At 60.7% G+C, this 57,671-nt stretch carries 45 protein-coding genes and 4 pseudogenes; 16 read left to right on the plus strand and 33 right to left on the minus strand.

Annotated elements, in window-relative coordinates; genetic code table 11:
• Positions 1-268: 268 nt before the first annotated feature.
• A pseudogene (locus X733_RS1000000170775) lies at positions 269-683 on the minus strand (DUF6088 family protein); the annotation flags it as partial.
• 400 nt (positions 684-1,083) lie between these two features.
• On the opposite strand from X733_RS1000000170775, the gene X733_RS151905 reads away from it, so the two are divergent.
• The 4 genes from X733_RS151905 (at position 1,084) to X733_RS151890 (ending at position 4,035) form a co-directional block, all read left to right on the plus strand.
• Positions 1,084-1,380, plus strand: a complete 297-nt coding sequence (locus X733_RS151905) for a DUF2604 domain-containing protein (protein ID WP_023672403.1) — start codon at positions 1,084-1,086, stop codon at positions 1,378-1,380.
• Entirely contained in the window at positions 1,373-1,990 is a 618-nt protein-coding gene (locus X733_RS151900) for a putative metal-binding protein (RefSeq protein WP_023746214.1), read from the plus strand. Before X733_RS151905 ends, X733_RS151900 begins: the two co-directional genes overlap by 8 nt.
• A 98-nt stretch (positions 1,991-2,088) precedes the next feature.
• Positions 2,089-2,475, plus strand: coding sequence for a hypothetical protein (locus X733_RS151895; protein WP_245274421.1), 387 nt, complete (start codon positions 2,089-2,091; stop codon positions 2,473-2,475).
• Between the two features lie 3 nt (positions 2,476-2,478).
• Entirely contained in the window at positions 2,479-4,035 is a 1,557-nt protein-coding gene (locus X733_RS151890) for an E2 ligase fold family C protein (protein ID WP_023818726.1), read from the plus strand.
• Positions 4,036-4,232: 197 nt separating this feature from the next.
• Here X733_RS151890 and X733_RS151885 read toward each other — a convergent pair whose 3' ends face one another.
• A complete protein-coding gene (locus X733_RS151885; RefSeq protein ID WP_023818727.1) occupies positions 4,233-5,648 on the minus strand; it encodes a mannose-1-phosphate guanylyltransferase/mannose-6-phosphate isomerase in 1,416 nt (471 codons plus the stop codon).
• 241 nt (positions 5,649-5,889) lie between these two features.
• A complete protein-coding gene (locus tag X733_RS151880; RefSeq protein ID WP_023708037.1) occupies positions 5,890-6,876 on the minus strand; it encodes a nodulation protein NodZ in 987 nt (328 codons plus the stop codon).
• A 996-nt stretch (positions 6,877-7,872) separates the two neighbouring features.
• On the opposite strand from X733_RS151880, the gene gmd reads away from it, so the two are divergent.
• The 3 genes from gmd (at position 7,873) to X733_RS151865 (ending at position 11,647) form a co-directional block, all read left to right on the plus strand.
• Positions 7,873-8,943 (plus strand): GDP-mannose 4,6-dehydratase, encoded by a 1,071-nt coding sequence (gene gmd / locus X733_RS151875; RefSeq protein ID WP_023672397.1) that lies wholly within the window; start codon positions 7,873-7,875, stop codon positions 8,941-8,943.
• Positions 8,943-9,887 carry a GDP-L-fucose synthase gene (locus X733_RS151870; protein ID WP_023672396.1) on the plus strand — a complete coding sequence of 315 codons (945 nt, stop codon included), beginning with the start codon at positions 8,943-8,945 and terminating at the stop codon, positions 9,885-9,887. The genes gmd and X733_RS151870 overlap by 1 nt, the downstream gene beginning before the upstream one ends.
• A gap of 338 nt (positions 9,888-10,225) precedes the next feature.
• Positions 10,226-11,647, plus strand: coding sequence for a phosphomannomutase (locus tag X733_RS151865; RefSeq protein WP_023746211.1), 1,422 nt, complete (start codon positions 10,226-10,228; stop codon positions 11,645-11,647).
• Positions 11,648-11,834: 187 nt separating this feature from the next.
• On the opposite strand, the gene X733_RS151860 is transcribed toward X733_RS151865, so the two are convergent.
• From X733_RS151860 to X733_RS151845, 4 genes are all read right to left on the minus strand, one after another.
• The gene (locus tag X733_RS151860) at positions 11,835-14,231 is read right to left on the minus strand and encodes a transketolase (protein WP_023818728.1); all 2,397 of its coding nucleotides are present in this window, start codon (positions 14,229-14,231) and stop codon (positions 11,835-11,837) included.
• 51 nt (positions 14,232-14,282) lie between these two features.
• A complete protein-coding gene (locus X733_RS151855) occupies positions 14,283-15,233 on the minus strand; it encodes a PDR/VanB family oxidoreductase (protein WP_023672393.1) in 951 nt (316 codons plus the stop codon).
• A 6-nt stretch (positions 15,234-15,239) separates the two neighbouring features.
• Positions 15,240-15,731, minus strand: coding sequence for an MOSC domain-containing protein (locus X733_RS151850; RefSeq protein WP_023711837.1), 492 nt, complete (start codon positions 15,729-15,731; stop codon positions 15,240-15,242).
• Between the two features lie 156 nt (positions 15,732-15,887).
• Positions 15,888-17,393 (minus strand): PLP-dependent aminotransferase family protein, encoded by a 1,506-nt coding sequence (locus tag X733_RS151845; protein WP_032911116.1) that lies wholly within the window; start codon positions 17,391-17,393, stop codon positions 15,888-15,890.
• A gap of 74 nt (positions 17,394-17,467) precedes the next feature.
• Between X733_RS151845 and X733_RS151840 the strand changes: the two genes are divergently transcribed.
• The 6 genes from X733_RS151840 (at position 17,468) to X733_RS151810 (ending at position 27,284) form a co-directional block, all read left to right on the plus strand.
• Entirely contained in the window at positions 17,468-18,700 is a 1,233-nt protein-coding gene (locus X733_RS151840; RefSeq protein WP_023750580.1) for a PLP-dependent aspartate aminotransferase family protein, read from the plus strand.
• 52 nt (positions 18,701-18,752) lie between these two features.
• Complete coding sequence (locus X733_RS151835) at positions 18,753-19,652, plus strand: dihydrodipicolinate synthase family protein (RefSeq protein WP_023747238.1); 900 nt, start codon at positions 18,753-18,755, stop codon at positions 19,650-19,652.
• A gap of 1,174 nt (positions 19,653-20,826) precedes the next feature.
• Complete coding sequence (locus tag X733_RS151825) at positions 20,827-21,285, plus strand: (2Fe-2S)-binding protein (protein WP_023689394.1); 459 nt, start codon at positions 20,827-20,829, stop codon at positions 21,283-21,285.
• Positions 21,286-21,288: 3 nt separating this feature from the next.
• The gene (locus tag X733_RS151820) at positions 21,289-23,499 is read left to right on the plus strand and encodes a xanthine dehydrogenase family protein molybdopterin-binding subunit (RefSeq protein ID WP_023818730.1); all 2,211 of its coding nucleotides are present in this window, start codon (positions 21,289-21,291) and stop codon (positions 23,497-23,499) included.
• Positions 23,500-24,628: 1,129 nt separating this feature from the next.
• On the plus strand, positions 24,629-26,692 hold the full coding sequence (locus tag X733_RS151815) for a carbamoyltransferase (protein ID WP_023708043.1): 2,064 nt from the start codon (positions 24,629-24,631) through the stop codon (positions 26,690-26,692).
• A 325-nt stretch (positions 26,693-27,017) separates the two neighbouring features.
• Entirely contained in the window at positions 27,018-27,284 is a 267-nt protein-coding gene (locus X733_RS151810; protein ID WP_155924197.1) for a hypothetical protein, read from the plus strand.
• A 51-nt stretch (positions 27,285-27,335) separates the two neighbouring features.
• Here X733_RS151810 and X733_RS151805 read toward each other — a convergent pair whose 3' ends face one another.
• Together X733_RS151805 and X733_RS151800 are read right to left on the minus strand one after the other, a co-directional pair.
• A complete protein-coding gene (locus tag X733_RS151805; protein ID WP_023672382.1) occupies positions 27,336-27,974 on the minus strand; it encodes an FMN-binding negative transcriptional regulator in 639 nt (212 codons plus the stop codon).
• A 49-nt stretch (positions 27,975-28,023) separates the two neighbouring features.
• A complete protein-coding gene (locus X733_RS151800; RefSeq protein ID WP_245274422.1) occupies positions 28,024-28,809 on the minus strand; it encodes an XRE family transcriptional regulator in 786 nt (261 codons plus the stop codon).
• Positions 28,810-28,822: 13 nt separating this feature from the next.
• Here X733_RS151800 and X733_RS151795 point away from each other — a divergent pair, with 13 nt between their 5' ends.
• Positions 28,823-29,902 (plus strand): aminotransferase class I/II-fold pyridoxal phosphate-dependent enzyme, encoded by a 1,080-nt coding sequence (locus X733_RS151795; protein ID WP_245261060.1) that lies wholly within the window; start codon positions 28,823-28,825, stop codon positions 29,900-29,902.
• Positions 29,903-30,450: 548 nt separating this feature from the next.
• Complete coding sequence (locus X733_RS151790) at positions 30,451-32,097, plus strand: MFS transporter (RefSeq protein ID WP_023704122.1); 1,647 nt, start codon at positions 30,451-30,453, stop codon at positions 32,095-32,097.
• Positions 32,098-32,505: 408 nt separating this feature from the next.
• Here X733_RS151790 and X733_RS1000000171445 read toward each other — a convergent pair.
• The 11 genes and pseudogenes from X733_RS1000000171445 to X733_RS1000000168030 form a co-directional block, all read right to left on the minus strand.
• Positions 32,506-32,900, minus strand: a pseudogene (locus X733_RS1000000171445) (nodulation factor fucose acetyltransferase NolL); the annotation flags it as partial.
• 346 nt (positions 32,901-33,246) lie between these two features.
• Positions 33,247-33,360: pseudogene (locus X733_RS1000000170785) on the minus strand (SMC-Scp complex subunit ScpB); the annotation flags it as partial.
• 828 nt (positions 33,361-34,188) lie between these two features.
• The gene (gene rlxS, locus X733_RS151780; protein ID WP_023818734.1) at positions 34,189-36,156 is read right to left on the minus strand and encodes a relaxase/mobilization nuclease RlxS; all 1,968 of its coding nucleotides are present in this window, start codon (positions 36,154-36,156) and stop codon (positions 34,189-34,191) included.
• A 186-nt stretch (positions 36,157-36,342) separates the two neighbouring features.
• Positions 36,343-37,029, minus strand: a complete 687-nt coding sequence (locus X733_RS151775; protein ID WP_023704126.1) for a lytic transglycosylase domain-containing protein — start codon at positions 37,027-37,029, stop codon at positions 36,343-36,345.
• A complete protein-coding gene (locus tag X733_RS151770; protein WP_023697819.1) occupies positions 37,017-37,565 on the minus strand; it encodes a S26 family signal peptidase in 549 nt (182 codons plus the stop codon). Before X733_RS151770 ends, X733_RS151775 begins: the two co-directional genes overlap by 13 nt.
• Positions 37,562-37,831 carry a helix-turn-helix domain-containing protein gene (locus X733_RS151765; RefSeq protein ID WP_023672373.1) on the minus strand — a complete coding sequence of 90 codons (270 nt, stop codon included), beginning with the start codon at positions 37,829-37,831 and terminating at the stop codon, positions 37,562-37,564. The genes X733_RS151770 and X733_RS151765 overlap by 4 nt, the downstream gene beginning before the upstream one ends.
• Positions 37,832-38,001: 170 nt before the next feature.
• Positions 38,002-38,325 carry a DUF736 domain-containing protein gene (locus tag X733_RS151760; RefSeq protein ID WP_023672372.1) on the minus strand — a complete coding sequence of 108 codons (324 nt, stop codon included), beginning with the start codon at positions 38,323-38,325 and terminating at the stop codon, positions 38,002-38,004.
• Positions 38,326-39,431: 1,106 nt separating this feature from the next.
• On the minus strand, positions 39,432-40,259 hold the full coding sequence (locus tag X733_RS1000000170790; RefSeq protein ID WP_023697816.1) for a hypothetical protein: 828 nt from the start codon (positions 40,257-40,259) through the stop codon (positions 39,432-39,434).
• A gap of 211 nt (positions 40,260-40,470) precedes the next feature.
• Positions 40,471-40,891, minus strand: a pseudogene (locus X733_RS01000000166220) (DUF2958 domain-containing protein).
• A gap of 246 nt (positions 40,892-41,137) precedes the next feature.
• Positions 41,138-42,100 carry a zincin-like metallopeptidase domain-containing protein gene (locus tag X733_RS151750; RefSeq protein ID WP_023697813.1) on the minus strand — a complete coding sequence of 321 codons (963 nt, stop codon included), beginning with the start codon at positions 42,098-42,100 and terminating at the stop codon, positions 41,138-41,140.
• Between the two features lie 539 nt (positions 42,101-42,639).
• Positions 42,640-42,873, minus strand: coding sequence for a helix-turn-helix transcriptional regulator (locus tag X733_RS1000000168030; protein ID WP_023708050.1), 234 nt, complete (start codon positions 42,871-42,873; stop codon positions 42,640-42,642).
• A gap of 104 nt (positions 42,874-42,977) precedes the next feature.
• On the opposite strand from X733_RS1000000168030, the gene X733_RS151745 reads away from it, so the two are divergent.
• Positions 42,978-43,259, plus strand: coding sequence for a DUF2285 domain-containing protein (locus X733_RS151745; RefSeq protein WP_081731646.1), 282 nt, complete (start codon positions 42,978-42,980; stop codon positions 43,257-43,259).
• Positions 43,260-43,353: 94 nt separating this feature from the next.
• Here X733_RS151745 and X733_RS151740 read toward each other — a convergent pair whose 3' ends face one another.
• The 13 genes from X733_RS151740 to X733_RS151685 form a co-directional block, all read right to left on the minus strand.
• Positions 43,354-45,264, minus strand: a complete 1,911-nt coding sequence (locus tag X733_RS151740) for a bifunctional diguanylate cyclase/phosphodiesterase (RefSeq protein WP_023746202.1) — start codon at positions 45,262-45,264, stop codon at positions 43,354-43,356.
• A 293-nt stretch (positions 45,265-45,557) separates the two neighbouring features.
• Complete coding sequence (gene ubiM, locus X733_RS151735; RefSeq protein WP_023746201.1) at positions 45,558-46,739, minus strand: 5-demethoxyubiquinol-8 5-hydroxylase UbiM; 1,182 nt, start codon at positions 46,737-46,739, stop codon at positions 45,558-45,560.
• A 416-nt stretch (positions 46,740-47,155) separates the two neighbouring features.
• Complete coding sequence (ccoS, locus tag X733_RS1000000171450) at positions 47,156-47,287, minus strand: cbb3-type cytochrome oxidase assembly protein CcoS (RefSeq protein ID WP_081740647.1); 132 nt, start codon at positions 47,285-47,287, stop codon at positions 47,156-47,158.
• A gap of 84 nt (positions 47,288-47,371) precedes the next feature.
• Positions 47,372-48,139 (minus strand): CBS domain-containing protein, encoded by a 768-nt coding sequence (locus X733_RS151730; protein ID WP_023818737.1) that lies wholly within the window; start codon positions 48,137-48,139, stop codon positions 47,372-47,374.
• A 66-nt stretch (positions 48,140-48,205) separates the two neighbouring features.
• Entirely contained in the window at positions 48,206-48,376 is a 171-nt protein-coding gene (gene ccoS / locus X733_RS151725; protein ID WP_023818738.1) for a cbb3-type cytochrome oxidase assembly protein CcoS, read from the minus strand.
• Positions 48,373-50,661 carry a cation-translocating P-type ATPase gene (locus tag X733_RS151720; RefSeq protein ID WP_023818739.1) on the minus strand — a complete coding sequence of 763 codons (2,289 nt, stop codon included), beginning with the start codon at positions 50,659-50,661 and terminating at the stop codon, positions 48,373-48,375. Before X733_RS151720 ends, ccoS (X733_RS151725) begins: the two co-directional genes overlap by 4 nt.
• Positions 50,658-51,155, minus strand: a complete 498-nt coding sequence (locus X733_RS151715) for a FixH family protein (protein ID WP_023818740.1) — start codon at positions 51,153-51,155, stop codon at positions 50,658-50,660. Before X733_RS151715 ends, X733_RS151720 begins: the two co-directional genes overlap by 4 nt.
• Entirely contained in the window at positions 51,152-52,711 is a 1,560-nt protein-coding gene (ccoG, locus tag X733_RS151710; RefSeq protein ID WP_023818741.1) for a cytochrome c oxidase accessory protein CcoG, read from the minus strand. The genes X733_RS151715 and ccoG overlap by 4 nt, the downstream gene beginning before the upstream one ends.
• Positions 52,712-52,839: 128 nt before the next feature.
• Entirely contained in the window at positions 52,840-53,703 is an 864-nt protein-coding gene (ccoP, locus tag X733_RS151705; protein ID WP_023685550.1) for a cytochrome-c oxidase, cbb3-type subunit III, read from the minus strand.
• A gap of 2 nt (positions 53,704-53,705) precedes the next feature.
• Entirely contained in the window at positions 53,706-53,855 is a 150-nt protein-coding gene (locus tag X733_RS151700; protein ID WP_023818742.1) for a CcoQ/FixQ family Cbb3-type cytochrome c oxidase assembly chaperone, read from the minus strand.
• An 11-nt stretch (positions 53,856-53,866) separates the two neighbouring features.
• Positions 53,867-54,598: a cytochrome-c oxidase, cbb3-type subunit II gene (gene ccoO / locus X733_RS151695; RefSeq protein ID WP_023818743.1), complete on the minus strand. Its 732-nt coding sequence runs from the start codon at positions 54,596-54,598 to the stop codon at positions 53,867-53,869.
• An 11-nt stretch (positions 54,599-54,609) separates the two neighbouring features.
• Positions 54,610-56,220: a cytochrome-c oxidase, cbb3-type subunit I gene (gene ccoN / locus X733_RS151690; protein ID WP_023818744.1), complete on the minus strand. Its 1,611-nt coding sequence runs from the start codon at positions 56,218-56,220 to the stop codon at positions 54,610-54,612.
• A 554-nt stretch (positions 56,221-56,774) separates the two neighbouring features.
• Positions 56,775-57,521, minus strand: coding sequence for a Crp/Fnr family transcriptional regulator (locus tag X733_RS151685; RefSeq protein WP_023818745.1), 747 nt, complete (start codon positions 57,519-57,521; stop codon positions 56,775-56,777).
• Positions 57,522-57,671 lie beyond the last annotated feature (150 nt).

A 57,671-nucleotide genomic window follows, 5' to 3' on the forward strand; every position in this document is an offset into this window, starting at 1 on the left:
CTGTTCCTGTCGCCATCACGCCACCGCCAGTGCCGGCCGATTGCCCCAATTGGAACGGGCCCTGTATTCGGCCGTACGCTGCTCAGACTTGAATTACTCGTCCGGCTTCTGCAGAACGGGCGACGAGGCATTGGTGGTTTCTTTAAATTTCCGGTGACGCGAAACGACTTCGTCGCACGACAGTGGCTTTTCATCGAACATACGGCGGCATGCCACGGTAGTCGGAGCGCAGGTCCGCAGTCGCATTTCGGACGGCAAGAGGGCAACCTTATCCACCAAGGGCACCACTTGCGTTGTTGGCGATGGCGACGAGCGTCGGCCGCATCCATGCAGGTGCCCGAGTGGCGCCAGCGACAAGTGCTTTCTTGTCGCTCACCGATAGCTGGCGCGCGGCCACCTGGGCAACGTCGTGCGCAAGCATTGGATCCAGGTGACGCAGAGCGTGCACGACGGTGCCAGCGGCGCTGCCCGGGGCGATCAGATGCTTCGGGGAGGCGTGACGCAGATCCACAACAACGCGACGAGAAGGCCATCGGCCAGGTAAGTGCTCCTGGCCGGAACTTGCGTCAGAGGCCAAGCACGCTCGCAGCGCGAGCGCCCGCGATCTGCACCCGCGAGCCGATCTCGCGAGCGAGGGCCTGGGCGACGTTGTCAGGAGAGGGCGAGAGCGGGCCCAACCCAGGCGCGTTATTCCAAACGAGCAGGGACAACTTGCGGGGGTATTGCCGACTTCGACGTTGGATATTGGGGCGTGGGTCCATTTTGCATGTTGCCAACTGAATCACTGAGTGCCCGAGTTGCACGCGGCCAGTGGAATGAGCAAGCGGCGGCGGGTTTATGAATAGGTGGGGGCCGGTATTTTGCCAATGCTCAAATCGATTATAGTTGTGAAGAGCAGTTTCGGCCGTTTACTTGCCGCACAAGTCCCCATAAAAGGAGACAGCATCGATTCGATGTTATCCCTTGTCTTTCGCGTACTCGCGGTCCGTGGCGCCGAGTGGACGATTGAGGACCGCCAGCCCGCTCACTAGCAGGTCTGCACTGGCGGCTTGGGGCCCGTTGGTAAGCCACAGGAGTAGGACAATGTCGAAGGATTCGGGCAAGGGCGAAAATCACGGCGGCGGCCCCGGGAAGATCGAGATCACGGTGGTGGTGAACGGCCAGCCCACACAGGTCGAAGCCAATCCCAACCAGCCGCTTCACGTCGTCCGCACCAAAGCGCTTGAAAATACGCAGAACGTCGCCCAACCGGCCGAGAATTGGGAATTCAAGGACGAGGCCGGCACCTTGCTCGACGTCGACAAAAAAGTTGGCGATTTCGGTTTCGCGACCACTGTGACCCTGTTCCTCAGCCTGAAGGCGGGCGTCGCAGGTGCCTGAACTCCAAACTGTGGACCCGGAGGTGTCCCGAGCGAAGTTCGGTCGGCAGATCGGCTGGTTCCAAACACAAGCAGGTATTTACCGGGCTCAGGGTTGTTTCCTAATCGAGGCGAGCTTCCCGACGGCCTTCTTCATCTTCGTACCGCCGAAGATAAAGCCACAGATCATCGGTGCAGCTGTCGAGATCGACTTCTCCAATTACGACCTCCGACCTCCGTCGGTGGTCTTCGTAGACCCCTTTATACGCCGGCCGATTGCCCGGAAGGATTTGCTGCTCAGGATGCTGAGACGACCGCATCTACCCGGAACCCCACCGGATATGATTTTGGTCCTCATGCAGCAGAACGCTCTGTCGCTGTCGGACTTCATCCAGGCCAACAGTGCGGAACACACGCCATTCCTGTGCATGTCAGGCGTCCGGGAATACCACGACAATCCAGCCCATTCAGGTGATTCATGGCTTCTCCACCGGGGTTCTGGCGAAGGCTGTTTGGCCTTCATCCTGGACAAGATCATCAAGTACGGGACCGGTCCCGTGGAGCAGCTTCAGTATCAGTTCCAAATCTCAGTGGGAGCCATGATAGCACCCCTACCCGCCATTCCAGAATGACCGAGCTCAAGGATGTCGGGACAGTCGCTCTTCCCCGAGACTGTCTTTCAAGTGTCCAGGCGCACCTGCGCTCAGTTGGGCGACAGGGCCATGAGGGGATGGCGCTCTGGGTCGGCGTTCAGCAGGACCAGCACTTTGGCGTAACAGAGACCGTTATACCGGCACAGCGTCACATTCGGACGGGCGACGGCGTTTGCGTGATAGTTCCGGCCGAAGAACTACACCGGCTCAATGTCTGGCTCTACAAGAGCAGCCTTAAACTCTTCGCCCAGATCCATAGCCATCCGGGCCGAGCCTACCATTCGACGACCGACGACGCCCACGCGGTCGCTACGACGGTTGGGTGTCTGTCGCTGGTGGTGCCCAATTTCGCCCGCGAGCCTTTCGATCTTGCTCGGGTCGCCGCCTATCGACTTGACGCGAAGGCGAACTGGAATGAGGTCCCATCCGCGGCACTCAGGCGGATGATCACGATAACGGGTTGAACGATGGCACTCGCTAACTTCATCGACCGCGCCGCCACGGCAGCTTCTCAGGTGCTGGCCGACTTTCATCTATGCGACTTCAAAGCAGCCCTCGAAAAGCAGGTCGTGGCTGTGGCCTTCGACAGCCAAGCCGCTTCGTGTGCCGAGGGCCAGGCGACGCTTGACCTTACGGTCAGGTTGCTTGCCAGACTTTATCCGGTTCTGGCCATACTCCCCCTGGACATGGCCGCGAGCTCTCAAGCCCAAGCGCTCGAGCGCTTGGCAAAGTCGATCAATCCAAAAATCAGCATCCGGCGTTCCGGCAAGTATGCGACGGTCTGTGTAGCTGCAGGCGCGGTGCACCCATCACTTCGGTGCCCAACGTTTTTCATGGGATCGCAGGGTTGGGCGGCAAAGCTGTCGCGTACGGACCCGGTGGGCTCTGGCTCGAGCTTGCTGCCCTATGGAGCCGGCGCCGCAAGCTGCTTTGCCGCCGCCAACGTCTTTCGAACCGTCTTTGCTTCCCAGTTGACCGGCGCCGAGCTGGACGAGAACATCGATCTCTCTTTATGCACCTACAACAAGAGCAACGCCGGCGATTCCAGCCCCTTAAATTTCCCTGTCGACCTTGGCGAAACGCACCTCGTTGGGCTCGGCGCGATAGGCCATGGCTCGCTCTGGGCGCTGGCGAGGCAATCCGGTCTGTCGGGGCGCCTGCATGTAGTTGATCACGAATCTATCGAACTCTCAAACCTGCAGCGCTACGTGTTGGCAGGTCAGGCGGAGGTCGGCCTCTCTAAGGCGGCCCTAGCAACCCACGCCCTTCGGTCCACCGCCCTTGAAGTGGAGGCGCACCCTATGAAGTGGGCAGAATATGTTGCGCGCCGGGGCGATTGGGTATTCGACCGAGTGGGTGTGGCGCTTGACACCGCCGCCGACCGTCTAGCTGTCCAAGGTGCTCTGCCCCGATGGATCGCGAACGCCTGGACTCAGGAGCAAGATCTAGGCATCTCGCGGCATGGTTTCGATGACGGCCAGGCTTGCCTTTGCTGCATGTACATGCCGACCGGGAAATCCAAGGACGAACACCAACTGGTCGCGGAGGAACTCGGAATGCCGGAAGCACACGAGGAGGTAAAAACGCTCCTGCAGACCAATACCGGAGTCCCCAATGAGTTCGTAGCTCGGGTGGCTACGGCGATGGCTGTGCCGTTTGAGCCGCTCGCCGCGTTTGTTGGCCAGCCCCTCCGTTCCTTTTATCAGCAGGTTATCTGCGGCGGCCTGGTGTTCCAGCTTAGCGATGGAAGTCGTCTCCTTCGAACCGTGGTTCCGATGGCCTTTCAATCAGCGCTTGCCGGGATCATGCTTGCCGCAGACCTGGTCAAGCATAGTGCGGGTTTTCCGATGAGTCCGACGACCAGCACTCGCGTGAATCTACTGCGCCCCCTTGGTTCTCACCTCCATGATCCGAAAGCCAAAGATTCCAGCGGCCGCTGCATCTGCAGCGATGAGGATTTCGTTGCCGCCTACAGGCTGAAATACGGCTGTGCCGTTGAACAGCTGAGCAACTGGTCCGCCTGAGAAAGATCTGAAGTCTTCGTTACCGCGGACGGCGCGCTGTCAAGCGCTCACCGACGTTTTCGACCACGATCGAGTGCCTGGAGAGCGCGGGGCGGATACTATGACACGCTCGGCCCGCTGCTTGCCAATGTCAGGCCAGAACCCACGACAGAGATCCTTGAGCGACGCCTCGTCGTTTAACTTTTTTGTACTGTTATCTACGTTCGACCATATTCGTCGTCTAAGCGAACGATATCATCCTCGGCGAGATAATCGCCGCTCTGCACTTCGATGATCACCAGGTCAATTCTGCCTGGGTTCTCGAGCCGATGCTTATGGCCGCAGGGGATGTAAGTAGATTCGTTTGTCCCCAGGAACAACTCCTGCTCGCCATTGACGATCTTGGCGGAGCCGCTGACCACGACCCAGTGCTCCGAACGATGATAGTGCATCTGCAGGCTCAACTGGCGACCGGGCTTCACCTCGATGCGTTTGATCTTGAAGCGCTCGCCTTCCTCCAGAACCGTATAGGAACCCCAGGGCCGGTGTACCGTGCTATGGACCAGATGAGCTTCATGTCCCGAAGCCTTGAGGCACTCGAAGAGCTTCTTAACGTCCTGAACGCGGTCGCGGGATGTGACAAGCAAAGCGTCCGGGGAATCCACGATCACCAGATCGCTTACGCCCACCGTGCCGATGACGCGCTTGTCGGAGCTCACATAGGTGCCGGTCGTGTCGACCATGTGCACATCGCCGTGTATCCTGTTCCCGCTTTCGTCGGGAGCGATCAAATCGGCCATTGCGTTCCAAGATCCGATGTCGCTCCAATCCATGTCGCAGGGAATCACGGCAAGTTTGTTAGTTTTCTCCATGACAGCGTGGTCGAGCGAGATCCGCGGCGCGGAACCGAAATGCTCAAGCGCGAGTTCGATTTTGGCAAAGCCTTGGCATTGACTGGCGCGGCCGTTCTCGTAGCTGTCGGCGACGGCCTGGAGCACCTCGGGACAATGCAAAACCATCTCGTCGAGCATGGTTTGCGCACTGAAGCAGAAGATGCCGGCGTTCCAGAAGAAGCGTTGAGACGCGACATAGGCTTTGGCTGTATCCAGATCCGGTTTTTCAACGAAACGGACGACGTTCTCACCATCTGCTTCGATGTAGCCGAATGCCGTGTCCGGTCTGGTTGGGGTGATGCCCAATGTGGCGATCCGCCCGAGCTTCGCATGTTCCATGGCCAGGCCCATGACGTCTAGAAACGCAGGCAGGTTGCTAATCAGGTGATCGGCCGGGAAAACGCACAGGATCGCGTCAGGGCCTTGCGTTACCCTCGCATGGATCGCGGCTGCAGCCACGGCGGCGGCCGTATCCCGAGCTTCGGGCTCGAGCAGAAAGGTGCGTGGCAGGACCACGGAATCCAGTTCGTCAAATTCGTCCTTGGTCAGGAAGAGGTGTTCCCCGGATGTCACAGCGACGAGTTCCACGACACCTTCTATCGAAGCGGCGCGCAGCACAGTGTGCTGAATGAGAGAATATCCATCCGCTACTTTGAGGAAAGGTTTGGGGTGCGATTGCCTTGAGGCGGGCCATAGCCGCGATCCGGCTCCGCCGCTGATGATCACGGGAATCACTTTCATAACTAACCTCGATTTCGTCTCTGGAGTGATCGCCCGCGTTCTTTCGAGCGTCAGCGTCACGATCGCCGTCGCTCTGGCTTGTCTGCGGCCCCCCGCGTAACAGCGAAGTTCTGGCGCGTTGCGGGCGGCGCCAGATGACGACCCTATCGGTAATGTACGACGCCTCCACTGGCGTCGATGAGAAATGCGCATTCAACTAAGCCTGTTGGTTGCCTCTGCCGAATTGCGCAGGTCGCGGGTCTTAACTGAGATCAGAGACTTGGCTGTCTTCTATCAAAGTCAAACGACTTGGCTCCTTCAGATCGAATTCAATTACCCGTGGTGCGAATAGACGTGCATATCGTGTAAAGGCGCTCGTCGGGGGAAACCGAATTACGGTATCGCAGCGCCCGAGAAGATACATCTCAACGAGGGCGGAAATTCCGCCGTCAATCCCGAGTGCTGCAGTGTGTAAGGGGCCACCTTGATTGGATCCGAAGTGCTTCGGGACAGTGAGCAGATCGGGAAACCTGGCCGACAGAAGATCCAGTATCCGCGCGCTGTCCGTGCATAAGAACAGCCGCACAGGCCTAGGGTGCGGTAACGCCTTAGCCTTCTCAATTGCAGCGCACACTTGCCGAACGGCGAGCTCCGGATCGGCCCAGTAGGGCGCATGCTCCATGATGTCTTCACCGTTGCCGTGCCGAACATGAATCCCGATGATGCTGTGCCCCTCAAAACATTCCTGATAAATGGCATCTATGCGGGCTTGAATTTCTGGCCGAGGCTTGACACTCTGGAACACCTGCCGCTCTGCTTCCTCATCGCACCGCCACATCAGACAAGCGTCACACACTACTGTGTTCGCTTCGACATCGTGTTCGGCCTGAAAGAGCTCGCCCAACTCATCGCGCTCTTGGAAAATCTGCTCATCTGGCCGGTAAAGGCACTCGATCGCCGGCCTGTTCCACCACTCTGGGAAGAATGGACCAGGGAAGGAAACGTCGTTGATCCGGTCGTCGGAAATAGCCGGCACCCCAGCGATGTCATTGATCGGCTGGAAGAACACCGGAAACGCATTTGTGAAGGGTTGGTCGAGGTAGCAGGCCCCCCGCCAGTCGATGGCTAGAGTTCGTCCCGACCGCTGCGCGTAGCGCCAAGCGGCCGCCAACGACCACAGACAATCACCGAACCCCGTACGCCTCCGAGAGACGACGAACCGGCGCTTTTCCAATCCACTAACATGCATTTTCGGAAATCTCGTTTCGGAGAGGAGGTTGCATCCGGTTTGGAATCCTTAGTCGACACTAGTAGACCCTGACGCCGGGCCCTTGGCCAGAGGCCGGGCCATAGGGCAGAAGAGCTCACTCAGCACTGCCCACTAATCCCGTGACGCTCGCAAAGCTTGAAGCCGATGCCCTCGCTTAGGGTTGCCCTCGCTTCCGGTTCAGCCTTCTCTACTGGGCCTCCGCCGCATATGTAAAATCTATTGAGTGGATGCCGGCCATCCATGTGTTGGATGCCATGATGAAGGGGCTCGGCTGACGCGGGCCCGGTCAATAGAGCCGAAACAGCCGGAAACGCTACGACACTGCCTGCCGAAGCAAATCATTCCGTCGACGCCGTACGCCAAGGGTGCAAGGCTGCATACAGCAACCGGTACCGGGCGAGATGAGGTCGACGGCTCGACGCGCCTGGAACCAGCTGATCGACAGAATCCGCAGTCGGCTCCCAAAGTTCTGCACGACCTGTGCCGGATGCTGTGGTGACGCTCGCGGCCACGAACTTTGTCCTCGCCCCGAACGGAAGCTCGCGCTACGACTCCGGGCCGGCGATGCGCCCCCGCTGCTCGCTCAGACCATCCATTCTGTGGATGCCCTTTATCCAAACAATCGATTTCACGGATCCAAACAATTCCCATTAGAAGACGCTGAAGCAAGAAAGAAAGGCGTCCTCACTCGCTGATAGAAGAGCAAATCAGCTGCAAGGTGCTGGGAGTACATGTCGCTCAGGGCGTGAGCTGAGCGGCACTCAGACCGCATGTACGAGTCCGACAGGTTAGCGGCGCGACTCTATTTTTGCTCGTGACTCTAAGCAGAGCAGGTGTGCTCGGCTGGCGGACAGTCAATGACGATCTTCGCGCCGCATCTGTCGAAGTGCTCCATAGGGCACGGGGCGGGCCGCACATTGTGTCGGCGTGGCGAGCCGGAGCCGAAACTTTAAACTTTAATTCAGCAGGAATAGAATGGGTGATAGCAGGAAAGTTGCTCTTATTACGGGCATAACTGGACAGGATGGTGCCTATCTTGCCCGTCTTCTTCTCAAAAAAGACTACATCGTTCATGGGATTAAGCGACGTTCCTCTTCCTTCAACACCGGTCGTATCGAAGACCTCTACCAAGACCCGCACGAATCCGATCCGCGCTTAATCTTGCATTACGGTGATCTCACTGATTCGACTAACCTCATCCGCGTGGTTCAGGAATCTCAGCCAGACGAAATTTACAACTTGGCTGCTCAGAGCCATGTCCAGGTGTCGTTCGAAACACCTGAGTACACAGCAAACGCGGACGGTATCGGTACATTGCGACTTCTTGAGGCGATTCGCCTCCTCGGTCTGACGGACAAGACCCGCTTCTATCAAGCCTCGACGTCAGAGCTATACGGCCTCGTGCAGTCCGTACCGCAGAACGAAACGACGCCCTTTTATCCGCGCAGCCCTTACGCCGCCGCCAAGCTCTACGCCTACTGGATGGTCGTCAATTATCGCGAGGGCTATGGTATGCACGCTTCCAACGGCATTCTTTTTAATCACGAAAGCCCCCTCCGTGGCGAAACTTTTGTGACGCGCAAGATCACCCGCGCTGCCGCTGCTATTTACCTGGGCAAGCAGGACAAGCTTTATCTCGGCAATCTCGATGCTCAACGCGATTGGGGCCATGCGCGTGAGTACGTGCGAGGTATGTGGATGATGATGCAGCAGGATCAACCGGATGATTACGTGCTGGCTACGGGCAAAACGACTCCTGTCCGCCAATTCGTCGAGTGGGCTTTCGAAGATGTCGGCGTCGAGATCGAATGGCGTGGCAAGGGTGTCGACGAAAAGGGCTATGATCTAGCGAGCGGCAGATGCCTAGTCCAAGTGGACCCACGCTACTTCCGCCCCACGGAAGTCGATCTTCTCCTGGGTGACGCTACCAAGGCGAAGGAGAAGCTCGGCTGGGTGCATGAGATATCCGTGCGCGACCTTGCTGCGGAAATGGTCCGCGAAGACCTGAAGGTCATGCAGACATCTGTAGTCATGAAGGAAGCGTAATGTATGATCTGAACGGAAAAACCGTGTGGGTCGCTGGCCACAAAGGTATGGTGGGCAGCGCTGTTGTACGCCGACTCGCGTCTGAAGACTGCAAAGTTGTGGCCGCCCCTCGCGGAGAGCTAGATCTCAAGCGACAGACCGAGGTTGAAAACTTCGTGGCAGTGATGAAACCGGACGCTATCATTATGGCGGCGGCAAAGGTAGGTGGTATTCTCGCGAACGCCACCTATCCGGTCGACTTTCTTTACGACAATCTGATGATCGAGGCCAATATCTTCGCGGCAGCCCACGAAAACAATGTCGACCGCGTCCTCTTCCTCGGCTCGTCTTGCATCTATCCGAAGATGGCACCACAGCCCATTCCTGAAAGCGCGCTTTTGACCGGGCCACTAGAGCGCACCAACGAATGCTACGCCGTCGCCAAGATCACCGGCATCAAAATGGCTCAAGCCTATCGCCAGCAATATGGCCGCGACTACATCTCCGCTATGCCGACGAATCTCTACGGGCCAGGCGACAATTATGACTTGCAGTCAAGCCACGTCATCCCAGCGCTGATCCGGAAAGCGCATGAAGCTAAGCTCATAAGTGATAAGCGAATCACCATCTGGGGCACGGGCACACCACGTCGGGAATTCATGCACGTCGACGACTGCGCCGACGCATTAGTCTTCCTTCTGAAGAACTACTCTGACCATGATCACGTCAATCTCGGCTGCGGACAGGACATCACGATCCTAGAGCTGACCAGAATGATCTGCCGTGTAGTCGGATTTACTGGGGAGATCGCGCATGATCACTCTAGACCTGACGGTACACCGCGAAAGCTGATGAGCGTCGACAAGCTGCGCACTTTGGGATGGGCAGCAAAGATCACTCTCATGGAAGGCATCGAGAGTGTCTATCATGCATTTCTGAATGGGAGCTACACCGAACGGCGATAGATAAGAGGATTTGCTGTACGCGCTTTCGGGACCCAGAGCTAATGTAGACTGAGACAATCACTCGATGGCGATAGCGCTCATGTGAGCCAGCCGCGAGGAGCCCTGCCGGGCCCGGACCCCATCCGCTCCAACTCGTCGCCGTGAAGGTCACGGTGCGCTGCCCACGCCGACGCCGACTGCGTCAATCCTCACAAGGGTAACCCTCGATAACCGAACGCGTCTACGGTAACCGAATGTACTTCTTGTTCTCGTCCGAGGGATCTGTCGATGGGCATTCCGGACGAGCCAAAGTTTGAGCATGTTACCCTCAAAACCCGGTTAGCAACGTCGGATTTGGTATGAAATTCGGAACAAGTGGATTACGGGGCCTGGCGACAGAATTGGCAGGAGCCGCCTCTGCCCTATATGCAACGGCATTCGCGACATTCCTGCTGGAATCCGGCCTGGCCAGAATTGGCGACGAGATACTCATAGGGCGCGACTTTCGCGCCTCGAGTCCGGCCATCGCCGCCGTCTGTGCGGCGGCACTGTCTGCGCTCGGCTTCATCGTAGTCGATTGCGGCGCCGTCCCCACCCCTGCCCTGGCACTGTATGCTCAGGCGCGTAAGAGTGGTTGTTTGATGATCACAGGCTCGCACATTCCGGCCGACCGTAATGGAATAAAATTCTATCGACCCGACGGTGAGATCGACAAGGGTGATGAGCGGGAGATAACGCGCATCGCCTTGCAGTTGGAGAAGCGCGGATACGTCCTTGAAGGTGCTGTTGCACGTCGGCAGCACCGGGAGGCCGAATGCAAGGCCTTTTTCATGGCGCGCAATCGAAAGCTTATGGAGATTAATGCTCTAAAGGGCTTAACGGTGGGCGTATATCAGCACAGCACAGTCGCGCGCGATCTCTTGGTTGACATTCTCTCATATCACTGTGCGACGGTCGTAACCCTGGGACGTTCGGAAGGTTTCATTCCTGTCGACACTGAAGCGGTCTCGGACGAGACTGCTCAACAGTTCAAGCTCTGGGCCAAAGAGCATCGGCTTGATGCGGTCGTCTCGGCAGATGGCGATGGTGACCGCCCACTGGTAGCTGACGACCACGGAGACCCCCTTCGCGGTGATTTGTTAGGCCTGATTACGGCGAACTTCCTGCAAGCGAAGGCAGTCGTCACGCCGGTCACATCAAACTCTGGTATCGAGACCGCAGGTTCTTTTAAAGTCGTGCGTACCAAGGTTGGATCGCCATTTGTTATTGCTGCCATGCTCGATTTGGTTGCGTCGGGTCACGAGCGCGTGGTTGGTTTCGAAGCAAACGGTGGTTTGTTGACCGGCACGGACTTTGACCCGAACGGAACTAAACTGCCAGCGCTACCTACACGCGACAGTTTTCTCCCCATCCTTGCGGCACTTTCCCTTGTTAATACAAGTGGGCAGCCACTGTCGGAGATTGGCAGTTCCTTTCAATTGCCAGCGGCGGTTGCGGATCGCTTGGAAAATTTTTCCGTCGAAAGCAGCACTCGCCTCATGACATACCTTCGTACAGCGGAAACTAACATCGCCGCCTTCGTCGGGTCGATTGGAGTGGTAAGCAAGGTTAGCGATGTTGACGGGCTTCGTATCACTCTCGCGGATAAGCGTGTCTTGCATTTGCGTCCATCCGGAAATGCCCCGGAAATGCGGTGCTACGTCGAAGCCGAAAATCGGGAGGACGCGGAGCTTTTGCTCCGGACTGGATTGGATCGAATTCGTAATTGGACGCAAGGCTAAATAAAAGCCGCCTCCCTGCGTATTCCAGGTGACCCTGGGGGTCGCACGAGCTACTCTAGCGCGATCAGAACGTCCACAGTGTCCCTGGCAGCTGTCCGCTTTGAAGCGAACCGGAACGCCCGTGGAAATGGCCGGGCGGTGGACGTGAGCCGATCCGTACCGGCCCGAAGCGTCCGGTAGCTCATGGTCAAGGCAGCGCCTTCCGGTAGCGAACAGCCGGTCCCGCACTCACCGCCTGTGCCGCATGTACGATGGCGTTGGTGTCCAGGCCGTGGTGACGGTAGAGGTCCGCAATAGTCCCCGTCTGGCCGAAATGCTCGACCCCGAGCGCCTTCACGCGATGCCCGTTAACCCCACCGAGCCACGCGAGCGTCGCCGGGTGGCCGTCGATCACGGTGACGATGCCGCAGTCACGCGATAGCGGCGCGAGCAGCCGCTCGATATGACTCAGGGCGCCAATCGCGCCACGCTGCCGGGCTCGTTCCGCCGCCTGCCAGCCCGCATTAAGCCGGTCCGCGGAGGTGATCGCGAGCAGCCCGACATCGCGCCGGTCCTCCGCCAGAAGACCCGTCGCGGCAATCGCCTCCGGCGCGACAACGCCTTGGTAAGCAATGACGACACTCGCGTTCGGCCCGGGCGGACGCAGCCAATAGGCGCCGTTGACGATGTCCCGCGCGAGCGCCGGTTTCATGTCGCGCAGCGGCTGCTCGAGCGGCCGGGTTGACAGGCGAAGATAGACCGATCCTCCGGTCTGATCGCGCAGCCACGTCATCTCATCCGGATCCCCCTCGCCATTACGTTGCATGTAATCGAAGGCAAAGCGCATGATCACGGACAGTTCGTCGACGAAGGCCGGTTCGAAGGCGCAAAGCCCATCCTGCGCCATGCCGATCAATGGGGTTCCGATCGACTGGTGTGCCCCGCCCTCGGGCGCCAGCGTCACGCCCGAGGGCGTTGCGACCAGCATGAAGCGCGCATCCTGATAGCAGGCGTAGTTTAGCTGGTCGGCCGATCGGTAGATGAAGGGATCATAGACTGTCCCGATCGGCAGTAGGCGCACGCCATTAATCGAGTGCGAGAGACCGAGCGCCCCGAGCATGATCATCAGGTTCGACTCGGCGATCCCGAGCTCGAGGTGCTGCCCCTTCGGCCCAAATTCCCAGGTAAAGGTCGACGGAATGCGTTCGGCCTTGAAGGTGTCCGCAATGGTCTCCCGGGCGAAAAGGCCGCGCCGGTTGACCCAGCCACCGAGATTGGTCGAGACCGTCACATCGGGCGAGGTGGTGACAATGCGGTCGGCAAGCAGACTGCGCTCTCGTGCGATGTCGTTCAGGATCTGGCCGAAGCCCATCTGGGTCGAGAGCGGCTTGCCGGGCTGCCCCGGTGACGGAAGGGTTTCGGGCACCGGCACCGACGGCGCAGACAGCCTCCTACGGCCCTCACTGAAGAACGGCGCCCTTGCGAAGAAGGCGTCAAGTTCCGCCTCCGGCAAGTTGGCGGCCGCCCATTTGTCCCACTCCTCACCCCGCTTTACGCCCATTTGCAGGCGGTAGTCTTCCATCTGCGTGGGCGTCATCTGCCCCGCGTGGTTGTCCTTGTGTCCGGCAAGCGGCAGACCGTAGCCCTTGATGGTGTAACAGATGAAGCAGACGGGACGGTCATGCCTGGACGCCGCCTCGAAGGCTTCGAGGAGGCTCGGCATGTCATGCCCGCCAAGGTTCGTCATCAACGCCTGCAACTCGTCGTCGGAGCGGCGTTCTATCAGAGTGGTTACCCGCCCTTGGTCTCCGATCTCGTCGAGCAGCCGCTTGCGCCAGGCAGCACCCCCTTGGAAGGTCAGCGCCGAATAGAGCTGGTTCGGACAGCGCTCTATCCACTCGAGCAGCTTCTCGCCCCCCGGCTCGGCAAAGGCAGCCTCTTGCAGAGCGCCGTGGCGCAGGACCATCACGTCCCAGCCGAAGTTGCGAAAAATCTGCTCGAACCGCTGCCAGAGGCCCTCCCGGATCACGGCGTCGAGCGACTGGCGATTGTAGTCGACCACCCACCAGCAGTTCCTGAGCCCGTGCTTCCAGCCTTCGATCAGGGCCTCGTAGATGTTGCCCTCATCCATCTCGGCGTCGCCGATCAGGCTGACCATTCGGCCCTCGGAACGCTCCTTCATCCAGCCGTGACCCGAGACGTAGTCCTGCACCAGTGACGAGAACAGCGTCTGAGCAACGCCGAGACCCACCGACCCGGTCGAGAAGTCGACATCGTCGACATCCTTCGTCCGCGAAGGATAGCTCTGCGCGCCCTTGTAGCCGCGGAAGTTCATGAGCTTTTCGTGAGTCTGGTTGCCCGCCAGATACTGAAGTGCATGGAAGATCGGCGCCGCATGGGGTTTGACCGCCACCCGATCCTGCGGGCGTAGGACCGAACCGTAGAGCGCGGTCATGATGGTGCTCAGCGACGCGGACGAGGCCTGATGCCCCCCGACCTTGATCTCATCGCCCTCGCGGACGTGGTTGGCGTGGTGGATCGTCCAGGCTGCGAGCCAGGAGACGCAGCGCTCGATCTCGTTCAGATATTCCAGTTTCCTCGTCATTCAGTTTCCCGCAAATCAGCTGCCGGTCTCACAGGACCCCCGCCCAAATGGTCAAAGATCGAGTTTCAACAAACCTGTCGCGCGCGACACGCAGGGGATGAAGCGGTGGCCGCGTGCCTCCTTGGACAGGACGGCATCCCGATGGATCGGCTGTCCCGCCAGCATTGCGCATTCGCAGGTCCCGCACACCCCATTCTCACACGAGGCCATCAACGGCACACCGGCCCCGCGCAGGGCCGCGAGCGCCGTGGTCTGCGCCGAAACCTCGACCATCCTGCCCTCACCCAGTTCTATGACGAATGGTTCCGGTGGCGCGCCATCAAACTCGGGAGGCTGGAAAGTTTCGAAATGAACAGTACCCTCGGGCCAGTGTTCGGCCGCGCGCCCCACAACCGCCATGAAGCCAGGCGGCCCGCAATAGTAAACCTGAGCCTCGGCCGAACGGTTCGCCAGCAGCGCGGCGATGTCCTGCCGGGTCTGAGGCTCGTCGTCGAAATGAATCCGCACATTGCCGCCGGGAAGATCGCGCCCGATCGCCGCCAAGAGTGGCGTGAGCGCCCGGCTGCGGGTGAAATAGTGCAACTCAAAGGGCTTGGCCTGCCGGGTGAGCGCGCGCGCCATGGCCAGAATCGGGGTGATCCCGATTCCCCCTGCCAGCAGCAAAGTCGGCCCCTCGCCTGGCTTGAGCGCAAAATGGTTGCGTGGCGCGGAGACAGGCAGTGTGGAGCCGACGGCAATGGTTTCGTGGATCCACGCCGAGCCGCCACGGCCGTCATTCTCGCGCTTCACCGCGATGGTGTAGCGGCCCAGCTCGGTCGGGTCGCCGCAAAGTGAATACTGACGCACCTTCCCTTCAGGCAGATGGACGTCGACGTGAGAACCCGCTTCGAACGCCGGCAGCACAGGTTTGCGTGGGTGTTTCAGGTCGATGACCAGCACGTCGCCCGGCTCCTTGCGGACGGCGGTCACGGTCAGCTTCATGATAATACGCGGCGAGGCCATGGCGTTTCACTCGTCGATGGGCAAGATCAGATCACCAGGGCGGATCACGCCCCCGACGTCGATTGTGCAGTTCAGGCCGGAGCGGTTCAGAAGCCCCTCGTAGAGACCCGAAAGCCCGAGCAACTCCTCGATATACTTGCACGGCACATTCATCCGGGCGGCCCTGAGAATCGTTTCCCCGACCCGGAAGCGTTTGCCGACAAGATGGCTAAGCGGAACGCCTCGTGTCGTCAGATTGCGCCGGTGATCCTCGGGTGCGAGCTTGGCCTTGAAGCCCGGAATTCTGGGTTCGCCCTGCGCGATGGCGTCCAAGACTTCAGCTTCGATCAGCGTCACTTCGCGAACGTCAGGACGCGCGGAATAGGTCCCCGTCCCCAGGTAGTAGCGGTCTCCGACAATGCCTTGGCCGGCAATAAGCTGCGCCTGCGCCAGCTCCTCCATTTCATAGGAGGCAGCGGGCGCGATATGGACGTGAAGCAGCTTTCCTCGCCAGGTCATCATCGCTCTCGGAAACCGTCTCGTGGAACCTGCTGCAAAACTGGCCTGATCAACAGCGCCAGTTGCATGGCATTTTCCCGGTCCAGTTGGCTGTCTGTAAAGAAATACGAGGAGTCTCGGACCGTTTTCAGCGCCAGCTTTCGACGTCGCCCCGTCTCAGTTGTTCCGCGCCGGCATCGCGTCTTGCACCTGCTTGACAACCTCTCGCAGGACCTCAACGCCCTTCCCGATCTGCCGAATGCTCAAGGCGGCATAGCCCATGACAAGTCCGACGCGATCGGTGCGGCCTTCGTCCGATGGCCGTTTGTAGAGCGGCGAGATCAAGTGTAGCCCCAGGCCAGCGTCGCGGGCGGATTCGACCAAGGCCGTTTCCCGCGATCGTGGCAGGTCATTGAACCAAACCGCGACGTGCAGTCCCGCATCAGCTCCCTGGACAGTGATGCGATCCCCGAAGCTGTGCTGCAAGGCACCCAACAACGTTTCCCGACGCTCGCCGTTCAGCCTGCGCACACGACGCACATGGCTTTCGTAGCCGCCGCTCTCGATCAACGATGCCAGCGCTTCCTGTTCAGCGACCGGCGAATGCCGGTCTGCGAATTGTTTGGCGGTTGCGAAGACCTCCTGCAATTCGGGCGGGAGGACGAGGTAGCCGATGCGCAGCATCGGCGAGAGCGTTTTGGAGATCGTGCCGAGATAGATGACAGCCCCGTGGTCCTCGAGACTGTGCAGCGGAGGGACCGGATTGATGTCGTAGCGATATTCGCTGTCGTAGTCGTCCTCGATCACATAGGCGTTGTTGTGCCGCGCCCATTCCAGAAGCTGATGGCGGCGCGCGATCGGCATGACGCCGCCCAGCGGAAACTGATGCGACGGCGTCACATAAGCCAGTCGTGCTCCGATCCCCGCCAGCAACTCGGTCCTCATCCCGTCTTCGTCGACGATGACCGGGATGGGTGAAGCACCCGTACTGGCAAAGACCTGACGCGCCATCCTGTAGCACGGATCCTCGATGACGAAGCGGTCGGCGGGATCGAGAAGCAGGCGCGCGCACAGATCAAGGCCCTGCTGCGAACCGCTGACGATGACGATCTGGTCGAGGTCGCAGCTCAGGGTCCGGGCGCGCCAGAGATATCCCTGAAGCGCCTGGCGGAGCCGGCGCGAGCCGCGAGGATCGTCATAGGCAAGACGCAGCGGGCGCTGCCCCATCGCCTCGTTCATCGCGCGTTTCCAGACCAATGATGGGAAATCCGACGGTGCCAGGTCGCCATAGCGGAACTCGACCTTCAGCCCAGTCGGCAGATAATCTGGCCAGGGTGACGTCGCGCGCAGCCGCTCGCCATATGCGGACAGGTGGATTGGGCCGACCCGTTTCGCGTGAGTGCGGCCCGTCTCATGGCCGATCAACGGAGACGCAACGCGAGGTCGCGCGCCTTGACGGGCTTCGATGAAACCCTCCGCAGCCAGTTGCTCATAGGCGACCGTCACCGTGGTTCGCGAAACGCCGAGGTCATTTGCCAGGGCCCGGGAGGATGGCAACTGACTGCCGGTTTCGTAGACGCCGCCGAGGATTTGCTCGCGAAGGGCTTCGTAGATCTGGCGTGCACCCATCGCATGCGAGCGCGCTGCAGACCCGGCACTTGAAGACTGGACCATCTCTTTCATCGCCAACTGGATATTTCACATTGGCCAGGTTGCCGTCAATCTTTCGGAACCCCAAGAAAGATCGCAGAGGCCGAATGACCAGCTCCCTTCAATCCGAAACCGATACTCCCACGGGGTCGCTCAACCGCACCAGCCCCGGATTTGCCACCCGGGCGATCCATCATGGCTACGATCCGGCCGGCTTTTCCAATGCCGTCCAGCCGCCAGTGTTCCTGACGTCAACCTATGGGTTCGAAAGCGTGGCAGCAAACGATGCCGCCGCCGCCCTTGGTGGACGGCTCTATGCGCGCGAATACAATCCCACGACCGAGATCCTCGAGCAGCGGCTCGCGATTCTGGAAGGAGCCGAGGCGGGGCTGGTTGTTGCCTCAGGGATGGCGGCCTTCGGCACTCTGATCCTGTCGCTGCTGTCCCAGGGCGATGAACTCATCGTCCACAAGACGCTTTATGCGAACACGCTTGCCATGGTCGAACAGGCGGTCCCCCGCTTCGGCATCAAGGTCGTCGCGGTCGATCTGTCAAATCCCCAAAATCTCGATGCTGCGATCACCGAGCGGACGCGGCTGGTTTTCTTCGAGACGCCGGTGAATCCGCTGAGCCGCATCCTCGACATAGCGGCAATTGCCGAGCGCGCTCACGCGCGCGGTGTAAGGGTTGCAGTCGACAGCACCTTCGCCTCGCCCGCGCTCCAGCGACCGCTTGAGCACGGGGCGGACATCGTGCTCCATTCGCTGACCAAGTACATCAATGGTCATGGCGATGCCCTTGGCGGGGCGCTTCTCGGCGACGCCCAAACGCTCCGTACGCTACATGAAACGGGCCTGCGCTACATCACCGGCGCAGCGCTCTCGCCGATGTCAGCTTTCCTGATCCTGCGCGGTCTCAAGACGCTGACGCTGCGTATGGAACGGCACAGCGCCACGGCCCTTGCGGTGGCTCGGGCGCTGGAAGCGCACCCGGCGGTGGCATTTGTGAGTTATCCGTTCCTGGACTCGCACCCTGATCAGGTGACGGCGCGAAAACAGATGTCCAACGGATCGGGCATGTTGGCCTTTGGCCTCCACGCTGGATACGAAGGCGCGCGCCGGATGATGGACCGGCTCAACCTGATCATTCGCGCCGTCAGCCTCGGCGATGCCGACAGCCTCATCTATCATCCAGCAAGCCTCACCCGTGCTCGGCAGCCGATCCGCAAGGATGCCCATTTGGCCGATGGAGTGGGCGAGGACCTCATGCGTCTCTCGGTGGGGCTTGAAGACGCTGATGATCTGATCGCCGATCTGCGGCGGGCTTTGGACGTCTTGTAATGACCTGGCATGCGGTCACCTCTGCGCTCACACATAGATCTGGAGCCTTGCCATGGCATTCCTGAGCGGTCTTTCCGCGTTCCCCATCACCCCAACCAATCGTGACGGCCGCGTCGATAGCGTTGCCCTGCGCAGGCTGATTGCTCGGCTTGGCATCGCTCAGGTCGATTCCATCGGTCTTCTCGGCAGCACCGGCACATACATCTATCTGTCGCGCGAGCAACGGCGGCGGGCGCTCTCCGAGACCTTGGACCAAACGGCGGGGCAAATGCCGGTCGTGGTGGGTGTGGGCGCGCTGCGCACCGATGAAGCCGTGGGGCTCGCGCAAGACGCCAAGGCCCTTGGAGCAGCTGCGGGTTTGCTTGCCGCCGCATCCTACACCCCGCTTACTGATGACGAGGTGCTAGAACATTTCTCCACTGTGGCGCGCGAAAGTGGCCTGCCGATCGTCGTCTACGACAATCCAGGAACGACGCATTTCCATTTCAGTCCACCCCTTGTCAGCCGCCTGGCAAAGGTGGCTGGGATTGTCGCCATCAAGAATCCGACAGACAAAAGCGATGCGATCAAGAACCACCTGACCGCCCAGAGGCGCACACTGCCGGAAGGGTTCTCGATTGGCTACAGCGGCGACTGGAACGCCGCCGAGGCCATGATCGCCGGGGCCGACACATGGTACAGCGTCCTCGCGGGCATCCTGCCCGAGGTCTGCATGACGATCGTCACAGCGGCGCAACAGGGGGATGCGGCCGAAGCGCGACGGATCAATGCCGCGCTGGTCCCGATCTGGAGCCTCTTCAAGGAGTTCTCGAGCCTTCGCGTCGTCTATGCACTCGCTGAATTGCTCGACATTTGTGCCGACCCCCCGCGTCCCATCCTGCCTCTGCCCCCAGCAGCGAAGCGCCAGATCGCCGCCGCGTTGAAAGGTTTGCCATCGGATGCCAGCCGGTGAACAGCAAACCTCGTTCGGCAAGTGAAAGGAAGTGTCATGTATTTACCCGCTCATTTCGAGAACTGATCGAAAACAACGCACTCGGCGTGCTGATAGCCATGGCTTGAGCGGTCTCGACGCCAATCACACCCCCTTCGAACTCGACAATCGACTGCGGAGGTACAGACTGCGCAGGGCACTCCGCCCATGCCGCACCGTTCGCCTTCAAACTAGGAATCGGTGGTTTATCCATTGGAATGGCATCGAGCCGGCGCTTTACTTTCCGGCCCGGTGCGCGCATTGAAGCCGGTGCCAATGCCGCCGGCGAACACCAGATTTCCGTCCTCGACATTCGCCAGAGCACGCTTCCCGACCGCCGTAACTGTTGCCGGGTTCGCAGCCGATGACGATGAACTCATCACTCAGCACGCATTTTGTCTCACCCATTCTTGGCGCCGGCCGGATCGATATGGACTGACACGCAGCTTGGAGACGATGCCCATCGAGGCCGAACTGGGAGACTTGCGCGAGAATGTCGCTGCCGCCGCTGATCTCGTCGCTCAGAACGATGCCGTTTGGCGGCGTCTCAGCAGGTTAACTAGCGCTTTGCGCCGATCGACGAGTGGCCGATCGCGAAGACCCTCGCCGTCGATCTTGAGCAGGTCGAAGCCGGCAAGCATGGTCCTGACGTCTCCCGCCGCGGCCAAGAGCCCGCTGAAGACTGGGAATGCGCGACAAGCCTTCTGGTCAACGACGAACGCCTCACCGCCTATTATCGCGTCCGAGGCGCCGAGCTCGGCCACCGCCCGGGACGATAGCCGGAAACCTGAGGGTCCAGTCGTGGAGGTTGCGGGTCGAGGTAGGCCCCCATCGATAGTAGTCCCATTTCATTTCGTGTAGCCAATCAGGGCCCTGCCGGACGCGGCCGACCAGCGGTCGATGTTCGCGACGACCCGAATGTCCAGTCTCGTGTAACCCAGCCTAAAGCGGCCTGTCCGCCCAAAAAATGACATTCAGTTGCCTCCAGCCTTTCGACACGACCCACTTCACGATCTCGTAACTCGCCAACCTAGCGGCTTGTTGCTTGAGCTGCGCGTTCCTACGGTGTGGTCGCTAGGCCTCAGCAACAAGAGCTCGGTTGCCAGGCGGGCGGAGGCTCAACGAGATAGCCAGCTCAGGACAAGGAGAGCAAGCAATGGTCGCTTTTACCCTCAATGGCGAGGCGCGAACACTCGACGTCGATCCAGAGATGCCGCTGCTCTGGGCGGTCCGTGACGTCATCGGACTCACGGGAACGAAATTCGGTTGCGGGCTTGCCCAGTGCGGCGCTTGCACGGTTCACGTTAACGGCATGCCGACGCGCTCGTGCCAGACCGCAGTCGGCGACATCGAAGGAGCCTCGATCACCACCATTGAGGGTGTGTCGGGCAAGATAGGCGAAACGGTCCAGGCCGTGTGGGCCGAGTTCGACGTACCTCAATGCGGCTATTGCCAGTCTGGCCAGATCATGTCGGCCGTGGCCCTCCTTACAGAAACGCCTAAGCCGACGGACGATGATATTGATTCGGCGATGAGCGGCAACCTCTGCCGCTGCGCCACCTATCATCGCATCCGCGCGGCCATCCACGAGACCGCCAACCGGCTGGAGACTTGAGGCATGTCGCAGTTTCTCTCGAAGCATACTGCCGTGCGGCCCACGCGCCGCTGGTTCCTCGTCGGCGCGGGCGTTACCACCGGCGGCCTCGCAGTGGGCTACCGGCCAGTGCTGGCCGCGCCCGACATCGCACAAACGACCCCTGCAAAGGTTCCGGCGAACCCCTTCCAGACCTATGTCGAGATCACAAAGGAGAACCGAATCATCATCCACTCCTCGCAGTTCGAGATGGGACAAGGCTCCTATTTCGGCATCGCCACCCTGGTTATGGAAGAGCTCGACGGCGACTGGGCGCAGGTGGACGTGGTCGGCGGATATGGCAATACCGCGTTCTACGGCAATCTCGCCTGGGGCGGGGCCGCACAGGCAACTGGTGGCTCCACGTCGATGGGCTCGTCGTGGGAACGCTACCGCAAGGCGGGTGCTGCCGCACGGGCCTTGCTGGTGGCGGCCGCGGCGCAGCGGTGGGACGTGCCAGCTGGCGAGATCAAAGTCGCTTCCGGGGTCGTGTCGCACGCCTCAGGGATGCAGGCGCGCTACGGTGACCTGGCTGAAGCCGCAGCGGGAATGCCGGTTCCCGACGACGTGCCGCTAAAGCCGCGCGACAAGTGGGCCCAGATCGGATCGGACAGCCTCAAGCGCTACGATTCCGCCGGCAAGACCAACGGCGCGCAGACCTACACGATCGACCTCATGATGGAGGGACTCCAGACGGCCGTTATGATCCATCCGCCGAAGTTCGGCGCCGAGATCGAGAGCTTCGACGCAACCAAGGCCAAGGCACTCGACGGCATTGTCGATGTCGTCCAGACGCCGCGAGGCCTTGCCGTGGTTGGCAGGGACACCTGGACGGCGCTGAAGGGCCGCGACCTCGTGGAGGTGACCTGGAACGAGGAGAAGGCCGAAGAGCGCGGCACGGCCGAGATCATGGCCGAATACAACAAGGCAGCAGACGATCTGGGCGCGGCCACCGCGCGCGACGACGGTAACACTCCCGCAGCGTTCGCCAGTGCTGAGAAAATCATCGAGGGGCACTACGAATTCCCCTATCTTGTCCATGCTTCGATCGAGCCACTCAACGCGGCCGCCCGAATCAACGAAGACGGCACCATCGATGTCTGGGGCGGACACCAGATGCCCGACCTTTATCAGGCGGCTGCCGCTCAGGTAGGCGGCACCACGCCGGACAAGGTGAGGCTGCACGTGATGAAGACCGGCGGCAGTTTCGGCCGCCGCGCGGTCTTGGATGCAGATGTCATTATCGAAGCTGTTTCCACAGCGCGTGCACTGGGACGCGGCAAGCCAGTGAAGGTGCAGTGGACCCGCGAGAATGACATGCGGGGTGGGCGGTACCGGCCGGCCTATGTGCACGCAGTCAAGGCGGGGCTCGACAAGAAAGGCAATGTCGTCGCTCTCCATGACCACATCGTGGGTCAATCGGTCTTGGGCGGTTCGACCTCTGCGGCGATGATCAAGAACGGCATCGATCCAACCTCCGTAGAGGGCGCCACCAACCTGCCCTATGCGATCCCGAACCTGAAGGTCGAGCTGACCACCACGGACGTGAACATCCCGGTGCTGTGGTGGCGTTCGGTAGGCTCCACCCACACCGCTTACGCGGTGGAAACCCTGATCGATGAGCTCGCCGCCGCTGCGAACCGTGATCCGGTCGACTTCCGCTTGTCAATGCTCGGTCACCATCCACGGCATGCCGCCGTGCTTAAAGTGGCTGCTGAGAAGGCAGGCTGGGACAAGCCTCTGCCGGAAGGCCGTTTCCGCGGCGTGGCCCTGCATGAAAGCCTCTCGACCTATGTCGCCGATGTGGTGGAGATCACCCTCAACGATGAAAATGGTTTCAAGGTCGACCGCGTCGTCTGCGCGGTAGATTGCGGCACCGCGATAAATCCTGACCAGATTCGCGCTCAGATGGAGGGCGGTATCGGATTCGGGCTAGGTGCGATCCTCCAGGAGGAGCTGACCCTGAAGGGCGGTGTCGTAGACCAAGAGAACTACGATACCTATACACCGCTCAGGATCGAGCAGATGCCGCGAGTCGAGGTGCACATTGTGCCGTCCGAGGAGCCGCCCACGGGAGTTGGTGAGCCAGGTGTGCCGCCGATTGGCCCGGCCGTCGCCAACGCGCTACGGGCGGCGACGGGCAAGACTATCCGCAAGCTGCCGATTATAAAGAACATGTCAGGAATGACACCATGAAACAGCCGCGATGAAGATCGCGCCGTTTTCGAACGCCTCCTGACAGGCGCTCATTTCCATGGGTCAAATTCCGGCGGCTGCCCGCTCCAATATCCGGTTTGGAGACGGCACCCCGTGTTCTGAACGACCACAGACGGGCCTTGGCGCCGGTTACCGCTTTCGAGACGCAAATGCGTCCACTCCATGAAGAGCACAACCGTATAGCACCAGGAAGGCTAGCTACCTCCATCGCTTCGGAGACCCAGGAACCCTCAGAAAACCGAACCTCCAGAGCTCAGAGGCGCTCGTGATCACAATCGCGCTGGTGCGTGGATCATTGTTCAGGGGTTTGTCAATAGGCAGGCGAGATGGCCGATCGACATGATCTTCGCCCGATGCCCTACAAACACAATGCCAGCCGCTGTCACGGAGTCGCGAAGACGAAGGCAATGAGGGTCGACGCCGATACTCATCGTTTGGTTGACAGAGCGCTTGGAATGCCATGCGCTTCAGATCGGAGTAGCCATCCGGGAAGCCTGAAGCGCTTTGAAAACGCATGTGCTGCGGCTGTTATTCATAGCGTGGATGACTTTGATCAAAACAATCGATTTCATCACTCTTCCGGAATCGTGCATGGACAAAAAAGAGCCTCACGCACCAATCACACGCTGCTCTAACGCGTGACGAAAGCTGCCTTAGGTATAATCCAAAGGAGAAAATCTTCGATGCGCCCTGACGTGCAGTGGAGGTCGTGCCGAGAAAGTGAGTTGCAACTGGCCGACAATGTCGCGCGGTGCGACCATGGTCGCTTCGGAGAATGAAATCGGGCCAGTTCACGGGGGCGGTACTGTTATTCGTCGACGGCCGCCCTTCCCAAGAACAGGCGGCATCGCAAGTTGGTTCTGCCGATGAAAACAACATCGCCGGATACATGTCAGCAGCCGCTCAGGATTGGATGATCCAGCCAAGCTCTCGGCGTGATGGCACTGTAGGCGTCACAGTCGAAGCATCTCATTGATCGTTTATGGGGCTTTCTTCGATGCCGCTGATGCCTGACGGGCGGTCGCAGCTGCAGGCGACAACACGGCCTATTTAGTTGGAACAGTCGAGGTAAGCCAATTTGGCTTCCCGTTACTATTTGGAGAAAGAAATGCTGTGTCTAGGAATCAGCGGCGGACTTGACCAAGTCCATGAAAACCGATTCGAGCGTCCGAACGCCTTTATGCACGATGGCGCCGCGGTGCTCGTCCGAGACGGAAAGGTGATAGCCGCCGTAGAAGAGGAACGCCTCAATCGAATCAAGCACTCGAACAAGCTGCCAAGTGGTTCGATTCAATACTGTCTCTCGACGGCCGGGGTTCAGCTCAGCGACATTGATCGTGTCGCGGTCTACGCCAGCGAGCCCTATGCCAACGCCATGCTTGAAGGTATGTCCGCTTCCCAACCGGACATTCTCTCCACTCCGTTGGATGCTAAAATGTTGGTGCAGAACCTGTTAGCGCGTGAGTTCGGCACTAAGTTGGACAGTTCGCGTATTTCATTCGTAGGTCATCATCAGGCGCACGCCGTGAGCGCCTTTGCAATGTCGGGCTTCGAACAAAGTCTCATTCTAGCGATTGATGGCTGTGGTGATTTCCTGTCGGGCCTTGTGGCGGTAGGGTCTGGCACAGAAATTACGCAAATCGAGGCTTTCCCGGAGGACAATTCTCTTGGGCTGTTTTATCTCGAGACGATCCGCTGTCTCGGCTACGGCATGTTCGACGAGTATAAGGTAATGGGACTCGCGCCCTATGGCGACCCCGCTCCCTATCGCGAGCTCTTCGAGCAGTTGTACGAGCTCTCCGCCAACGGTGGCTACCGTGTTCACCTCGACCGCATCGGTCCGGCGTTGCTCCGCAACATCGAGATCAGGCGAAAGGGAATGCCTTTCACCCAGCAGCATCGAGATGTGAGTGCGTCACTGCAGGAAGCGCTTGAGCGGATCGTGTTCCACATTCTCCGGCACCACCGTGAGGCCACCGGCATGAAGCGGTTGTGTCTGGCGGGAGGGGTAGCCCACAACTGCACGATGAACGGCAAGCTGCTGTATTCAGGGCTTTTCGAAGACATCTTCGTGCAACCCGCGTCTCACGACGCTGGCTGCGCATTGGGAGCTGCGCTGATAGTCTCTAACGAGATGGGCCGCCCCGCGCCGCGTGAGCGACTGCAGGAGGTCTATTGGGGTCCTGATCTCGGGAGCGACCGCGCCGTGGAACAGGAACTGAATGCATGGTCCGGACATCTCGAGGTTGAACGCTCTTATGACGTAGCGAGCAGTGCAGCCCACTGGATCACCAACGGCGCCGTGATCGGCTGGGTGCAGGGTCGTTCGGAGTTTGGGCCACGTGCGCTGGGCAACCGCAGCATTCTTGCCGACCCTCGGCCCGCTGCAAACAAGGACCGGATCAATGCCATGGTCAAGAAGCGCGAAGGCTATAGGCCTTTCGCACCATCTGTGCTGGAAGAGGATGCGAGCGAATTTTTCGACCTCCCGGACGGTAAGCACGAATTTCCATTCATGAATTTCGTCGTTCGCGTGCGTGACTCAAAGCGCGCCTTGTTGGGTGCCATTACGCACGTCGACGGTACGGCTCGGCTGCAAACAGTATCGCGCGATGCCAACCCAGCTTACTGGGAGGTCATCAATGCCTTCAAGAAGCGGACAGGCACTCCAATTCTGCTCAATACGTCCTTTAACAACAATGCTGAACCGATCGTGGATACGGTTGCAGACGCGATTGCCACATTTTTGACGACAGAGCTGGATGGACTTGTGGTCGGGCCCTTCCTGGTAAAAAAACGGGCTGCAACGCTGCAGGATTGGACTGCGCTTGCGATTTCATTGCCTCCCTCAGTCTCCCTCCATCAAACCCGTGCTTACACAGCGCGAGATCATCAGGAGACTGTCTGCGAGATTATTCCGAACCACTCCAGCATTGACAGTGTGCGAATTTCAAACGACTTGTTTAATCTACTGATGCGGATCGAGGGCGAAGCCGTGTTGCGAGATCACCTCAATATGATTGAGCCGGATCAGGCCAGGCATGCAGCTCTAATGGAGGGCCTGCGAAGACTGTGGGAGCAGCGCCTGGTTCGGTTGCATCCCTCACAAGCTGGTCGGATGGATCATGGGTCCGATCAAACGCTGGACCAGCCCAATAAGCAATCAGCCTGATAGAGATGCACCTCAAGCTCGGCCAATCAAGGGTGTTTGTCGACCCCGCCTGCGAGCTCCCGCTGTGATTACGGGGTCGTCGCCTACGCGGCGGCGCCCACCAACATCTCCATCAGTCGCTTCGGCGACAAAGCCAATCATATCCCGTAAGAGAAGTGCTTTCGGGCAAGGTCTGCAGGTTCAAGGAGTTCGTTGAAGGCGCCGCCAGCTGGAGCTGCGTCGAGCGCATCATCGCGCATGGTCGAGCTCGGCGCCCAAGGGAAATCGCCCAATTCGACACGCGTGCGTTTGCGCCTCATTCAAAACCGTTGCGCGGGTGGTCGAGGTGAAATCGGAAGTGCGTCTGTGCCAGCCGACGACGTTCCCGCAGCGCATCCTGCACATCGCCCTCGATCGCATTCCTCAACTCGCGGCATACGACGGGGCGCAGGCGCCGGAAACGAACCCGCCCACCGCAACCTGCAAACTCCCGCCTGTCCTCACGACGGAGCAATCCTTTTGCCTGACCAGGCGCGTGGAAAAGCATCACAAGGGTGACCACAGCGTCGCTTCAGGCCGTCAAACGCTATTGCCGTGCGTCAAGGCGGACTAGGTGACCCGTCGGGAAGCCGGCACCAGCGGCTTTGTCGGGACAAGACACATGCTATTGGGATTTGACCGCCGCAGCCGCGAGCATCGCTTCTCCCATCGCAATGGCCCCTTGGGCACGCAGCATTTCGCCAGGGTTCTGAATGTCGCGCAACTCTTTGTTCTGGCTGAGTTTTGATTTTCCAACCAGGCCGGTGATCTCGATCTCCAGGGCGACGATTGCCCTGACCATCGTGTCGATGAAGTCCTTCGGCGCGTCGCCCATCTTCCATGGGACCGGCTGCGAGGCTTCTTGCATGTGAGTGAGCTTCGCCACGTTGCGGCGCACATACCGCTCATCATCCCGGACAGTGATGCGTCCGTGGGCATGGACGACGAGATAGTTCCAGGTCGGCACCTGCTTGTGGAATTCATGCTTGCTCGGATACCAGTTCGGCGAGATGTAAGCGTCGGCCTCACGGAAGATTACGAGAACCTCATCGCCATTGGCGACTTCCTCCCAGACTGGGTTCTTGCGAGCGACATGGCAATTGAGAACGCCCTTGTCTCCCTTCGAGCGGTCAAGCTCGAAAGGGAGGTGGTTCGCGTCCAGCGTGCCTTTGCTTTGGGTGACGAGGATACCCAGCGGGTGTCTCTCGATAAGGTCAAACAGGGCGTTCTGATCAGGGACGGCAAAATGAGGCGGAACGTACAACGGTTTATCTCCTGTCGCGAATGTGCGGTTGTTAGTAATCGGCGGGGCCTTACGGAACGTGCCCCTGAATCTTCGCTGCCGTCGACGAGTGCCCCGGATTTCGGTATCCACCACGCTCAAGCACCGCCATCGTGAAGTGGGCGGGCACATCAGATGCCGCCGCATATGAGTGAGGTTGGTCAGTGACAAGCCGCGCACTCTCGCCTTCGCTTAAAATTTCCACGTGGGTACCTACCACAACGCTCAGGGCACCCTGACTGACCGAGATCAGCTCGCGCGTATCCGGACTATGAGCGTCCGCGGAAAACACATCGCCCGGCATCATGACCCAGCTCCACAGTTCGAACATCGTGCGTCCCGAGGTCGACGAATGCAGTTGCGCAGAGCTTCCCTTGGCGCTCGTCCAAAGCCTCCTGGTCTCTGTCCGCTCGATGGGAAGGCGCACCGTGGAAGGGTGCTCGTTCAACAAATCGGCCACCGAGAGCGAAAACGCCGCCGCCAGCCGACACAGTATGCCGATACTGGGGTTCGCCCTACCCTGCTCCAGCGCGACCACGGTTCCCTTCGATAGGCCACTTAGTTTAGCCAGGCGATCCAGGGTCAGGCTTTGGTCACGCCTCAAGTCTCGGATCCGGGCTGCTATCGCTTGCCCAAGCGCTTGCTCGGCATCAAACGCTTCCGTAACATTGGTCATTATATTGACTTGGGTCCTCGGCTCACGTATTGCGGTCAGTATAATGACCGGCACGAAATTGCAACTGCCCGTTAGGAAGGAATAACCGATGCGTTTTGAGACGAAGGCGATCCACTGCGGCCGAGGTGTCGACGCGTCCACGGGGGCCGTATCCATGCCGCTGCACACCAGCACGACGTTCGAACGAGGCGCCAACGGGTCATTTCCGTCCGGCTTCGAATACACAAGGGATGGAAATCCGACACGCAATGCGTTCGAGGCGGCCATGGCGACGCTTGAGGGAGGGGGAGACGGCATCGCCTTCGCTTCGGGCATGGCCGCAATCGCTGCAGTTTTCGAGAGCCATCCGTCGGCGGGTCGGATCGTTCTGCCGGATGACATGTATTTCGGCATTCGTTCGCTGATCGAAGAGACCGACATTGGGTCTCGCTTCGACTTTGCCCCCGTCGACATGCGCGATTTGGACGCTTTGCGCGCCGCGGTGACATCGAAGCGGACTGGCCTCGTCTGGGTCGAGACGCCGTCAAACCCGATGATCCGCGTTGTCGACATTGCGGCCATCTGCGCAATCGCGCACGAGGCAGACGCCTTGGCGGTGGTGGACAATACGTGGGCCACCCCAGTGCTTCAACTGCCACTCGAAATCGGGGCAGACGCGGTGATGCACTCGGCGACAAAGTACATTGGCGGCCACTCGGATTTGATGGCCGGTGTCGTCATTGTCCCAAACGCGTCACCCCTCGGTCGCCCATTGCGGATGGTCCAGAAACACAAGGGCAGCGTCGCAGCGCCCTTCGACTGTTGGCTGGCGTTGCGGGGCCTGCAGACATTGCCGGTCCGCATGCGCGCCCATTGCGAAGGCGCCCAGAAAGTGGCCGAGGCCCTGGCGTCTCATCCGCGCGTCGAAAAAGTGCTCTTTCCTGGTTTGCAAACTGATCCGGGACACGATCTTGCTACGCGGCAAATGAGCCATTATGGAGCGATGCTATCCTTTATCGTCGAGGGCGGAGCCGATGCTGCAATGGCCGTGGCCGGCCGCCTGAAGATTGTTGTCCGGGCGACAAGCCTTGGCGGCACGCATTCTCTGATAGAGCATCGCGCATCCGTTGAAGGTGCGAAGTCCAAAGCGCCAGGCGGATTGCTGCGAATTTCTGTAGGGCTTGAACATCCTCAGGACATTATAGATGACCTGATGCAGGCCCTAGGCGAAACCTGCAAAGCGGGAGTCCAATGACGGGTGCAAGAACTCTGGCGCCGCTTTACGTGACGGCTGGCGCAGCCGACGATCGGCAGAACAATGTTCCTGCTGAGTAGAACGCACGTCCTCTGGTGAACCGCTACCGCCGTGTCGCATTGTCTCGGGCGTGGTGGTCGCCTGGGTGATGAACGTCTTCGGGTTTCCGGACGATGGCCACGCGCTCGACCGGATAGCGGAAATACCCAGATTTGCCGTTGACCTACTGCTGCTCGACCTCGTCGGAGATCGCGGTCAACAGATGGGATGGATGTGCTGGCACTACGGCAGTTTGACAAGCCGGCCATCGGGGCGCTAGCACCGTCCAAAGCCAAGAGTCGCAGGGCAGAACTGACCGCACCCAGCGGGCCGCGGGACCCATCAGCTAACGGCCAGGTTGGTACCTCAAGGCGCATCAGCACCATGGATGTCACATTGTCCTTGTTGCGAGCGCGATTTCGGAACTTCGTTGTGACGCAGTCTGTGCACAGAGCGCACCGCTGTAAGCAAATGAGCGGACGAACGACACCCAGTGGAGGAGAGAAGTGATGCGGCGTCAAGATCCTCCGCGCTTTGCGGCAAACACACTGATCCCTCTTCACAACCCGGTCTTTCGTTCTATCTGGACAGCCACGCAGATATCCAGCCTTGGCTGGCTGGTGCAGAGCGTGGCTATAAGCTGGCTCATGGCGACGATTTCAGCCTCCGATCTAATGGTTGCGCTCGTACAGGCTGCATCGACACTGCCCGCGTTCTTCTTGTCGATCCTTGCTGGAGCCATTGCAGACAGCTTCAGCCGCCGCGGCGTGATGCTTGCCGGACACTGCCTTATCGCACTGGCATCCACGGCGCTGGCACTCGCTGTGGGACTGGGCTTTGTTAGTCCATGGCTGATCCTGGGACTGAGTTTCTTGGCCGGATGCGGCTTTGCCTTGAACGATCCAGCATGGCACGCGTCGGTAGGCGATATCCTGGAAAAGCGCGACATACCCGCCGCAGTGACGCTGATGTCGGTGGGCTACAACGTGGTTCGGAGCATAGGACCGGCGCTGGGCGGTGTAATCTTAGCTTTGCTAGGCCCCCTTACGGCTTTCGCCCTCGCTGCGCTGAGTGACTTGGTCCCGTTGAGCGCTGTTCTGCGCTCAAAGTGGCAAGTTCGCTTTTCGCCTCTTCCGCGCGAGCGGATGACTACGGCCATTCATGATGGCATGCGATTCACGGCAATATCCTCAGAGATCAGAGTGGCGATTGTGCGTGCAACCCTATTCGGGCTGTCAAGCATCTCGATCCTTGCTCTGCTCCCCCTCCTGGTTCGCGACCAGCTGGCGGGAGGGCCAATTGTTTACGGGGTGCTATTGGCTGGCTTCGGCACAGGCGCCTTCATAGCCGGCATTGGCAGCAGCTACTTGAGACGCATTACGTCCCAGAACCGATTGATCACGCTCGCATCCGTTGCTTGCGCAACGTGTTGCCTTTTGATGGCCCTCACATCGTCGGTGGCTGTGGCGGCGATCGCGCTTGCAATCGGTGGCGCTGGCTGGGTTGTCACCTGGACCGGAACCGACGTGTGTGTGCAGTTGGCAAGCCCAAGGTGGGTCGTTGGTCGGACCCTGTCCATCTATTACGCCCTGACCTACGGCGGCATGGCAGCGGGCAGCTGGATCTGGGGTGCTGTCGCGCAGTACTATTCGCTGACGTGGGCTTTGGAAGGTGCTGCAGCGGCACTGTTGCTGGTCGCGGCTGTGGGAAAGCTATTGCCAGTGCGGCTATGGGAGGAATCGGATCAAGCGGCCGTCGACTTCAGGCCACCAGAACTGGCCCTCCCTTTGAAACCCAGGAGCGGTCCGATCGTGATCAAGGTGGAGTACTCGATACCCGAGGAGAGTATCGATGAATTTCTGAGCTGCATGCGCGAAAGGCGGCGCGTTCAGAGCCGCGCCGGTGCGCGGGACTGGACCCTCCAGCGCGACCTTCAGAAGTCGACGCTTTGGACCGAGACATTCCGCACGCCGACATGGACGGACTATCTTCGTCTAAACCATCGGCTGACGGTGAATGACAGGGAGGTAGGCGAGCGCCTTGCCGCTCTGCACATGGGTGATTCTCCGCCTCGCATCTCACTTTCAATCGAGCGGTCGACAAGCCCCGCCCCCGGCAGCCAAGTCCAGCCTGTGCCTTTTGTATCGCGCCCGTGAGATAACCAAGACTTGTCTGGGCTTGGACACGGAACGAGCTACTCCTTGATTTGTCGAGCCTTCCCGGATTGCAAATCGTTCCGGCCGGTTAGGCGACCATGAGAATTCGCGCGGCAATTATGTCAATCACGGGTCCCATGTTCAGCCCGCCCCCCCTCTGCCGCCAGATCGGCTTGAGCACGGATTCAGGTCGCCCGTCCTTTGCATAGCGGCGGGCAACGAATAGCAAGGGGGCGGAGGGTATCCCCGTCTGCGAAGCGGGCAGAGGAGGAATCCGCAAGGCGGGTTGCTGGGGAGAGGGGTCGCGCGCCTCTTTCCGCCTCACTTAGAAAACGTGCGGCCAAGCACGTTCATGTCGGCCGTGGGCGGCCGCAACAATTGCCTACAAGGCGCAAGCGTCGTCACATATTAAGCGTAGCCGCGCGACAACCATCCGTGGTCACGCGCAATCCTGCGAATTGTCAAGCGGAGACAACGATCGCGGCACCAAGCAAAGTGGCGAACCCGATTCTGCTCGGGAGATCCCAAAGCTCTCCGAACCCTATTAGATCCATGAAGCGAAACACGGCGCCCTGAAGCAGGTAAAGCAGCAGTGTGCTCTGACCAAGCTCCACCGCAACAAAGCGAGCTACGCGAGTTGAATGGCCAACTCTCCAGCATAGGAACATAAGCTGCATTGTGACTGCAGAAGTTGCTACGGAGCCAATGAACATCAGCAACACTTGTCTCGCCGACTCTCCATCGTAGATCGAAACGAGATTGTTGTAGACGTAAGTCTCCCTTCCCCAAACAAGAAAGCACACTCACGGCGTGCCGAGCAGCTTGGCCAAGGAGCCGCACTGGGGCCTCCGGAGTGAGTGTTATCGCTCAAGCAGCCACGTCGGCGCGGCCTAAAATCTTCGATGAGCGCGTCAGGAGAGCGTCGATCTCCACATTTCTTCCAGGAGATCGTCCCCACATCATCATGGCCACGGCTCTAACGGGCTGGTGCCCTCCCTTTCCCGTTTTTTGTCTCGATGCTCGGTTGCGCCGCCCGCCGGGGCAAGGCAAAAAAATCGTCGAGGCTGAGCCCCCACTGCGGCTTCGGCGAAATATTCATCCACGGGTTCGCATCACCGCGGGCAGCGGGCGAGTTCGTCGATAGGAGTGCGGATGGAAGTAGGCGATGCACATCGTCACCAGCGGCTCAGATTGTGTGAGGTCCACGGCTCGCTGGTTTCCGCCGACGACGGCGCGGACGGCATCGGTATGCGCAGAGCGGGTCCGTCGGCTTGGCGTCAGTTTCGGGGCAAGGGGCTATTGCTGGTCGCGCGGCGCTGAGTTGGGCGGAAGGATCGACGGCGCAACCCGGGGCTCCCGCGCGACGAGCAGGTTTTTTTCCCGGTCTGACCTGGCCTCGACTCCAGATGTCGCGATGACCGACGTGGCCGGCGCGATTGAACGGGTCTCATGCCCAAAGCTGCCTCGGTGCCCAGTAGCGGCACCGCATGACCCACCCGGCGCTGCTCGAAGTAAACCGCGGCCAGCCAACATCCGAAGGTGCGCCAGACCCGATGTCGCGGCGGCCTGATGGCTCCGGCGCCGTGCCGCGGCAGAAAGCTGCCGATCTCGTCTGGCATGGTCGCTGACCGCATCGTCACCCGGGCCATCGCAGCGACTTTTCTCCGTTACAAAGTCCCCGCGGGACGGACTGCCAGTTCACGCCAGGGCCAACAGCACCCGCAGGGGCGACCGCCGCGTCTGCCGGTCCTGCGAGTAGAATAAGATCGGGAAGTGCGGCTTCATCCTCGATGCCAGAGCTCGCTTCGCCGTACCGCGGCCGCCATAGCCCCTTGCGCTATCACGAGTCAGCCCACCTTTCTAGCTGGCAGCCATCGGGAGCCGATCCGCAACCACAGGGCGGCACCTGTCGGCCCGGCTTCCGTGTCAACGCAGAACATGATGCATATTCCCAGCGCTTTTGACAGAGCGAACTACAAAATGCAGAACACTGACTCTCCGCCAAATGAATGCTGCGAGCAAGCAGCAGGCGGAGGAACTCCGTCTGGGCTGAGTACCTGTTTCAACGTGAACAAATAAATTGTAGCCAGTTCACGAAACGCCAGGCCCGCTCCTCTGCCGTCCGATCGTCCAGGAAATCCCCTCGGCGCGCACCACGCCAGACACCTCCTTGCCGATATGATGCTCAAGCACCGGCCGCCAGGGCACCAGCGTGAACTCGCGCGATTTCTCGATGACAGCGTATTTTCCGCCGGCGAGCTCGACGCAGCGGCGCAGCGTACCGTCTATTCGATTGCCATGCTGCGCTTCAGAATACGAGAGCCCGAGTTCGTCCGAGAGCTGACTGGCAACACGGTTCAGCTCTCGTTGGCGCAGCATTGAAAGCATGTTGGCGCGATAGATGACCCGATCCTGCGCATCATGGGCAAGACCTTGCGCGATCAGCCACTGCTGTCGGCGGGCCTGGACCTGACGTACTTCTCGACCGAAGCCAGAGTCGCGCAAGGACTCAGGGTGGGCTGATATCAGCTCCTGGTCGATCCAGGTGGCGCCGTCAAAGCCTACTTGGCTCTCCAGCGGCATTGATGAGAGCTTGTCGACGACAACAGGCTGGGCCCTCGCTCGTTGACGCTCGTAATCCGCGACGCGGTTGAGATGGTCGGGCGCGACTGTCCATGTGCCGTCCGGCTCGCGCTCGACGCCACCGGTCGCACGGCGGATCGCCTCCAGTCGCCGCACGTGCGTTTCGGCAAAGCGTTCGGTGGCCGAGGGGTCATGCTTGAGATGGATATCGATGCTGTAGCGCCCGTCGTTGACCGTGGCGATGCCGGCAATTGTGCGGTCGACTTTTCTTGGCCCGGTGTCCCTCGGCCTGATCCGCACTATGCAGCCTTCTGGTGTCGGTTGGGTGGCCTCGCCTTTGCCGATATCAAAATAGTGGCTTTTGCCGTCCACGCCGTCGACGACGAGGTAATGGCGGTCAGTGATTTCGTCGGCCAGCCCGCGCCCGACGACACGTCCGACCACGGTTTGGGCCGACCCGTCGGATCGATCGTGGATAAGATAGTCGGCGGCACTGCGGACGAGCCCCTTGCCGGTCAGCTCGCGATGGATGGTCTTGACAATGTCGCCGCGCTCGCCGATGCGGCTTAGCGTGGCTTCGAGATCATCCTCCAGGCGCCAGCGACCCGAAGGCATCTCCTCGGCGAGGCCCATCCGCTCGAGCTTGCGCAGGCGGCTCTGGTGCAGCGTCTGGCGAAAGGTGTCTCGGCTGGCTGGTGAGACATGCCCCTCGTCGCGCATGCGCATCAGCTGCCGGTCGATGCTGGTGAAGCGTTCCTGCTCCATCTCCTGGCGCAAGCGCTGCTCGATCTCGCGGTCGGTGCGCGGGCCAAGGTCGAGGCTAACCAGTTCGGCTGCGCGCTCGCGCAGGCCAGAGGAGATGTAGTCCCGCGCGATGACGAGGTTTTCGCCGTGATCGTCCCTGCCGCGCACGATGATGTGGGTGTGAGGATGGCCGGTGTTGAAATGGTCGACGGCCACCCAGTCTAGCCTGGTGCCGAGGTCTTCTTCCATTTGCGCCATGAGGCGCCGGGTGAGCAGCTTCAGGTCATCATACTCGATACCGTCTTCAGGGGCGACGATGAAGCGGAACTGATGACGGTCACCGTTCGCGCGATCGAGAAAGGCCCTGCCGTCCGCGTGGTCTTTGTCGGCAGCGTAGAGCTCGCCACGCTCGCCTTCCCGGGTGACGCCGTCGCGCTGGAGGTAGCGGAGGTGCGCACGAGCTCCGTCGACTCCCTTGCCGGCCAGCTTGACGATGCGTGCCTTGACGACTGCGCGCCGCTGCCGAAACGCCGCGTGGCGGTCGCGTGCTCTAAGAACGGCGGCAGCAGCCCCGCCGCGCCCCACCCGGCTTCCGATGAAGCGGCTGCCGCGTCCGCTCCTGCCGCCTGCTCGGTTGACCGCGGCCTGGACCTGGCCAGCGTAGCGTTTGCCCGCCTTCGAGCCGCGCGAGCCAATTTTGCCGAGCCTCGGCGTGAATTCGTCATCCTGCATGCGGCCTCCGATGAACCAGCAGCAAAATCAGAGGCTTGCGCGCCAGACCCTCCTGGACCCGCAGGCAACCTCCCGGGAAAACGATGTGCAGACAAACACTTCGCCGCCTCAGGAGGCGATGCCTTTATCTTGCCTTCCGCGGACCTGCCTCCCTGCCCCCCGCCCGAACCGCGGTAGCCGCTGCCCTCACCTGCGATCCGGCCGGCCTGACCTTGCTCGCTCCGATCCGAGCGGCACCAGGAGGTGGCCATTCGGGCCGGTCACGGAAACACCGTTTCGGAGGAAAAACAGCGACTGCCCGGAAGGGATTCCCGGCGCGCTTTTGGAACGGGATTTGTCGGTGAGCGCGTCCATATCGGCGGCCGAAATGCCCGCCGCCTTGACCTCTTCCAGATACGAAACCGTCTCGCTGGGCAGTGGCCGCCCACGCTGCAAATGCTGTTCGTAGCGCTCCGGCCCGGCGTTATAGGCTGCAAACAGGCCTGGAAATCCGAAGCGGTCATACATGGCGCGCAGATAGGCAGTGCCTGCCAGAATGTTGTCGCGAGGGTCGTGCGGGGCGGCTCCCAGGCCAAGCTCTGCGCGCAACTCCTCGTAGGTGCCTGGCATCACCTGCATCAGGCCAATGGCACCGGCGCTCGACGTGACCGGCCGTCCATTGAGCCTTGTCTGCCCCCGGCTTTCGGCATCCATGACGGCATAAATCCAAGTCTGTGGAATGCTGAAACGCCGGCTTGCTTCGGCTACGAAGGGCTGCCATCTTGCAAGCTGCGGACTATGGGAGATGACGACCGGCTTCGTGTTGGTCGCCGCGGAACAGGAGCATGGTGCGAGAGACACCATGCCCAGCATCAGGAGGGTCACTCGGTCCATAGCGGCACGAGCCTCCCGATGATATTTTCGGTCGGCACCGGCCCGAAATAGCGGCTGTCGAACGAGCGATTTTTGTCGCTGCCGAGTAGGAAAACCTCGGCAGCGGCGAGCTTTCGGCAGGCATTCCACCAAGGCAGCGGACGGTGCTGCGTGTCGGTTGCAAGCCGGCGCGCGACAATCTCGCCGCCGATGATGATGGCGTCGCCGAAGGCGCAGACATGCTCGCCAGCCAGCGCGGCAAGGTGCTTGACCAGCGGCACGTTGCTGGGCAGATAGAAGCGTTCGGCGGCCAGATAGACGACCGGTTTTGGCGGGCGGACGAGTACGAGATCACCAAGAGCCGGCGATCCGGACGCGACGCGATAGAGGCCGACCGGCGCACTCGCCGAGGCGTTCCAGACCAGCCAGGGCGATGGTTTGCCGAAGGCGGCGAAGCCGATCAGGGCAAGGCCCATCGTGGCCATGGCGATCGTCTTGCGCGCCCGAATGCGCCGCAGATGGCTGCCGATCAGATGGATGGTGGGACGCCGGCTCATGAGCGGCCTCCCTCGCCGGCCGAGCCGGAATCGTGCCCGCCGTCCTCGGGCCCGGTCTCCTGCGCGTGCCCCTTCGACCAATCGTCGAGTTCGTCGATGTGATAGCGGACATAGCGGCCGTGCTTGCGGAATTGCGGGCCGCCGCCTTTGAGGCGCATCTTCTCCAGCGTGCGCTGGGACAGCCCGATATAGAAGGCCGCCTGCGCGGTATTGAGAAACGGACTGCCCTTCTTGGCGCGGGCTGCGCGTTCGTTTTCGTCGTCCATGATGATCCTCGTTTCGCTACGGACAAGCCAAGGCGAGGATCGGCGAGCGAGATCGTTTTGGGGACGGGCGAAGAGTGGGGGGCGAGTTTTCGCCGCCCCCTTCGGCGGCCTCACGGGTCCTGAGAGAGGACCCCGCGCTGGGGCGGCGCGGGGCTTTCCGGATCGGCCGGTTAGTCGACCGGGTTCCAGATGATGGCGTAAGTGTCGTCGTCATCCTGGCCGGCGGCGCGGCCGAGATTGGCGTAGAGCTTGCGGGGGCCAAACTCGGGGGCGGCAATCGACAGGCTCACATAGTCCTTGCCGGAGGTCTCGCCGGTGCGGATCCAGCCCGCACCCACTTCGACCCCTTGCGTCAGCACCCGGAAGTCGGGATGGGTGTCGGCGCTCTTTGCCTGATTGGGCACGATATCGATGTCGGCGCGGACGCTGAGCGTCTTGAGCTGGCCCTTGTAGCCGCCGTTTTCCTGTTTGGTGACGTATCCGATCGCGGTCATTTCCAGTCTCCTCTTGGTGCTCGCAAGGGACCATTCCCCTGCGATGGCGGACCGTGATGGGCGCGTCCGGACCGCCGGAACCGGGACGGCCGCAGCGATAGCGGAGGACCCGCGCGGGCAGCCTTTTTTGAAGCGAAGCGGCGCGAGGAAGCCGCCGCAGGCGGCGGGGAAAAAAGCTGCCGGCGAGGGTTTCGGGCGGGCCTGATCCGCCCATAGGTCGACAAGCCAGCCGCAGGGAATGGTCCCCGAGACACAATGGAGACAGGTGGCGCGATCGGTGACACAAGAAGCCGGCCGCAATGCAGAGCGCCGGCTGCGCGGGCTCTGTCGGCAACCGGATCGGACAATTGGCCACATGGGCCTTTGGCGCCTCAGCAAGCAACCCGGCGCGGTGCGGGGCTGCCGAAATGGGGCGAACTGGCGTCGGAATTTCTCGCGCGCGGCACTGGCTCGACAAGACGCCCAATCGGCAGCCGGCGTGGCCCGTAGCGGCGCGCGCGACCTGAGCGGCGGTAATCGAGAGAACCGCCGCTCGGGCCCTGATCGACTATTCGCGCACGAACAGCGGCTGCACTTGTGTCCACTGATCGGCGGTGCGGAGCCGCTGCGGCTGGTGTAGCTTTCGGCCGGGAATTTCATCCAGCGCGGCAGCCAGGTCTCGACCCAGGGGCGGCCATTCTCGCCCGCTAGGAAGTCGCGGATGATGTTCTTTTGCGTCTTGACCTTCTCGGCGACATTGCCGTCCGCGACCAGCTTGCCGCCGACGTCGGCCAGCATCGAATTGGCGATTTCCTTGTCGCGCAAGAGGTCGAAGAAGGCATCGTCCGGTTGCCACCATATGCCCATGTCGACGTTCAGGTGGTTGCCGAGCGCCTCGACGACGGCGCTGCCGGCTGCAAGCGTCTCGGCCATGACAAGGGTGAGAACGCGCATGACATCGTCGTCGCAGAGCGCCAAGAGGCGCGCGAACACGCCGGCGATAGCAACGGCGTCGCCATTGCCGCCGGCGACCAAGCTATCCTCATCCGGTGATCCGAGCAGGGCCAATACCTCGCGCCGCTTTTTGCCGAATGCGGCTTCAGCCTTGCAGCCGGCAAGGCTGGCAGTCACCGTCTCGTTGGCTGCGCGCTGCGGCTCAGGCCGCACCTGCCACAGGCCCGAACCGGTGATGGCGTGCGCCACCACGAGGCGCAGCGCCACGGCGGGATGGTCGAGCATGGCCGCGCGCACGGCGGCATGGCGATGCAGATCGATATAGTTGTGCATCGGGCCGGTGACTTCGGGGCGCGGCAGCTTGGCGGCTGTTTCTTCTTGCTCGCCGCCCTCGCGGGCGCGGCGGGCTTCCTTGCGTGACAGCCAGCCCTCGTGACACTCGACCTCGCCGCGATGCGAGACAGTGATGACGATCTTGCCGCCCTTCTTCTTCGGGGTCTTCTCGTGGTCCCATGCGTGGAAATACTGGCCCGGTTCCAGCGCACAACCTCGCTCCAGCCCTCGTTGAGATAGGTGTCGCGTTTGGTGGCAATCGCTTCGTTCTGCTTTTGCCAGAACAGGTCGGCATCGGCGAAATAGCTGTCCTCGCCGAACAGGTCCGAGGTGATCAGGCCGGGATACTCCTCGATGGCAAACAGTGCCACCTTGGTGGAAATCGACTGGCCGCCGAACAGCCATTGCTTCAATTGATAGCCACGCGGCGCGTATTGATCGGGATCGGCACAGAGTGCCAGCCAGTCCTTCTGCTGCGCCTTGGAAGACATTGTGAGATGGCGCACCGGCTCGGTGTCGATCTCCTCGCGCCGATAGGCTTCGCGGATTTTGGGCAAGAGGTCGCCAAGCGCCAGAATGCGTTTGACCTTGAGATCAGTGATGCCGAAGGTCACAGCGATGTCGAGAACGGTGCGGCCTTGCCTGACAAGCCGCGAAACGTCTCCCATTGCCATACTTCGTCAGGATCGAGGCGGGCGAGGTTTTCGATCAGGAAGCTTCGAGCGCATCGGCGTCGTCACCGTCCTCCATGATGGCGCAGGGCAAGGGATCGCCTTCACCGCGCTCGTCGGCAAGCGATTTCGCGGCGAAATAGCGCCGCCTGCCGGGTTGTCCCCGCCGCGGAGGCCGAAGGCCGACGCGGCGGGACGGTTTTTGCGCCTATCGGCGCTGCTGTTCCGCCGTGTCGGGCGGAAGCTCGGAATGGGGCTTTGATAGGGCGTCTGCTGCCTGCCGCAGCAGTCGCTCGGCCTCGGTGACGTGGCCGCAAAATGCGGGCGGCTTCGGCATGGACGGAGATCGGAAAGCGCGCCTGGAAATGCAGGTCGCGCTCTATGCCGAGGCCAAGCGGCCCTTTTACGGATGCAAGCTCGGCCAGACTGACGCTGCCAAGTTCGGGGAAGCCGAAGCCGAGATCGCAAAGACCGAACAGCGTGTCGCCATCGGCGTCGAGTTCGCTCAGAAGCGAGGTCGGGGCACCTGTCGGATCAAACAGTTTCACAACGGGAAAATGGTCGATGTCGGCGCCGGCGGCGCCATGGGCGAGCAGTCGTGCGCGCAGTGGATTGGTGATCAGGATCATGGAAAGACTCCTTGTCAGAACGGGTCGCGTTGACTTCTTGCGTCCGGCGGGAGAAAGGTTCACCGGACCTTCCTCTGATCCGCCTCCCCATTAGAGACCGACCTTGAGCAGCTTTGCGCCGCGCGCGGACACATCGGCGCGTCCATCAGGAGGGTTTGCCCGCGTGGTGATCGGCTGGACGCCGGAAATGAGCGTCTGCTCCTTTGCGGCGTCGGCTCGGTCGCGGTCAGTTGAGGATGCGCATCGTCATGCCGCAATCCCTTCTTGCGCCTCGCCTTCCGCATCGGCCGGAAGGCCAAACAGGAAATCAGCGGCCTTCGAAGCTAGGCTGGCGGCACGGAATATAGCGCGGTTGTCCTCGCGCAGCACCTTCAGCCATGAGCCGATGTAATCGGCGTGACGCACGGTCGGCTCGATGCCGAGATTGCTGCAGACGAAGGCGGCAGTGATTTCGGCGACCAATTCTTCACGCGCGTAGGCCTTGGAGCCGAACGAGCCGGAGAGGTCGCGAGCAAGCCGCGTCGGGTGGCCGGTCCAGTGGCCTAGCTCGTGAAAGCAGGTCCGGTAATAGTCGATCTGCTGATGGAACGCTGGCTGCGGCGGCACCTGAATGTGGTCGCTGCACGGCATGTAGAAAGCGCGATCGCCGCCGACCCTGAAATCCGCACCGCTGGCGAGAATGAGCGTCTCGGCCTGCGGCACGATCTCGCACTGTGGCAGCGGCTCGGCAGGGGCATGGAGGTGTTCCGGAAGATTGTCGCATTGCGCGACATTGAAGACGGTAAAGCGCTTCAGAAAAGGCACGGCCTGTGGTGCATCGCCCTCGTGGCGTGCGCGCTCCTTCTCGTTCTTTGGGACAAAGCGGTCGGCATGCACGATCGTCGTGCCGCGCTCGCCCTTCCTGACATTGCCGCCCAGGGCAAGCGCCTGCCGGAAGGTCAGCCAATTCTGGCTGGGATAGCTGCGCTCGATGACGGCGCCCCACAGGATGAGGATATTGATGCCGGAATAGGTGCGCCCCGTGGACGCATTCCTCGGCAGGCCGAGGCCTGCTTTTGCGCTGCCCCATGGCTTGACCCATGGCACGGTGCCGCGCTCCAGCTCGGCAATGATGCGGTCGGTGATCTCCTGATAGAGGCTTGCGCCTGGGCGCCTGCCCTTGCCTGCGCCAGCCTCTCCGCTGGTGGTACGCTTGCTGTTTGCACGCATGTGTTATCCTCCGCTCGCCAATCGCCGCGCCTTTCCCCGGAAGCGGGGTGGGCGGCGAGTCGCGACCGGAAAGGCCCGCCGTGGTAGGCGGACCGCATCCGAAGGACCGGAACGAAGAGGAGGACCCTGAGCGGCACGCGAAGGGTTGCGGGCTGCCGCGGCGGGTCTAGAAGGGAGTGCCGCCCGCCCCGCGCCACCGGGAAAGGCCAACAGACAAACCGCGCCGCCCGCAAGGGCGGCGGCCGTCACAGCCCGAAGGGCTGCCCACGCCAAGGGGCGAAGCCGAATGGCCGAGACCGCCTGAGCTTGCCGAAGAAAAGCGGGCTCGGTTCACGAGCACCTGGTGCGCGTCGTCAGGCGCGCGGGCGCCCGCCAAGTTTTTTCGCACATGGTCAGGCGCCGCAGTTACGTCGAGAACCAAAAGGCATCGGCGCCGTGCGCGCGGCTTCCTCCGAAAACCAGCGCTCGCCTTTCAACAAATTGAGGCGTTGTCCCACTCAATATTCCTGTCCGTGATCATGATAGATGCGGCGCGCCCGCTAGGACCGGAGGCTGGAGAGAATCTCGCACGGATCAGCGTCAAGGGCCGCAGTTATGTCGAGAAACTCGATGACATCGAGACGCCGCTCTGCGCCCTCGTACTTGGCCACGAAGGATTGGGGACGACCAAGCTTGTCAGCCAGCTGCTTCTGGGTCAGGCCTTTGGCCTTGCGCAGCAAAACCAGCCGGGCCAGGAACCGCTGGTGGCGGGGCGATCGAAGGGATTTGGGCATGGAGGCGAACCGGTCGGGTAAAGACCGGATCAGCGACTAATCCCGGTTTCGGATTATCCCATTTTGGGATATACTGCCTGCGCTCACAGGCGAGGTTCGCAGGCATGAATGGACCAATGGGAACAGATGAGACTCGAAGCTCAAGTTTGAGCGATGAAGTCCCCTGGTCGGAGAACCTCACGAGCTACGACAGGGAGCATTTCACGATCTACCTGCGGATCCTGGATGCCTGCGCCGAGAATGCCAGCGAAAAGGAGATGGCCGAGCGCATCCTCGGCATCGACCCGTCCATTGACCCGGTCCGCGCCCGCAAAGCTCTTCGCAGCCATATCGACCGTGCGAACTGGATGGTGACGACCGGCTACAAGGAACTGTTCGCCGGCTGATGCACAGCGCCCAATGCCACGTGTTTCGAGTAGGCAAGTCTCTGTAGCCAAATTCGGCAGCGCACGGCCGCGACAGCGGGCGCTGCGGGAGCGGTCACAACTGGTTCGCGTACTGTTTGACTGCCATTTCCAGTGCTTGCATCAAAGGCACAGCCTTGGAGAAGAGGAAGCCTTGGGCGGTTCGGCAACCAAGCTTGTGCAGGGTTTGCCGATCCGCCTCTGTTTCGACGCCCTCGGCCATGACCTCGATCCCGAGCATGTCACCGAGTTCGATGACGGATTTGACAAGCAGTCGGTCCTCTCGGGACTTGGCCAAGCCGCGAATGAAGCCTTGGTCTATTTTCACCTTGCGTATCCGACGGTCCTTGAGAGATGCCAAGGTAGAAAAGCCGGTGCCGAAGTCGTCGAGCGCGATGGAAATACCGGCATGCGAAAGCCGTCCGAGCTTTTCATCCACTCTGTCCGGATCCACCGGCGATTCTTCGGTAATCTCGATTTCGAACATCGTCGCAGGCAGGCCTCTTGCGGCCAGACCATCCAGAACCATGTCGTCGATATCGCCGGCTTCCAGTTCGCGCGGGGAAACATTCATCGCCACACGAATGTTACGACAGTCAGCTTTCACCAAGCCGTCGATAAAAGCACAACAGTCGGCGAATACGGTTTGCGTCAGCAGCTGAAGCATTCCGGTTTCGCGTGCGGCTGTGATGATTTCGGGTGGAGAGATGGCACCATGTGTCGGATGGGACCATCTCAGCAAGGCTTCAAAACCGACCACGGCCTCGGTGTCGAGTTTCACGATCGGCTGGAACCAAGGTTGCAATCTTCCCGTCTTTATCGCCGAATGAAGGTCCCGTTCGATGGACTGGCGGCGTTGGAGTTCCCGGTCGAGTTCGGCATCGAACAGGCAAAATTCGTTCCTGCCATGGCGCTTGGCCGTATAAAGGGCGATATCGGCCCGCAACAGCATTTCAGTCAGGCTCGACGTCTGCGCCAAGTATATCCCTATCGATGCCCCGACGCGCACGGACGCGACCCCGACATAGGGGCGAGCAATTTTGGCTATGATATTGGAGGCGAGATCACTGGCAGAAAGCGAAGCTCTCGTTGAGGGAAAAACCAGCACGAATTCATCGCCGCCGATACGAGCTAGCGTTGAGCCTTCCGGTGCTTCCTGCTCTATGCGGCGGGCGATCATGACAAGCAGTTCATCACCGGTCCTGTGACCGTAGGTGTCGTTGACAGATTTAAAGCCGTCCAGATCAATCAGCATTGCCACGAAGGGGCCATCCGCGGTCTTGAACCGACCGATGGCGTGTTCAAGGCCCCGCCTGTTGAGAAGGGCGGTCAAATGGTCCTCCCTGGAGTTGCGCTCCATTTCCGACGCAAGTCGCTCTGCCTCATGTCTCAGGCGGCTTGCTTCGCGGAAGCGCGCCTGCCCAACAAACGAAGCTCGGACCAAGCCGCCCATGAAGAGCAGAACGGTGAAAGCCAGAATGTAGCGTTCAAAATTGCCTTTCGCCAAAAGGCACGCCACCGTGATGAGGAGTGGAGGTGTGATGAAGCTGGTCGCCGCCGCGGCATACGAACTGCCATATGTAACCGCACCAGCTGAAATGCCCGCCAGTATGACCAGATGCATCGGTGCTTGAGGTGTTGTGTATCCAACAGTCAGCACGGCCGGGAAGGACCAGGCAAACCCTGCCAGAAGGGCAAGGACGCCAAACATGCGAAGGCGCGGCAAAACGCCAAGCAAATCCTGATGGCGCCCCGTTTCCTTTAGCTGAAAACGGGCGAGTGCAAGCCGGGCGGCATTTAGCGCATTGACGACCAGGAACCAGCTTGCAGCGGCAAAGCCGCCGCCAGAAAGGGCCTGCACCCCGCAAATCAGGCCTGACAGGATCGCGCTTATCGGCATCGACACGAAGAGCCCGGCCCTCAGGTCAGCAAGCTGATCCTGACGGATTTTGGCCTCCAGCGATTCTTCTTTCTTTAGGGGTGCCATGAATGGAGCAGCTTGCTTCCGTCATTGTTCGCGAGGACCAAACCTATGCAAGCCCACTGAAGGACGGGTTAACTACCCAGCGAGGGTAACCAGTGCGCTCACCATGCTTCGGGTCACACCTTTGGCTTAGCATTGCCGAATCATCAAGGTTTCGCCCGCGCGCGTGCCTTGATCCGAATCATGCCATGATCGGCAACGTCACCAGGAAGCAGCCTTGCCCGCGACGCTGCGAGCCAGCAAGACAAAGAAGCCGCGCCGAGACAGCGCTCCAGAGCGGTAGCGCTCTGTGCGATTCACCGCCTGAGCATGGCCGAAATGCCATGGCGGACAAAGGGAAGATGTTGGGCAAAGCGGAGCCCAGCATGTCTTGCAAGCCGTGCCGCCGGGTGCTCGCTTGAGTAAAGACCGACAAGCATGTTGGTGGCATGATAGAGCGGCGCCGCCGACAGCCGCAGCCGGCTTTCGTATCTGCCGAGCATGTCGGGATCGGCAATGTCGCGGCGGGCGCGACATGCTGTCAGTATTTTATGAGCGAGTTGCTTCTGGCCGCTGAGGCCGATGTTGAAGCCATGCGCGGTCACCGGGTGCATGCCGATGGCAGCGTCTCCTATAAGTGCCGCACTCGGTGCCGAGAACTTGTGCGCCCAGGTCGTGACCAGCGGATAGGCATGGCGGGTGCTTGCCAGGGTCATCTGCCCGAGGCGTCCTCGACACCGGTTCATCAATTCCATGAGGAACAATTCGTCATCGAGAACAGACAGTCTATCGGCCTCGATTGAGCGCAAAGTCAGAAGCAGCGACGACACGCCTTCCATGAGCGGCAACATCGCTATGGTCTGATGGTGGTCGAACCATTCGACCGCGATCTGGTGATGGAAGCGCTCGTGCCTCACTCGGCAAATCAGCATGGAGTGGCCAAGCGGATGGATGTTGGCGCCAATGCCGAGCAGGTCGCGCATCGCGGACAAACGCGAATCCGCTGCTACGAGCAGCCGAGCGGCCAATTGCCTGCCATCAGAAAGCGTTATGACCGCCTCGTCGTCGCTGGTTGTTGCATTCACGACCGAGTTGCCGCACAGCAGCCGGGCATGATCCTGGAAGTAGACAATTTTGAACAGGGCATCGCGGATCCGACAATTTGGGACCAGAAATCCGAGTGGTTCCCCAGATCCGCTGCGAGTATCGAAGCACAGGGCGAAAGGGCTCGATCCGTTGAGCACGCGCGCGCCATGAAGCGGTGATTTGTCAGATGCGGGCATGGCGTCCCAGGCGCCGAGCTCGCGAAGGATTCTCACCGATGCGTGCGTCAGCGCGATCTCGCGACCGTCGAAAGCCGGATTCGCCAGGCTGTCGATCGACTGCCGTTCAACCACTGCCACCTTGAGTCGGCTCAGGGCGAGCGATGCTGCGAAGGCAAGTCCGACCGGCCCAGCTCCGACGACAATGATGTCGAATGTGTCGACAGAGCCGGCCATCAGCGTGCCGCCATAGCGGCTATCTGCGATACGAAGCGCTCTTGAAGCATCGCAATCACCCACGGTTTGCCGCTCATCTCCCCATCGTCGATAGACATGCGTTCTCCGTTGGAAGCCTGGTCAATGAAACCACGCCGACGAAGAGATAACGCTGATCTGGATCAACCAGGCTCGATAACCCGGCAACGGCGGGTTCACGGTCGAGTGGTCGATTGCCGTGAAAACGTTTGCATGTCTAGGCATTCTGAATGGTCGGCTTCCCAATCGCGTGCCCCTACTGGCCAAAGGTTCGGCAACGTATTGTGGCTGATCCGTTCTTCGCACGCGCGCCGATATCATCATGACGAGGCAATCCAGCAAAGACTCGGTCGACTGACGACCAGCATCCGCACAGTCGTTGGGCGCCGCCAACCGGTTCAGCCTCGCGGCTCTTCCCGATCGATAAGGATCCGCTGGGCGGAGCCGTCGAGATCTTCGTATTGGCCGCTCTTCAGATCCACAGGAAGCGCCGGTCCAAGCCCCACCAAAACAGGCAGCGGCCATCGCATTCCGTCAGGACGGGCATCTTGCTGCCGACAGCGTACTCTCCGCCCATGACGGTCGCTAGACGCCGAAGGAACTCGCCGACGGCCTCATGTCCAAGTGATGTGGGAAGGGAGCAGAACCAAAGGGACTCTGCTCCGCGTCCCCGCCTTTTCCGCAGCTATGAAACCTTCACCGAACGGATCCGTACTGAGGAGGAGGCCGTCCTTGACTTGCCCGACGCCGGCAACCTTCTCAGCCGCAACGATCGCTGCCTTCCGCTGACGCTCGTCGACAATCGCCCCCTTCAGTTCGACAAGGCCGTCGCTGACCCTCACATCGATCAAGTCACCACCGCTCCAGGTTTGTGACTGCAGTTCGGCAAGGATAGCCTTGCGGATCAGGTCGTCATCGGGTGGCGTGGTTCCCTGTTTCGGCATGGCGCGGATCAGGACAAGCAGCAAATCAGTTCGCGTGATGATGCCGATGACCCTGTCCCGATCGACAATCGGAAGATTGTTGATGCGATGTTGCATCATCAGGTCGACAATATCTGCAATCGAGGCGCCAGGAGGCGCCGAGATGACGGGTGTGGTCATCACCTGATGGATGATCCGTCCGTTCGAGCGCGCATAGTCATTGGCGACTGTGCCCGGGCCAAGATCAAACTCCAGCCAGCGCGGACGCACACGCTGGGTCCCAAGTTCTTCTCGGCGCAAGAAGTCGCTTTTGCTTACAATACCAATCAGGGTGCCGTCGCTGTCTGCTACCGGCAGGCAGCTGACCTTGTTTGAAAGCATGAGCTCGATCGCTTGCGCGATCGTCGCGTTCGCATCCGTCGTGATGACTGGCTTTGTCATTATGGATTCGGCTTGCATCCTCACCCTCCTGATCTTTCGTCGGACGACGATAGGACATCCCGACCCGCGGCGCGTTGATCTGAGTCACTTGGAACAAGGAGGATTCTCCGCGCCGTCGTCGCGGTCGATTAGAATGCGCTCCGCAGCGCCATCGAGATCATCGTACTGGCCGCTTCTCAACGCCCACAGGAAGCCGGACAGGCCGAGTGCGCCAAGGAACAACGCCACCGGAATGAGATAGGCGAGCGTCGTCATGAGGATCGGGCCAAGGTGCCGGCCCGCGCGGGCCTGTCCTGCCGCGCAGTTTCGGACGACGCACCCGTTGCGAAGCCTTGCAGACGCATTGCGTTTCCAATCACAAGCAATGACGAGGCAGACATCGCGACCGCCGCGATCAGAGGCGTAACATGACCCAGAATGGCGATCGGCACGGCCACAGCATTGTAAACGATAGCAATTGTTATGTTCTGTCGGATCAGGCTTCCCGCCTTGCGCGACACGTCCAGCGCCAGCGGGATCGCCAAGAGGCTTTCGCGCAGAAAAACGAAGTCGGCTGCATTGCGGCCAATGTCGGCGGCGGTGGCGGGTGCGATCGAGACATGCGCGGCGCTCAGCGCCGGCGTGTCATTGAGGCCGTCGCCAACCATCAGAACCTTGTGCCCGTCTCTCGCCAGGCTCTCGATGCGTTCAACCTTGCCGGACGGCAGCAGGCAGGGAACGAAGTCATCGACACCAAGCACGTCCGCAACCTCGGCGCAGCCTTTCGCGGTATCGCCTGACAGCATTTCCACGCACATACCAGCGTTGCGCAGTTGATCGATCGCTGCCCTGGTGTCGAGGCGCAGCGCATCCTCGAAAACGAAGGATGCGACAATCATGCCGTTTTTCGTCAGGACTGTTCCGCCGTAGCCATGTTTGCCTTCGCCGCCGGTTCGAGCCTTCCAGCCAGCCCATCCGCGTCTACCCAGCCGCCAGATGCTACCGGCGGCTGTGGCTTCGATCCCGAAACCCGGGTGCTCGGTCACCGCGTCGAATTTGTGCTGGCTGCTGCTGACGGAAAAGCTGGCAATGGCCTTTGAATATGGATGACGCGAATGCGCGGCCAAGTCGGCAGCGATTGCCAGCATGGCGGGATCAATCGAAGCTGCGTTGACGAGCCTGGGCTGGCCAAGCGTGAGCGTGCCGGTCTTGTCGAACACGGCTGTATCGATCGTTGCCAGGCGCTCCATGGCCGAGCCGTCCTTGACCATGATGCCGTTTTCGAACAGGCGCCGCGCGGCCACCACCTGAACGATTGGAACGGCGAGGCCAAGCGCGCAGGGGCATGTGATGATGAGAACAGCGATTGCGATCGTCATCGCCCGGTGCCAGTCGCCAGTCACCGCCATCCAGCCCAGGAAGGTTGCCAAGGCGGTGAGATGAACCACGGGCGCGTAGAGTGCCGACACGCGGTCGGCGATACGGCGATACCGGGCGCGACCACCTTCGGCGGCCTCTATCAACCGAACCATTTCCGCCAGGAACGAATCCTTGGCGGCCGCTGTCGCCTCAATCGTCAGCGGACCGGTGAGGTTGAGGACACCGGCCTGCACAATCTCCCCTGGCGCGACGTTTCGCGGCGTGCTCTCGCCAGTGACCAGTGAGCAGTCAAGATCCGACGCTCCATGAACGATCGTGCTGTCGACGGGGATTCTCTCGCCGGCTGCAATGAGCAGTTGCATCCCCGGTTCGATTTCGCCAACCGGCAAATAGTCCCGTGCGCCATCGCCGCGCAGCACCATGGCGCCACGCGCAGCCAACTGTGACAGGTTCTTTACCGCGGTCCGCGCGCGTTCGCGCATCACGTGATCGAGCGTGCGGCCGATCAACAGGAAGAACAGCAGCGATACCGACGCGTCGAAATAGGCGTGGTCGCCATGGGTGATCGTCTCATAGAGGCTCATGGCGTAGGCCAGCGACACGCCGACGGCGATCGGCACATCCATGTTCATGCGGCCGTGACGCAGCGCATTCCAGGCTGACTTGAAGAAGATGCCGCCGGCGAAGGCCAGCGCAGGAATCGCGATCAACGCCGAGACCCAGTGGAACAGGTCGCGGGTCGCGCCCTCAGCGCCGGACCAGACCGAAACCGAGAGCAGCATGATGTTGCCTGCCGCAAACCCGGCAACAGCGACGGCGCGGATAAGCTCCGAAAGCGTCTTGTCCTTTGCGTCGATCTCGGCTTCGAACAGATGCGCCTGGTAGCCGAGCCGCCCCAGCACGGCTACGAACGGTGGGACAATGTCGCCGCGCCACCGGACCGAGACCCGCTTGGTTGACAGGTTGACGCGAGCGGCCTCGACGTGAGCGAGTTTCCCCAACGCAGCCTCGATGCTCTGGATGCAGGCACCGCAGTGAACCGTCGGGACCGAAAGGTCGGTCTGATGAAGATCATCGCCAAGCGATCGGCTCGCCAGCCTGACTTCCTGGCTTGACGGCAGGACTGAAGTGGGACTGGCCAGATCCAACGCCATTTCAGCACCGGGTGCACAACAGCTCATTGCAGCGCTCCATGGGAGATCATGATCCTGCGTACATCGCGATAAGGTCTGGCCAGGCCGGCTTCGGCGTCGATTTCGACAATCCACACACCGTCCCTTGGCATGTGCTGCGCTGCAAATTCCTGGCCCGAGGCGGGGGCGAGCGTGACGGACTCATCCTCTTTCTCGTAAGCCGGATGGCGAAACAGCACCTTCACGCCATGCAGGGAAACCGGTTTGCCCGCGGCGTCGATGATGCGATAGCGGACTTCGCCCCATGCGATGGTCAGCTGGCCGGTCCAGCCAAGCGCTGCCTGCGCACGGCCTTCCTCGGCCTTCTTGTTGAATTGCTGGCTCGCCACATAGGTATTTTCGACGACAAGGCCGGTCCAGCTTGTATTGGCAAGCGTCGCCATCGTGAGATTGACCGCGATGACCACGCCGAAAAAGGCAAGGACGGTGGCCAACATGTGCCTGCCGGTGAACTCGCGGGGTTTTCGCGTGGTGGCGTTCATCTGGCGATCTCCGGCGAGTTGAAGGTGGCGGTGTATTCGTTGGACTCGAAGCTGACCTTTTCTTCGACCCGGAATGTGAAGGTCTGCGCCTGGCCATGAATCTGGTCGGCGGGCAGGCGCACGAAAACCTTCAACATCTTCAGCCGGTCGGGTTCGACCTGGACTGCAAAGGAGCAATCGGCGGGGAGATCGACGCCAACGATGCTCATCTCCGCGCCTGGCAAACCCCCGAGGGTGACGATAATCGTTCTCGGTTCGGGGATCATGTTCAAGAGCTTGACGGTATAGCCATTGCGGATCGAGCCGTCCGAGAGCGTCACGAATTGCGGGTTGCGGTCGTGCAGGACATTGATCTCGAGCCGGTCGCGCGTCAGCAGCGAAAAGAGCAGGCCCAGCCCGATGAGCGACCACATGGCCATGTAGACATAGGTTCGTGGCCGAAAGATCTTGCGGATATGGAAAAGCGCCACCCTGTCCGAAAACACGCCGTCATCCGTCCTGACCAGTGATGGATCGACCGAGCTGGCGCCGCCTGCGGTGGCCAGCATCATGTTGGCGTTGTAGTCGGAGAGCGTCGCGTAGGAGATCAGTCCTCGCGCTTTGCCGAGCTTGTCCATGACGCCGTCACAGGCATCGATGCAGAGCGCGCAGGTGATGCATTCGAGTTGCTGACCGTCGCGTATGTCGATCCCCATCGGACAGACGGCGACACAGGCATTGCAGTCGACGCAATCGCCGACGGGATGCCCTGCGGCAAGAACCTTCTTGGCGTGACGCGTGCGCGGTTCGCCGCGCCAGTCATTGTAGGTGACGGTGAGCGAGCTCTCGTCGAGCATGGCTGCCTGGATGCGCGGCCATGGGCACATATAGGTGCAGACCTGTTCGCGCATCAGCCCGCCAAACGTGTAGGTCGTCGCCGTCAGGACCGCGACGGTGATGTAGGCGACAGGCGCTGCCGTGCCGGTGAAGAGTTCGCCGAGCAGCGTCGGCGCATCGGCGAAATAGAAGATCCATGCGCCACCAGTCGCTGCGGCTATGACCAGCCAGATGACGTGTTTCGATGCCCGCAGCACAAGCTTACGAGTGGTCCAAGGACCGGCATCGAGCTTGATGCGTGCGTTGCGGTCGCCCTCGATCGCGCGCTCGACGACCAGGAACAGATCGACCCATACGGTCTGTGGGCATGTGTAGCCACACCAGGCACGGCCAACAGTCGATGTGATCAGGAAAAGACCGACGCCGGCCATGACCAGAAGGCCGGCGACATAGTAGAATTCCTGGGGCCATATCTCGATGAAGAAGAAATAGAAGCGCCGGTTGGCGACATCGAGCAGCACCGCCTGGTCGGGGGCAAACGGACCGCGGTCCCAGCGCAGCCACGGCGTGAGATAGTAGATGCCCAGCGTGATCGCCATCACGATCCATTTAAATCGGCGAAAGCGGCCCGAGGCCCGCTTCGGGAAGATCTTCCTGCGCGCGGCATACATTGGCTGGCGCACCTTGGCGGAGTTGAACGTCGTGGGTTCGATCCGTTCTATTTGCGTGTTATCGAGCACGAGAAGCTCCAGTCACCAGCGACGATTTCGCCGGAAGCCGACTCATCGGTTCTGGATGATGCCGAGGCCCGGCTTGCGCCGGGCCTCGTCGCTTGGCGGGAGGGGGAGGACGAGAATAGGCTGCTTTCCTATTCTCCGCCGCCAAGCGAATGGATGTAGACCGCCAGTTCCTTGACCTTGATCTCGCCGAGGCGCGCGCCCCAAGCCGGCATCACGCCGTGTTTCGGTGCGGTTACCTGGGCGGCGATGGCCGCTTCGCCTGACCCGTAGAGCCAGATGGCGTCGGTCAGATCTGGAGCGCCGAGTTCCTTGTTGCCTTTTGCATTGTCGCCATGACAGGCCACGCAGTTTTCGGCAAAGACCTTTGCGCCCGGCGCGACCAATGCTTGATTGACGACGGCTCCCGACAGACTGGCGACGTAGGCGCTGACCTGTTTGATCTGGTCGGCGGTGATGATGTCGGCAAAGGCGGGCATTTCCGACAGGCGCGTATCCGGATCGGAGGCGAAGCGAATGCCATGGGTGATCGTCTGCTGAATCTGGTCCGCCTTGCCGCCCCACAGCCAGTCGTCGTCGTTAAGGTTGGGGAAGCCCTTGGAGCCCTGGGCGCCGGAACCATGGCACTGCACGCAATTGAGCTTGAACGCGGCACCGCCGGCGGCGACGGCGAATTCGCGCAGCGTGTCGTCCGCCGCGATCTCCGAAACACTTTTCGCTTCTATCGCGGCGACATATTTGCCCTTGGCCGCTTCAGCCGCGGACAACTCGTTCCCGACATCGTTGCGGCTGGAGTAGCCGAGCACCCCCTTGGTTGCCGTGTGCAGCAGAGGCCATGCCGGATAGGCGATCGTGTACCCGATCGCCCAGACTATGGTGATGTAGAACGTCCAGACCCACCAGCGCGGAAGCGGGTTGTTGAGCTCCCGGATGCCGTCCCACTCATGACCGGTGGTTGAGATGCCGGAAACCTCGTCGATGTGATCGCTGCTCATGATCAGTCCTCCTTCAGAGGAATTTGAGCTGCTTCGCCGGCTTGCCTGCGGCCTCCGGGACGAACTGCAAAGGCAACAGATCCGATGAAGAAAAGAGCCATGGCAAGTAGGCCCCAGCTGTCGGCAAACTCCCGCATGAAATTGTACGTCATGGCCATTGTCCTCAGCGGTAGCCGGCGGTCTCATCGTAGTTCTTGAAATCGACCAGCGTGCCCAGCATCTGGAGATAAGAAACCAGCGCGTCCATTTCGGTGACTTGCTGCGGGTTGCGGTCGAAGTCGCCGATCTTGGCCTTGGGGTAGCGGGCCTCGAGGCCGGATGTGTCGGCGTTGGGATCAGCCTGCGCCATCAAATCGGCATTGGCGTTGGCGATCATGTCGTCGGAGTAGGGGACGCCGACGCGCCTGTTGGCGACCAGATGCGTCGAGAAGTCCTTCACCGCGATCGGCTTGTCCTTCAGGAAGGCATAGCTCGGCATGATCGATTCCGGCACCACGGACCGTGGATCTGTCAGGTGATCCACGTGCCACAGGTTGGAATAGCGGTCGCCAACGCGGGCGAGATCCGGTCCGGTGCGCTTCGATCCCCACTGGAAGGGGTGGTCGTATATCGACTCGGCCGCCAGGCTGTAGTGGCCGTAGCGCTCGACCTCGTCACGGAACGGCCTGATCATCTGGCTGTGGCAGAGGTAGCAGCCCTCGCGGACATAGATGTTTCGCCCGGCAAGTTCGAGCGGCGAGTAAGGCCGCATGCCTTCCACCTTCTCGATCGTATTATCGAGATAGAAGAGCGGCGCGATCTCGACGATGCCGCCGATTGTCACGACCAGCAGCGACCCGAGGAGGAGAAGTGTAGCGTTCTTCTCGATGACCGCGTGTCTGTTCATCAACCTCATTTTCTGTCTCATCATCGCGCAAGCTGGAGGGCGGGGGTGGAGCGCGGCATCGGATCCTGCTCGCGCCGGTAGCCGAGGATGGTCATGGCGATGTTCCAGGCCATGATCAGGGTGCCGGAGAGGTACATGGCCCCACCGATGGCACGCATGACATAGTAGGGGTGCATGGCTGCCACGGTTTCGGCGAAGGAGTAGACCAGGAAGCCCTGTTCGTCGTATTCGCGCCACATCAGGCCCTGCATGATGCCGGACACCCACATGACAGCGGCGTAGACAACGATGCCAAGCGTCGCCAGCCAGAAGTGCCAGGTAACGAGGCGAAGCGAGTAGAGCCGTTCACGGTTCCACAGCTTCGGCACCATAAAGTAGATCGCGCCGAACGAGATCATGCCGACCCAGCCGAGCGCACCGGAGTGAACGTGGCCAATGGTCCAGTCGGTATAGTGCGACAGAGAATTGACCGTCTTGATCGACATCATCGGGCCCTCGAAGGTGGACATGCCGTAGAAGGCGATGGCCATCACCATCATGCGGATGATCGGGTCAGTGCGCAGCTTGTCCCAGGCGCCCGACAGCGTCATCAGGCCGTTGATCATGCCGCCCCATGACGGCATCCACAGCATGATCGAGAACACCATGCCAAGCGTCTGCGCCCAGTCGGGCAAGGCCGTGTAGTGCAGATGATGGGGCCCGGCCCAGATGTAGAGAAAGATGATTGCCCAGAAATGGACGATCGACAGACGGTAGGAATAGACCGGCCGGTTGGCCTGCTTGGGTACGAAATAATACATCATGCCGAGGAAGCCGGCTGTGAGGAAGAAACCGACGGCGTTGTGGCCGTACCACCATTGCGTCAGGGCGTCCTGGACTCCGGAAAATGCAGAATAGCTCTTGGAGCCGAGAAAGGAGGCCGGCATCGACAGGTTGTTGATCACATGCAGCATCGCGATGGTCACGATGAAGGAAAGGTAGAACCAGTTGGCGACGTAGATGTGCGGTTCCTTGCGCTTCAGGATGGTGCCCAGAAACAGGATCAGGTAGCCGACCCAGACGATGGTCAGCCAGATGTCGACATACCATTCGGGTTCCGCATATTCGCGGCTCTCGGTGATGCCGAGCAGATAACCGCTCGCGGCCATGACGATGAAGAGCTGGTAGCCCCAGAACACGAACCAGGCGAGATCGCCACCGAACAGCCGGGCGCGGCATGTGCGTTGGACGACATAGAGAGACGTGCAAAGCAACGCGTTGCCGCCGAAGGCGAAGACGACGCCCGAGGTGTGCAGAGGCCGCAAGCGGCCGAAGTTCAACCAGGGCTGGATATTGAGATCGGGATAGGCAAGCTGCAGCGCGATGACCACCCCGACCAGCATGCCAACCACACCCCAGAACATGGTGGCGATGGCGCCGTAGCGGATTGGACCATCCATGTAGGCGGACGGGTCGATCGGAGCGGCAGGCTTGAACTCAGTGTTACGCAGTAGGATCGCAGTGAAACCAGCCAAGGCGAAGAACAAGACCCACATATGCTGGCGAAAGGGTTCATCCACCCCAGCGCCAGCCGCCACCAAAGCCGCGAATGCGAACAGGCTTAGAAGCACGATTTCTTTGCCGAATTTCATCGCAAGCCCCGATTTCCAATTCCGGCGGATGCCAAACCGCGGTGTCTTATTGCGCAGCCGTCGCCTGCTCGCCCTGATCCATGTCAGAGCCGCACCATTTTGCTCGAGCAGCATCGAGTTCGGTGCGATCAGACTGCGACAATCGAATGTGGAAGCGCACCACCGGCCGCTCGTTTATGGATGGGACCTGGCGTCCCCGGTCGGGCCCCGGGTGCGGAGGCGACCGCGGGCGTGTGGGGGAGCGCACCTTCTGCGACGCTGGAAAGCAGGTCGACGCCTTACCGAACCCCGCGTTCAATGCCTTGGAACAGCCAGCGCCAGCGTTACGCTGCCGTCGTGACATTCGTGGCTTGGGGAGACGGCGATTTTCCCCTGCGGATGAGGCGTATTGACTTCGGCCAAGTGTGGATGCTTCGCCGACGAGCCGAAAGGCAACTGGCGCATACGATCGGATGGAGAACGGGCTGTCGCTACGCGACTTCTTCTGAGCCCAACGCGAGCATGCCCTGCCCCGAATGAAGTAAGTGACGGGGGCCATGCAGCTTCTGCGTCATTCAAACGGCTGTAGCGCCTCGGCCGCCGCAGCGCCGTTCCAGCCGGCTCATGCTGTCCACGGTGACGCGGCGGTTGTTCTCGATCCGAATCACGCCGTCCATTCTCAGGCTGGTCAGCTGACGGCTCACGGTCTCGTTTGTGATTCCAAGGAAATCAGAAATGTCGGCACGCGTCATCGGCAGCTCGAAGCACGTCGAGCTAGCCGTCGGGTCAACATTGGAGTCGATGTTCCGGGCAATCATGAGGAGAAAGCTCGCCACCTTCTCTGGTGCGGTCTTGCGCCCCAGAGTCACCATCCATTCGCGTGCCTCGTCAAGTTCGTTCAGCGCCTGCTTGAGCAGGCGATGCACAAATTCGGGTGACTGCTTCATCATCCGTTCGATGGCCGCTCTGGGAAACGAGCATAGCGAGACAGCTGTTGCCGCTTCCGCATTGATCGCACTTTTCATCTTGAAGGGCCGACCCAGAAAATCCGGGGCGAACTGCAGGCCGACAATCTGTTGGCGTCCATCTGACAGGCTCTTCGTGAGCTTCACCACGCCTGAAAGCACGTTCGAATAACAGTCGATCGCCTCGGCGTCGCCGATCAGTTCGACCCCCGGCTCGATATTGTGCCGCGACGACGTCTTGGCGAGCTGAGCCAAATGGTCTGGCTCTAGCGCGCCACAGACACCGCGGCTCCGTGCCTCGCAAGACAGGCAAAGAATGGGGATGCCGGAACTGTGAATATCCTGCCGTAATGTCATTCGATCGCTCTACCGGTCCGTGCGGGCAGGATAGCATCCACGGTAGAAAAATCCTTGCGGCAGTTTGTCCGTGCTGAAGGTTGATCGAAATCAGGGCTTAGGCTCATCCAAGCATCCACAGTTCGGGCGACGCAAACACGGTGGACCACG

The sequence above is a fragment of the Mesorhizobium sp. L2C066B000 genome (assembly GCF_000502335.1).
Taxonomy (GTDB): Bacteria; Pseudomonadota; Alphaproteobacteria; order Rhizobiales; family Rhizobiaceae; genus Mesorhizobium.

Bases quoted from the DNA above. Each gene is read 5' to 3' on its own strand.
- X733_RS151825 (WP_023689394.1), top strand. From the start codon at position 20,827: ATGGTCGCTTTTACCCTCAATGGCGAGGCGCGAACACTCGACGTCGAT.
- X733_RS151895 (WP_245274421.1), top strand. From the start codon at position 2,089: ATGGCGCTCTGGGTCGGCGTTCAGCAGGACCAGCACTTTGGCGTAACA.
- X733_RS151815 (WP_023708043.1), top strand. From the start codon at position 24,629: ATGCTGTGTCTAGGAATCAGCGGCGGACTTGACCAAGTCCATGAAAAC.
- X733_RS151890 (WP_023818726.1), top strand. From the start codon at position 2,479: ATGGCACTCGCTAACTTCATCGACCGCGCCGCCACGGCAGCTTCTCAG.
- X733_RS151715 (WP_023818740.1), bottom strand. From the start codon at position 51,155: ATGAACGCCACCACGCGAAAACCCCGCGAGTTCACCGGCAGGCACATG.
- X733_RS151685 (WP_023818745.1), bottom strand. From the start codon at position 57,521: ATGACATTACGGCAGGATATTCACAGTTCCGGCATCCCCATTCTTTGC.
- X733_RS151855 (WP_023672393.1), bottom strand. From the start codon at position 15,233: ATGGCCTCGCCGCGTATTATCATGAAGCTGACCGTGACCGCCGTCCGC.
- X733_RS151885 (WP_023818727.1), bottom strand. From the start codon at position 5,648: ATGAAAGTGATTCCCGTGATCATCAGCGGCGGAGCCGGATCGCGGCTA.
- X733_RS151775 (WP_023704126.1), bottom strand. From the start codon at position 37,029: ATGGACCGAGTGACCCTCCTGATGCTGGGCATGGTGTCTCTCGCACCA.
- ccoS (WP_023818738.1), bottom strand. From the start codon at position 48,376: ATGACGACGCTCGCCTATCTCATTCCGGTGGCGTTGTTCCTTGGCGCA.
- X733_RS151880 (WP_023708037.1), bottom strand. From the start codon at position 6,876: ATGCATGTTAGTGGATTGGAAAAGCGCCGGTTCGTCGTCTCTCGGAGG.
- X733_RS151745 (WP_081731646.1), top strand. From the start codon at position 42,978: ATGAATGGACCAATGGGAACAGATGAGACTCGAAGCTCAAGTTTGAGC.
- X733_RS151905 (WP_023672403.1), top strand. From the start codon at position 1,084: ATGTCGAAGGATTCGGGCAAGGGCGAAAATCACGGCGGCGGCCCCGGG.
- X733_RS151760 (WP_023672372.1), bottom strand. From the start codon at position 38,325: ATGACCGCGATCGGATACGTCACCAAACAGGAAAACGGCGGCTACAAG.
- X733_RS151870 (WP_023672396.1), top strand. From the start codon at position 8,943: ATGTATGATCTGAACGGAAAAACCGTGTGGGTCGCTGGCCACAAAGGT.
- X733_RS151790 (WP_023704122.1), top strand. From the start codon at position 30,451: ATGCGGCGTCAAGATCCTCCGCGCTTTGCGGCAAACACACTGATCCCT.
- X733_RS151840 (WP_023750580.1), top strand. From the start codon at position 17,468: ATGACCAGCTCCCTTCAATCCGAAACCGATACTCCCACGGGGTCGCTC.
- X733_RS151845 (WP_032911116.1), bottom strand. From the start codon at position 17,393: ATGAAAGAGATGGTCCAGTCTTCAAGTGCCGGGTCTGCAGCGCGCTCG.
- X733_RS151865 (WP_023746211.1), top strand. From the start codon at position 10,226: ATGAAATTCGGAACAAGTGGATTACGGGGCCTGGCGACAGAATTGGCA.
- X733_RS1000000170790 (WP_023697816.1), bottom strand. From the start codon at position 40,259: ATGGGAGACGTTTCGCGGCTTGTCAGGCAAGGCCGCACCGTTCTCGAC.
- X733_RS151795 (WP_245261060.1), top strand. From the start codon at position 28,823: ATGCCGCTGCACACCAGCACGACGTTCGAACGAGGCGCCAACGGGTCA.
- X733_RS151765 (WP_023672373.1), bottom strand. From the start codon at position 37,831: ATGGACGACGAAAACGAACGCGCAGCCCGCGCCAAGAAGGGCAGTCCG.
- X733_RS151750 (WP_023697813.1), bottom strand. From the start codon at position 42,100: ATGCGTGCAAACAGCAAGCGTACCACCAGCGGAGAGGCTGGCGCAGGC.
- X733_RS151740 (WP_023746202.1), bottom strand. From the start codon at position 45,264: ATGGCACCCCTAAAGAAAGAAGAATCGCTGGAGGCCAAAATCCGTCAG.
- X733_RS151860 (WP_023818728.1), bottom strand. From the start codon at position 14,231: ATGACGAGGAAACTGGAATATCTGAACGAGATCGAGCGCTGCGTCTCC.
- ccoO (WP_023818743.1), bottom strand. From the start codon at position 54,598: ATGAGGTTGATGAACAGACACGCGGTCATCGAGAAGAACGCTACACTT.
- X733_RS151720 (WP_023818739.1), bottom strand. From the start codon at position 50,661: ATGAGCTGTTGTGCACCCGGTGCTGAAATGGCGTTGGATCTGGCCAGT.
- gmd (WP_023672397.1), top strand. From the start codon at position 7,873: ATGGGTGATAGCAGGAAAGTTGCTCTTATTACGGGCATAACTGGACAG.
- X733_RS151850 (WP_023711837.1), bottom strand. From the start codon at position 15,731: ATGACCTGGCGAGGAAAGCTGCTTCACGTCCATATCGCGCCCGCTGCC.
- X733_RS151820 (WP_023818730.1), top strand. From the start codon at position 21,289: ATGTCGCAGTTTCTCTCGAAGCATACTGCCGTGCGGCCCACGCGCCGC.
- ccoP (WP_023685550.1), bottom strand. From the start codon at position 53,703: ATGAGCAGCGATCACATCGACGAGGTTTCCGGCATCTCAACCACCGGT.
- X733_RS151700 (WP_023818742.1), bottom strand. From the start codon at position 53,855: ATGACGTACAATTTCATGCGGGAGTTTGCCGACAGCTGGGGCCTACTT.
- rlxS (WP_023818734.1), bottom strand. From the start codon at position 36,156: ATGCAGGATGACGAATTCACGCCGAGGCTCGGCAAAATTGGCTCGCGC.
- X733_RS151835 (WP_023747238.1), top strand. From the start codon at position 18,753: ATGGCATTCCTGAGCGGTCTTTCCGCGTTCCCCATCACCCCAACCAAT.
- X733_RS151730 (WP_023818737.1), bottom strand. From the start codon at position 48,139: ATGCAAGCCGAATCCATAATGACAAAGCCAGTCATCACGACGGATGCG.
- ubiM (WP_023746201.1), bottom strand. From the start codon at position 46,739: ATGGCCGGCTCTGTCGACACATTCGACATCATTGTCGTCGGAGCTGGG.
- ccoS (WP_081740647.1), bottom strand. From the start codon at position 47,287: ATGCGATGGCCGCTGCCTGTTTTGGTGGGGCTTGGACCGGCGCTTCCT.
- X733_RS1000000168030 (WP_023708050.1), bottom strand. From the start codon at position 42,873: ATGCCCAAATCCCTTCGATCGCCCCGCCACCAGCGGTTCCTGGCCCGG.
- X733_RS151770 (WP_023697819.1), bottom strand. From the start codon at position 37,565: ATGAGCCGGCGTCCCACCATCCATCTGATCGGCAGCCATCTGCGGCGC.
- ccoN (WP_023818744.1), bottom strand. From the start codon at position 56,220: ATGAAATTCGGCAAAGAAATCGTGCTTCTAAGCCTGTTCGCATTCGCG.